A 49,485-nucleotide genomic window follows, 5' to 3' on the forward strand; every position below is an offset into this window, starting at 1 on the left:
CACCGCCCCACCTTCACCACCCGGCCGAACAAGAAACACGGGATCAGGGGGCCAGAGACCACCTAGAGCACACGGACAACACCCCGGCCGTCCTTGGACCCTCGGTCACTCGCCGTAAGCGGCACCGGAACCACGCCGCATCCCACCCCGCGACGCCGGAGGAGAAACCCTCCGTGTCGGGTGGAGCAGAGGCGGCGAAGCGGTCAGTTGCGGCCAACGAAGCCGGACTTGTAGGCGACGATCACCGCCTGGGTGCGGTCGCAGGCAGAGACTGCCGAGCGAAGCGGTCAGCCGACCGGGCTGACGAAACCGGACTCGTAGGCGACGATCACCGCCTGGGTGCGGTCGCGGGCGGAGAGTTTGGTGAGGATGTTGCCGACGTGGGTCTTGACGGTCTCGGCGCCCACCACCAGGCGTGCGGCGATCTCGGCGTTGGACAGGCCCGTGGCCATCAGACGCAGGACCTCCTCCTCCCGTTCGGTCAGGCGGGCGCGGCGGAGGCGGTCGGCCGCCGGTCCGCCCGTGGCGGGGCCGCCGCCGTACGTCCCGGCCAGGCGGCGGATCGCGGCCGGGAACACCAGCGACTCCCCCCGGGCGACCACTCGCACGGCCTCCACGACCTCCGGAGGGCGCGCGCGCTTGAGCAGGAACCCGCTCGCGCCGGCGCGCAGCGCCTCGTAGACGTAGTCGTCGTTCTCGAAGGTGGTGACGACGAGCACCCGGGGCGGGTCGGCGGACGCGGCGAGCAGCCGGCGCGTGGCCTCGATGCCGTCGATCGCCGGCATCCGGACGTCCATGAGCAGCACGTCGGGCCGGGTGCGGGCCACCATGTCCATGACCTCGGCGCCGTCGGCCGCCTCGCCGACCACCTCGAGGTCGGACTGCGCGCCGACGATGACCCGCAGCCCCACCCGGATCAGCTCCTCGTCGTCGACGATCGCCACCCGGGTCGTCATCGCTCCTCCTGATCGCCGAGCGGGAGATGGACGGAGACCTTCCACTGGCCGCCGTCGGGACCGGCCGTCATGGTGCCGCCGAGGAGCCGGACGCGTTCGCGCATGCCGTCGAGGCCCCGGCCGCCCTCGCGGCGGGGATACGCGCCGGTCACCGGGTTGGCGACGTCGATGGTGAGGGCCCGGCGGCCGGCGGCGACGCGCAGCGTGACCGGGACGGGCCCCGCGTGACGCAGCACGTTCGTCAGGCTCTCCTGGATGATGCGATATCCCTCGCGGGAGACCGGGGCGGGCAGCGCCTCCACGGGACCGTCGACGTCGGTGCGCACCTCGACGCCCGTGCCGCGGGAGTGCGCGAGCAGCCTGCCGAGATCGGCCAGGCCATGGTGGGGAAGACCGTCGGACTGCTCCCCCTCGCGCAGCATGCCGAGCACGCGGTCGAGGTCCTCGGCGGCGGCGCGCCCGGTCTCCTCGATCGCGGCGAGGGCCTGGCGGGCGAAGGCCGGGTCGGTGTCGAGCACCTGGGACGCGGCGGCGGCCTGCAGCGTCGTGACCGTCAGCGCGTGGCCGATCGAGTCGTGCAGCTCGCGGGCCAGCCGGTTACGCTCGGCGAGCCGGGCCGCGCGCGCCTCCAGCACGGCGATGCGCTCGGCGGGCGAGGGCCCGAGCAGAACGGGGGCCATGACCGCCGCCACCGCCCCCAGCCCCGCCACCGCGTACACGACGCCGACGAGCATGACCACGCCGAGCAGCGACAGCCAGCCCGGATCGTGCACGTCGAGCGGCCCGAGGCGCAGCCCCTGCAGCGAGCCGCCCTCGATGCCGAACATCTGGACCACGAACGCCATGCCCATCACCAGGGGGATGAGCAGGAGCAGCCCGACGACCCCGCCCGCGACGAGGTGGACGGCGAACCACAGCGCCGCCCGCACCCGCGTCTCACGGGCCGCACGCCCCGGCTCCACCGTCTCGGGCGGGTCGGGCAGCGGGACGCCGAGCAGCGACCGCGCCGCCGTGATCTCCAGTGCCCTGGTGCCGCGCAGGAACGGCGGCACGACGCCGATCACGACGGCCAGCAGGAGCACGAGCCCGAGCAACGCGTACGGCGGGCGCGGCATCGTGAACATCTGCACGAACGCGAGCCCCACCAGGACGTACGGCAGGAGCAGCACACCGCCGAGCAGCAGGTGGACGCCACGACGGTAGGTCGCCCCGCTGACAAGCGGGGCGACCATCGCGCGCACCCAGCCGACGGAATCCGCCCCCGAGCCAGGGCGGGGAGCCGCGGCGACCCGAACCTTCACGCCCGCCATTCTCCCAGCTCCGCCGCGTCTCCCAGACCCGTTATCCACAGGCCGGCGGCTCATTGGGCCTCCGCGGCCCGTTTTTCCACAGCCCCATGGTTCACGGCGTCACGGTCGCCGTTTCTCCACAGCCCCACGGCTCCCGGCGTCGCGGTCGCCGTTTCTCCACAGCCCATGGTTCACGGCGTCGCGGGTCGCACCGCCGGGACGCCTGCTCGACCACCGGACCGTGACATCCCGGCAGTGACGCGGCCGGCACCACCGGCCCGTGGCATCCCGGCAGTGACGCGGCCCGCACCACCGGCTCGTCTCCTCCGGGGCAATGGAACGGCCGGTACCGCATGCTCGTGACCTCCACGGCAGCGGAACGGCCAGCAGTGCCTGCTCGTGACCCCCCACGGCAGCGGAACGGCCGGTGTCGCCGGCTTGTGACGTTCAGGCAGTGACGACGCGGCCGGTACCGACGGTGGGTGATCACATATCGAGCGGGATCCGGGCCAGCGCCCCCGTCTCCAGGGCCGTCCACACCGCCCCGTCCGGCCCGGCGGTGATGCCGTGCGGCTCGCTGGCCGGGGTCGGCAGGTCGTACTCATGGACCTCGCCCTTCCCGTTGACGCGGCCGACGCGGTTGGCACCCCACTCGGTGAACCACAGCTCGTCGCCGGCGGCGACGATGGCGTGCGGGCGGGCCTGGCGGTCGGGGAGCGGGAACTCCTCGATCTTCCCGTCCGTCTGGACGCGCCCGATCTGCCCGGCGCCGATCTCGACGAACCACAGCGCGCCGTCCGGGCCCGCGGCGATGCCCACGGGGGCGGCCCCCGCCGTTGGGAGCCGGTGGACCGTCACCTCGCCGTCCAGGCCGATCCTGCCGATGGCGTCGGCCCCGTTCATCGTGAACCACAGCCCGCCGTCGTCCCCCGCCGCGATGGCCGACGGGAACGCGCCCTCGATCGGCAGTGGGAACTCGGTGACCTCCCCGGCCGTGGTGATACGCCCGATCCGCCCGGCGGCCGTCTCGGTGAACCACAGCGCGCCGTCGGCGCCGGTCACGATGCCGAACGGCCCGGCGTCCGCGCTGGGCAGGGCGTACGACCGGACGTCCCCGTCGAGGGTGACGCGGCCGATGCGATGATCCCTGTACCGGGTGAACCACAGCGCGCCGTCGGGGCCGGTCGTGATGACCGTCGGGCCGCAGTCCGGTTCCAGCTCGTAGGTGGTGGCCGACCGCTCGCCCGGCACGAGCCGGCCGATGCGGCCCTGGTGCACCAGCGTGAACCACAGGGCGCCGTCCGGCCCGGTGGTGACCGCGTACGGCCCGGCGTCCGCGCCGGACACCCTGATCTCCTCTATCAACATCAGCGGGCCCTCCTCGGACCGGTTCCGGTTTCCGCGCCGAGGAGGCGTCCCCGGTGCATTTCCACGTGGGTGCCGGTGAATCCGGCGCGCAGCGTGCGGTCGTGCGAGACGACCACGAGGGCGCCCTGGTAGGCGCGCAGAGCCTTCTCCAGCTCCTCCACCAGCGTGAGCGACAGGTGGTTGGTGGGCTCGTCGAGCAGCAGCAGGTCGTGCTCCCCGGCGAGCAGCCGGGCGAGGGCCAGCCTGCGCCGCTGGCCGACCGACAGGGCCCCGACCGGCGTACCGAGGGTGCCGGCGTGGAACAGGCCGTACGAGAGCAGGCGCTCGCGGTGCTCCTCCAGGTAGCCCGGCCGGCCCTCGGCGAACGCCTCCAGCAGGGGCGTCGCCGGACGGTCGAAGCCCACCTCCTGCGGCAGGTACCCGACCCGGCCGCGCCGCCGCACGCTCCCGGAGCCGGGAACGAGCTCCCCGGCCAGCACGCGCAGCAGCGTCGACTTGCCGGCGCCGTTCTCCCCGTGGACGAGCAGCCGCTCCCCGGCCTCGACGTCGAAGGCGTCGACGGCGAGGCGGTCGCCGACGCGCACGTCGCGCAGCTCGGCCACCGGCCCCGTAGCGGCTCCTCCGTCGAACAGCCCGGCGAAGCGCAGGGGCACGGGCGGCCTGGGCACGGGGTTCTCCCGGAGCCGGCGCAGGCGCTCACCGGCCTGCCGTACCCGGCTCGCGATCGAGCTCTGCACCCGGCCCGCGTCCCGGTCGTAGGCCATCTTGTTGCCGTCCTTCATGGCCCGGCCGGGGGCGACGCGGTGGGCGGTGGTGGCCGCGAACGTCTCCACCCGTTCGATCTCCTCGCACCATTCGGCGTACGCCTGCTCCCAGCGCTGCCGGGCGGCGGCCTTCTCGGCGAGGTATCCGGCGTACCCGCCGCCGAAGCGGGTCACCGCGCGGCCCTCGACCTCCAGGACGGCCTCGGCCACCCGCCTCAGGAAGGACCGGTCGTGCGACACCGCCACGACCGTGCCGCGGTGCGCGCGCAGACGGTCCTCCAGCCATCGCACGGAGGCGGCGTCGAGATGGTTGGTCGGCTCGTCGAGGAGCAGGATCTCCGGGGAGGCCGCGAGCAGGCAGGCGAGCCCGAGGCGGGCCTGCTCGCCGCCGGACAGGCTCCCGAGGAGGCGGTCGCGGCCGACGTGGGCGAGCCCGAGACCGTGCAGCGCCTTGTCGACACGGGCGTCGGCCTCGTAGCCGCCGCGGGCCTCGTACGCGCTGAGCAGCTCGCCGTACTCGGTGAGCCGGTCGCCTGCGAGGTCGCCCTCCAGCTCGCGCATGCGGCGTTCCATCGCGCGCAGCTCGGCGAGCGCGTGGTCGACGGCCTGCTGGACGGTGTGCTCCGGGGGAAGGCCGAGGGTCTGGCCGAGGTGACCGACGCCGCCCCCGGCGGTGACGACGATCTCGCCGTCGTCGGGCTTCTCGACGCCGGCGATCAGGCGCAGCAGCGTGGACTTGCCGGAGCCGTTCTCCCCGACGACGCCGACGTGCTCGCTCGGCCTGACGGTGAAGGAGACGTGGTCGAGGACCAGCAGGTCTCCGTAGGACTTACTGACGCCCCGCAGGGCGAGCTGAGTTGACAGGGGAGGACTCCAGGTGGTGGTGGGAACACGTCGTCGCGGCACTCGCCGAACGGCCCATCGCCGATCACCCTCTCGCTTAACACTACTTAGTTGCATTAGACTCGACTATGACAGACCCGATCCCACTCACGCAACCGGAGGCGAATCTGAACGGTCACGACGGGCCGCCGCCGGAGGCGACCACGGACAGCCCCGACCGACACGACCGGCCCCCGCTGAACACTCCGGGCCGACGCGGCTGGCCTCCGCCGCACGCTCCCCGCCGACCCGACCGGCCCCCGCTGGAGGATCGTGGCCGATGCGGCCGGAGGTACGGATGACGGCGCCGGGGAGCGCACGGCCCGGGGGGCGTACGGCCCGGGTACGCGAGGCCGTACGGGCCGCCACACTGGCCGAGCTGGCCGAGAAGGGCTTCGAGGGCCTCACCGTCGAAGGGGTGGCCCTGCGCTCGGGCGTGCACAAGACCACGGTCTACCGGCGCTGGGGCGGCGTGGAGGGCCTTGCGGCGGACGCCCTGGACCTCGCGAGCGGCGAACCGTGGCCGATCCCCGACACCGGCACGATCGAGGGCGACCTGCGAGCACTCGCCCGGCTGGTCGTCACGAGCTTCGCCGACCCCGAGATCGGGCCGGTGTCCAGGGCGTTCATCTCCGCCGCCGTGAGCAACCCGCCCACCGCGACGGCCCTGCACGCGTTCTTCGCCGCCCGCCACAGGCAGTCGGCGACGCTGGTGACACGCGCGGTCGAGCGCGGGGAACTCCCGCAGGGCACCGACGGCGCCGAGGTCGTCCGGGTCGCGATCGCCCCGCTGTACTACCGGATGTTCATCACCGGCGAGCCCGTGGACGAGACCATCGCCGACCGAGCCGCCGACGCGGCCCTCGCCGCCGCCCGCGCCGCCATCTTCACAACCTGACCCACCCCGCCCGCCTCACGACGGGTCGCGGACCCCGTTATCTGTGGCGTCCTCGGGGCTTCAGGTGGGTGGTGGGGAGGGCGGGTGCCGGGAGGGGTGGGCCGTCGAAGCCTTCGACGGTGCCGAAGGCGCTGCCTTCCGACCACTCCTTGCGGAAGCGAACGATCTCCTCGTGGCTGCGGCCGACGAAGTTCCACCACATCACGATCTCCTCCTCGAACGGCTCCCCGCCGAGAAGGAGCAGGCGGGAGGCCTCGCGCGCCCGTAGGGTCAGGGCGGAACGACCGCAGCCGAGGTACAGCAGCGGACCCGGCTCCAGCAGGACCCCGTCCGCATCCGAGGCGGAGCCCCCCTCCGGGGCACCGTTCGGCTCCGCCGCGCCGTCGGCGTCCGCGGTGGCGTCCGGGTTCACCGGGCGGTCGGCGTTCACCTCCACGGCGCCGGAGAGCACCATGACGGCGTACTCGAAGCCGGGCCGTAGTGGCAGCTCCGCCCGTGCCCCGGCGGTCAGCGCCGCCTCCGCGCCCACCAGGGGCGTGTGGACGGTCGCGGGTGACCTCAGCCCGCCGAGTTCGCCCACGAAGACCGTCACCGCGACGCCTGGCAGTGACAGCACCGGAAGGACCGGATGGTGCTCGAACGACGGAGCCGTGTCGCGCGCCGAATCGGGCAGCGCGACCCACAGTTGCACGCCGTGCAGCAGCACGTCGGGGGCCGACTCCTCGGAGTGGGAGATCGCCCGGCCCGCCGTCATGAGGTTGAGCTGCCCCGGTCTGACCATCTGCTCGCTGCCGAGGCTGTCGCGGTGCAGCACCTCGCCTTCGAGCAGCCAGCTCACCGTCTGCAGTCCGGTGTGGGGGTGCGGCGGCACCCGCATGGTGGCGGGCTCGGGGCCGTAGTTGTCGGCGAAGCACCAGGCTCCGACCATGCGGCGGCCCCGGCCGGGAAGGGTGCGGGTGACCTTCATGCCCCGCGGCCCGCCGAGGACGACCTCGCGGCCGGTCAGCAGCTCACGTGCCGGCCCGTCGGCGTCGGCCTCCGCTCCGCACAGCGTCGCCTGCGGGTCCCGCTCCAGGTTGCTCACCCGACGACTGTACGGCCCCCTGCGCGCGTCCCGGTACGACGACGCGGCTGCGCCCACCCACCCGGCGACCATTCCGGAAATGCGCCGAGAATTCCGGACATGGAGCTAGATGACCGCTGATCCAGACCAAGGAGACCGGATGAGAGCCGATCCCCGGAGTCGGTTCGTGGAAATCTACGAATCCGCCTACGAACCCATACTCGGGTACGTCCTGCGCCGCTGCCCGCACCCGGACGACGCCGCCGACGTCGTGGCCGAGACGTTCACCACGGCATGGCGCCGCATCGAGGAACTGCCCGAGGGCGACGAGGCCAGGCTGTGGCTGTACGGCGTCGCCCGCCGGGTGCTCGCCAACCACCGGCGCGGCGAACGGCGCCACGAGCAGCGCACGACGGCCCTGCGCGACCGGCTCGCCGCCTCCCCCGCGCTCGCACGCGCACCTGAGGACGAGATTTCGCAGATGGGACGGGTCTTCCGCGACCTGCCCGACGACGACCGGGAGCTGCTCTCCCTGGTCGCCTGGGAGAAGCTCGACCACGGGCAGATCGCCCGCATGCTCGGCATCTCCCGCAACGCCGTACGGATCAGGCTCTATCGCGCCCGCAAACGTTTCGCGCGAGGGCTGGCGAAAGCCGGGATCGACCACCCTCGCACCGCCGCCCTGGAAGGGAGCTCGCTGTGAACCTCGCCGATCTCGCCCGCGTGCGCGACGAGGACCTCGCCGGAGAGGCCTCCGCCGTGGAGGCGCGGGTACTCATGAACGCGATCATGTCGGAGGAGCGGGAGCCCGTGGCACGGCCGCGCCGCAAGGTCCGCCGGGGGCTCGTGGTGGGCTTCGCCGCCCTGGCGACGGCCGCGGCGGTCACCGTCGGCACCGGCCTGGTCGGTGGTCCGGTGACCGGCTACGCCAACGCCGCCGTCTCCATCAAGAAGACCGACGGGTACTTCAGCGTGAACATCACCGACCCCACGGCCGACCGCCGCAGCTTCGAGGAGGCGTTCCGGGCCGTCGGCCTGAACGTCACGGTCAAGGTGATCCCGGTGGCGCCGTCCGAGGTCGGGCAGCTGATCGGCCCCATCGTCCCAGAAGGGTTCAAGTGGCACGGCAGCATCGGACTGAAGGGGATCGAGCCGTGCTCGTCGGCCTTCTGCGCCAAGGTGTGGATGCCGGCCGACTTTCCCGGGCGGGTGGTGTTCGGCGTCGGCCGCCCCGCCAAGCCGGGCGAGCCGTACGCCGACGACCGCCTTGTGGACCCTGAGGGCGAGGAGGCCCTGTCCGGGTACACCAGCCGCGGCAGGACGGTCGCGGACGTCCGGGCGGAGCTGAAGCGGCGCGGGCTGAAGGCCGGCTACCGGCTGATCTGGAGCCTCCGCGAGCCCGGGGACGGCGGCATCTCCTGGTTCGACGAGGCCGTGCCGGTGAGCCGGATCAAGGACGACTGGATCGTGGCGTCCACGCGCTTCTACAGTTCCGACACGGTGACCCTGTACGTGAAGCCGGGCGAGGGGGCGCGACCCGCGCCGTCGCCGCATCCGGAACCCCAGTGGTACGACCTGCCGGACTGACGCCGGGCCGGAGGCGGCGCCGGCCCCCTCCGGCGGGTGCCGAGCGGCGCCCGGCTCCGGATCGAGACCGGAACCGGGCGCCGCCCCTCCACCCGCCGAGGTCACTCCACCGTGACGCTCTTGGCCAGGTTGCGGGGCTTGTCGACGTCGCGGCCGAGCGCGACGGCGGCGTGGTAGGCCAGCAGCTGCAGCGGGATGCAGAGCAGGATGGGGTCGAGCTCCACCTCGTTCTTCGGCACGACGATCACGTCGTCGGCCAGCTTCGTGTCGGGGACACGGTGGCCGACCATGAGCACCTTGCCGCCCCGGGCGCGGATCTCGCCGAGGGTGGTGAGGTTCTTGTCGAGCAGCTCGTCGTCCGGCACGATCGCCACGGTCGGCATCTCGGGACCGATCAGCGCGAGCGGGCCGTGCTTCAGCTCGCTGGCCGGGTAGGCCTCGGCGTGCACGTAGGAGATCTCCTTGAGCTTCTGCGCGCCCTCGCGGGCCACCGGGTAGCCGCGCACCCGGCCCACGAACATCATGCTCGGGTTGGCGGCGTACTTGGCGGCGAGGGCCTGGATGGTGTCGCTCTGCTTGACGATCTCGGCGATCTGGTCGGGCAGCTTGCGCAGGCCCTCGACGATGCGCCGCCCGTCGGCGGGCGAGAGGTCGTGGACGCGGCCGAAGTGCAGCGCGATCAGCGCGAAGGCCACGGCGGTCGAGGTGAAGGCCTTGGTGGAGGCGACCGAGACCTCGGGCCCGGCGTGCAGGTAGACGCCGCCGTCGACCTCGCGGGCGATGGCGCTGCCGACCGCGTTGACGACGCCGAGCACCCGGCCGCCCTTGCGCTTGAGCTCCTGGACGGCGGCCAGGGTGTCGTAGGTCTCCCCCGACTGGCTGACCGCGACGTACAGGGTGTCGTGCTCGACGACGGGGCTGCGGTAGCGGAACTCCGAGGCCGGCTCGGCGTCGGCGGGGATGCGGGCCAGCTCCTCGATCAGCTGGGCGCCGATCTGGCCGGCGTAGTAGGCCGAACCACAGCCGATGATCTTGACGCGGCGGAACGCGCGGGTCTCGCGGGGGTCGAGGTTGAGGCCGCCGAGGTGGGCGATGTTGAACCGGTCGTCGAGACGGCCGCGCAGGGTGCGGGCCACCGACTCGGGCTGGTCGGAGATCTCCTTGAGCAGGTAGTGCTCGTAGCCGCCGGTGTCGTAGTGCCCGGCGTCCCAGTCGACGGTCAGCGGCTCCTTGGAGGTTACGCGGTTGTCCATGGTGAAGGTGCGGAAGCCGTCGGCCTTCAGCACGGCCAGCTCGCCGTCCTCCAGGTGCACGACCTGCCGGGTGTAGCGGACGAGCGCCGCCACGTCGGAGGCGCAGAACATCTCCTTCTCGCCGATGCCTAGGACGATCGGGCTGCCGTTGCGGGCCACGACGATCTCGCCGGAGCGCTCGGCGTCCATCACGGCGATGCCGTAGGTGCCGACGACGCTCTTGAGCGCCTTGCGGACCGCCTCCTCCAGGGAGTCGGTGTCCTTGACGGTGCGGGCGATGAGGTGGGCGAGCACCTCGGTGTCGGTCTCGGAGACGAAGACGGCCCCGTCGGCGACGAGCTTGGCGCGAAGCTCGTCGGCGTTCTCGATGATGCCGTTGTGGACGACGGCGACGCGCTGGTCGGTGTCGAGGTGCGGGTGGGCGTTGACGTCATTGGGGACGCCGTGGGTGGCCCAGCGGGTGTGCCCGATGCCGAGTCCGCCCTTGAACCTCGCGGGTACGGCCCCGGCGAGGTCGGCGACCCTGCCCTTGACCTTGCGTACCTTGAGCCCCTTGTTGTTCACGACGAGACCGGCGGAGTCGTAGCCTCGGTACTCCAGGCGCTGCAGCCCTTCCAGCAGGATCGGCGCCGCGTCCTTTGGGCCGATATAGGCGACAATTCCACACATTTGGTTCTCCTTGCGCTTCAGCCGTACACGATGCGTCGAAGTTGGCGCAGCGACAGCTCGGGGGCCGCGACGGGCCGGGCGGAAAGCTCGGCCGCGATACCGGGGAAGATCTGCTCGTTGGTCAGGCCGCGCGCCTTCAGTTCGGCATGGCGGCGCCTGACGAACTCCTCCAGGGGTTCGGAGAAGTACGCCACGACCTCCGCCACGACCCTCATGGCCTCTCCCGGCCCGAGCGACGTCGTCCGGGTCAGGTGCGCGATCAGATCCTCATAGGTATGCCGTGCCGTTGACACAGGGCAGGACTTTACGCAGGAAAGCGTCAGCACGCCAAGATTCCTGCCCGATTTCGGGCAGGATCAAGCGTGAAGGCACCGAATCCGGGCATGGCGGCAGTACAGCACCCTGCCCGGCGGCCCACTACCCGGGGGAGGGCCCCCCAATCCCCCGGAGCCGCGCGGACCCCGAACCGCCGCCGGCGACACGGTCCGGCCGGAAGAATTCGGATGAAACTCATCTCGGAGTACGGCTCACGACGCCGAGTGCGCACACAAGGTCTCCGAAGGCGCTAGAGTCTTTGCGTGGCCAGGGGGCGCTCCCCCGGGCGACACACACGCGGACGTGGCTCAGCTGGTAGAGCATCACCTTGCCAAGGTGAGGGTCGCGGGTTCGAATCCCGTCGTCCGCTCGGAAGATCCTGGTGGAGTGGCCGAGAGGCGAGGCAGCGGCCTGCAAAGCCGCGTACACGGGTTCAAATCCCGTCTCCACCTCGACGGTACGGGATCCCGCACTTCTGGGATCCGGTAAAGTTGAACAGGCGTCACCGGGGCGAAACCCCCGATGATCGCGCGGACGTGGCTCAGCTGGTAGAGCATCACCTTGCCAAGGTGAGGGTCGCGGGTTCGAATCCCGTCGTCCGCTCTGAATCCTCATCGAGGGCTCCCCCACAAGGGTTCCTCAGCGAGGGCGATTAGCTCAGTGGGAGAGCGCTACCTTGACACGGTAGAGGTCACTGGTTCAATCCCAGTATCGCCCACCAGACGTGCGCCGAGGCCCCGTCTCCTCCGGGAGGCGGGGCCTCGGCGTTTTCCCATGACACGGGCCCTCACGAGACGATCGCCGCCGAGAGCCCGCCCAGGCGATCCCCGGCGTCCATCGCCGGATTCCCGATCCTGAGACCGCGTCGCGGGTGCCGCCGGGATCGGGCTGGGCGTCATCCACGCGTCTTCAACGCATCCTGCACGGAGCGTCCTTACGGTAGGCCGTGACCGCACCGACCGAATCCCTGCCCACCAGGGCCTTTACATTCAGCCGAAAATAGCGCGTATCACCCGGCCAAAGTGCGGGAGACTGTCTCGGTAGCCAAGCTTGGACCGTTACACCTCACGCGATGGTCATGGCGCAGGACGGGGGCCGCGACACGCGAGAGCCATCGAAAGGAAGCACATGGTCCCTGTTTTCGACGCGTCGGCCGCGCAGCATCAGCTGGTGCCGGGCGAACTGGCGGCCGCGGTCGAGGCGTTCCTGTCCGGATGGACGGCGCGGACGGGCATCCCCGTCGAGGTCTGGGCGCTGCCTCCCGCCGGCGTGGTGCCGCACGAGGCCGCCGTCGTCGCCTATCACGTGCTCGTCGACGCGTTCAACGGTGTCCAGGACGCCCAGCGGGTGTCGGTGGCGCTCACCGCGGGCAGGGCGCTGAGGCTCACCGTCTCCTATGAGGGCCGTGCGACCGTCCCGGGACACGGCGAGGCCCGCCTGCGCGCCCGGGCCGCCGAGCTCGGCGGGGTGTACTCCACCACGGTCACGGCGGGCACGGCCACCACGGTCAGTCTCGAACTCCCCCTGGCCGCGTCCCGCTGATCAGGCCGCCGGCCCCGCTCACAGCCGGCGGAGCACCGCGTGCCGGAAGGCGCTCATCCGCTGCGGCGGAGCAGCAGCGGCGCGAACCGATCACGGGCGCGGCTCCGGAAGTCGGCCGTGTCGTTCACGCGAGGGAACGACACGGCGGGCACCGGCACCTCCAGGAACTCGCACAGCGGCTCCCAGCCCTGCGCGACCTCGTACACCAGGAGCCGCTCGGGCGGGATCGCGGCCTTCACCTCGGCGATGTGCGCGGTGAAGATCTTCAGGGCGTGCTCGCGGTCGTCGAGGCGGCCGTCGAAGACCCGCTGGTCGACCGTCAGTGACGCCATGGTGGTGAACGCCGCGAAGTCGGTGCCGAGCAGGGACGAGATGCCCCGCATCAGCCTGCCGCCCGCGGTGGAGCCGCGCCGGCGCTGCTGGAGGATGGTGGCCTCCATGCTGGCGTACCACCGCTCGGGGTCGCGCACGGTCAGCAGGACCTTGGCCTCGGGATAGGCGTCCGCGAGCTCCCGCCAGTAGGCGGCGGCCGGCCAGTCGACGCAGGAGTCGTAGCCGCCCAGGACGTCGTCCCAGTTCACCGGCCGCCCCCGCGCGATCTCCAGCCAGCGGCGGATCTGGCCGGGGCGCTCGATCACCTCCGTCATGTGGTGGCACGGCCCGAAGCCGAGCATCTCCAGGGCCGTCTTCGAGGAAAGCGTTCCGGTACGGCCGAACCCGGCGCCGATGACTCGCATAATTCGCACCATTCCGATCGGGAACTGCTCAATGCGTCTCCAAGCAATGTCGCATCGGCGGTGCGGTACGGCAACGGCGCCCTCCCCTTGCCGGGACGGCGGACTCCCGGCCTCCGCTCAGGAGGCCGCCGGGGCGGCCTGGGCGGCCGGCAGGCGGTGGACGGCCTCGACCAGCGGCGCCAGCTCGGGGATGCGCTCGGCCTCGGCCAGGGCCTTGACGAGGACGGCGTCGTGGGCGGGCCGGGCGCGGTTGAGGAGCTCCCATCCGTCGGGGGTGAGCTCGGTGTAGATGCCGCGCCGGTCGTCCTGGCACAGGATGCGGGTCAGCAGCCCGCGGTCCTGCAGGCGGTTGACCAGGCGGGTGGTGGCGCTGCTGGACAGCGCCGCGGCCCGCGCGAGCTGCTGCATGCGCATGTGCCAGCCGTCCTGCCGCGACAGGGCGTCCAGCACGGTGTACTCGACGACGGACAGCTCGTGGCCCGTCTGCAGCTCCCGTTCGAGCGCGGACTCGATCAGCCCGTGGAGTGCCGCCAGAGTGCGCCAGCCCTGCGCGCGGACCTCGACGGCGTCGTCGGCGATGCCCATGACAGCTCCTCCTCACGGCCGCCCACCCGGGGCGGACATCCACCTCTGCACGGCAGTCTACGAGCACGGAGCAATAAACGGCGCATGCAAGTATATTGTTGCGTACGCCGCTAGTTGCAGACGCGGCATATTGCTTCATGCACGGAAGGAATCGGCATGCCCATCGGCTTGCTCGCCCTCGCCATCGGGGGCTTCGGCATCGGACTCACGGAGTTCGTCATCGCGGGCCTCCTGCCCGAGGTCGCCAGGGAGTTCGGCGTCACCGAGGCGGTGGCCGGCTGGCTGATCTCGGGATACGCCCTCAGCGTCGCGGTCGGGGCCGTCGCCCTGACGGCCGCCGCGACCAGGTTCGACCGCAAGCACGTCCTGCTCGGGCTGATGGTGCTGTTCATCATCGGCAACCTGCTGTCGGCCGTCGCGCCCGGTTACGGGGTGATGATGCTGGGCCGCGTGGTGGCGGCGCTGTGCCACGGCGCGTTCTTCGGCATCGGCTCGGTGGTGGCGGCCGACATGGTGGCCCCCAGCAAGCGGGCCGGCGCGATCGCGATGATGTTCGCCGGCCTCACCACCGCGAACGTCCTCGGCGTGCCGTTCGGCACCTTCCTCGGGCAGCAGTTCGGCTGGAGGTCGACGTTCTGGGCCATCACCGCCATCGGCGTGGTCGCGCTGATCGGCATCGCCCTCCTGGTGTCCTCCACCCGCTCGGACGGCGGTGGCGGGCTGCGCGGCGAGCTGGCCGCCTTCGCCCACCCGCAGGTCTGGTTCTCCCTGGTCGTGACGGTGCTCGGCTTCGGCGGGATGTTCGGCGCCTTCACCTACATCGCCTACACGCTGACCGAGGTGAGCGGGTTCGCCGCCGGGGCGGTGCCGTGGCTGCTCGTCCTGTTCGGCGCGGGCCTGTTCGCGGGGAACTACGCCGGGGGCAAGGCGGCCGACCGGTCGGTGCCGGTCACGCTGATCACGGTCCTGCTCGCCCTGACCGCCGTGCTCGCCGTCTTCGCCCTCACCGCGCACAGCCAGGTGATGACCACGATCTCGCTCGTCCTGATGGGCGCCTTCGGATTCGCCACCGTGCCGGGACTCCAGATGCGGATCATGCACTACGCCGACCGCGCCCCCACCCTCGCCTCCGGGGCCAACATCGCCGCCTTCAACATCGGCAACGCCGTCGGCGCCTGGATCGGCGGTCTCACCCTCGCCGCCGGCCTGGGATTCACCGCCCCCATCTGGGCGGGCGCCGCCCTCACCCTGGCCGGCCTCGCGGTCCTCCTGGCCGCCACCGCCCTGGCGGCCCGCCGCTCCGCCCACCCGGCACCGGGAGGACGGCGCGAACCCGTCACCGGCTGAGGTCCCGTGACCGGCCCGCCTCGTGAGCCGGCCCGGAGCGAGGCTCAGCGCGGCGCGTCCGCCTCGCTCAGCCTCTCGCACAGCTCCCAGACGGCCTTCCGGTTGCGCTCGTCCACGGCCGCGGGCGGCCAGGCGGCGGGCCTGCCGTGGGAGTCGAAGTACCTGCCGGTGACGCCCTCCACCTCGGGCTGGACGCGAGATGGACGCTCGACCGCGCCGCCTTGCCCACGTCCGCCAGGAGGACCGGCCCCAGCAGCCGGACCAGCGGCGCGACGGGCCGGTACGCCAGCGGGAACGCCCGCACGGGCAGCGCCCGGTTGCCCGGGGTGGAGGCGTGTCCGGGGTAGGCGACGTTGACGGTGATCCCGCTGCCCGCCACCCGCTCGGCCAACGTCAGGCTCATCGCCATCATGATGACCTTCGTGTGGTTGTACTGCGAGAACGTCCACCCCAGGTAGCGCTTCTCGCCCTGGAGGTCGCCGAGGTCGATCGGCCCGCGCGGAATGCCGCCGGTGATGTTGATCACTCTCGCGGGGGCGCCGGCGCCGAGCAGGGGCACCAGCGAACGCGTGAGGGTGAACGGCGCCAGGACGTTCACCGCGAAGGTCTTCTCGACGCCGTCCTCGGCGCGACGCGCGTCCCGTCCCACCACGATGACGTGGGCGCCCAGCCTCGCCAGCCCACGCGCCGTCTCCATGCCGATCCCGCCGGTGCCGCCGGTCACCAGGACTCTCTTACCGCGCATCTCGTCCTCCTCCACCGCTGTTGTCACTCGATGACGATAGTGGCACTCGATGACAAGAGTAAACTGCGGTGCATGGAAGGACTGCGTGAGCGCACGCGACAGGCGATGCGGGCCGAGCTCGCCGAGATCGCCCTGCGGATGTTCCTGGAGCGGGGATTCGAGGAGACGACGGTGGACGACATCGCCCGGGAGGCGGGCATGTCGAAACGCACCTTCTTCCGCTACTTCCCCTCGAAGGAGGACGTCGTCTTCGGCGACGCCGACGACCTGGGCGAACAGGTGGCACAGGAGATCCGCGCCCGCCCGCCCGGCGAGGATCCCTGGGAGAGCCTGCGCGTCGTGCTCGGCCGATGGGAGGGGCGGATCGACGCGTGCGCGCAGGAGCTGGCGAACCTCCGGCTGATCGAGTCCACGCCGTCCCTGAAGGCGCGCATGCAGCACAAGCGCGACGGGCTGCGCCGGCGGATCGCCGAGGCCGTGCGGGACCGGCCCGGCGCCGAGCTCGACGCCTTCACCGCCGAGCTGCTGACCGGCGCGGCCGGAGCCGCGCTCGACACCGTCGCGCGGGAATGGATGCGCTCCGGCGGCACGGCCGACCGCGCCGCGCTCCTCGACCGCGCCTTCACCCTGCTCGCCCCCGCCGCGAAACCCTGAGTGCGCCGGGGGCGGGGCGCGTCCTCAGCCGACGACCGGGGCGCCGTCCTTCCAGACGCGCGCGACGAGGGGGACGCCGGGGCGGTAGGACAGGTGCACGTACGAGGGCGCGTCCAGCAGCACGACGTCGGCGCGGCCCCCGGGGGCCAGCCGGCCCACGTCGGTGCGGCGCAGCGCCCGGGCGCCGCCCATCGTCGCCGCCCACACCGCCTCGGCCGGGGTCATGTTCATGTCGCGGACGGCGAGGGCGACGCAGAAGGGGATGTTGGTGGTGTAGCTCGACCCTGGGTTGCAGTCGGCGGCCAGCGCCAGCGTGACGCCCGCGTCGAGCAGCCGCCGCGCGTCCGGGTACGGCGAGCGGGTGGAGAACTCCGCGCCGGGCAGCAGCGTCGCCACCGTCTCGCTCGACGCCAGCGCCTCCACGTCGGCGTCGGTCAGGTGCGTCACGTGGTCGGCGGACGCCGCGCCCAGCTCGACCGCGATCGCCACTCCCGGCCCGGTCCCGAGCTGCCCGGCGTGCACGCGCGGGACGAGCCCGCGTTCCTTGCCCGCCGCCAGGATCGCCCTGGTCTGGTCGCCGTCGAAGGCGCCCCGCTCGCAGAAGACGTCGATCCACCGGGCGTGCGGCGCGCACGCCTCCAGCATCGGCCCCCGCACGAGCTCGACGTAGGCGTCGGGGTCGTCGGCGTACTCGGGCGGCACCACGTGCGCGCCCAGGTAGGTCACCTCGTGGGTGTACTCGGCGGCCAGGCGCAGGCTCCGCGCCTCGTGCTCGACCGTCAGGCCGTACCCGGACTTGCACTCCACCGTGGTCGTGCCCGACCGGAGCGCCTCGGCGACCAGCCGCCGCACGTTGGCGCGCAGCTCCTGGTCGGTCGCCTTCCGCGTCGCGGCGACCGTGGTGCGGATGCCGCCCGCGGTGTACGGGCGGCCGGACATGCGGGCCTCGAACTCGGCCGTCCGGTCCCCGGCGAACACCAGGTGCGCGTGGCTGTCCACGAACCCGGGGACGACGGCCCGCCCGGCCGCGTCGAACCGCTCGCGCGCTGCCCCCTCGGGGATCCGGGCGCGCGGCCCCGCCCACACGACCAGGCCGTCCTCGACGACGAGGGCGGCGTCCTCCACCAGGCCGAGCGCCCCCTCGCCGAGGCCGGGGTCGTTGGTGACCAGGGAACCGATGTTGTCGATGAGGAGGGAAGGGCTCATGCGCGGTCTCCAGTGGTCTCCTTGACGGCGGGCTCCCCGGTGACCTCGGCGATCGCGGAGGCCAGGGCCGCCGGGACGTCCTGGACCAGAAGGTGCCGCCCGCCGGACACGATGTGGCGGCCACCGGACACCACCTCGCGGACGTCGGCGGCCGTGGCGGCGAAGACCACCGACTCCAGCAGCGCGCCGGCGGGCGAGCCGGCCAGCCGTACCGAGTCGAGCCCGACGGTCACCAGGTCGGCCGGGGCGCCGGGCTCGATGCGGCCGGCGCCGGGCCAGCCGAGCGAGGCGTGACCGTCGGCGGTGGCGGCGCGCAGCAGGTCGGCGGCGAGCCAGTGCCCGCGGTGACGGGAGGCGAGCCGCTCGTCCAGTTCCACGGCGCGGGCCTCCTCCAGCAGGTCCACGACGGCGTTGCTGTCGCTGCCGAGCGAGATCGGCGAGCCGGCGTCGGCGAGCGACCGCGCCGGGCCGATCCCGTCGGCCAGGTCGCGTTCGGTGGTCGGGCACATGCAGACGCACGTGCGGGAGCCGCCGAGCAGTGTGATGTCGCCGGTGGTGAGGTGGGTGGCGTGCACGGCCGTGGACAGCGGGCCGAGCGCGCCGTGCTCGTCCAGCAGCGCCGTGGGGGTACGGCCGTAGGCCGACAGGCAGGCCTCGTTCTCCGCCACCTGCTCGGAGAGGTGGAAGTGCAGCGGCGCCTCCCGGTCGCGGGCCCAGCCGGCGACCACGTCCACGTCATCCGGCGCCACCGCCCGCACCGAATGGACGGCGGCGCCGATCCTGGCGTGCCCGCCGCCCTTGAGCTCCGCGGCGCGCTCGGCCCAGGCGGCGGCGTCGGCGTCACCGAACCGCGTCTGGGGCCCTTCCAGCGGCATCCCGAACCCGCCGCGCAGGTAGCAGGTGTCGAGGAGGGTGATGCGGATGCCCGCCTCGGCCGCGGCCGCGACCAGCGCCTCCCCCATCGCGTTGGGCGAGGCGTACCGGCGTCCCGCCGCGTCGTGGTGCACGTAGTGGAACTCCCCGACGCACGTCACCCCGGCGAGCGCCATCTCGGCGTAGGCGGCCCGGGCGAGGGCGTGGTAGGTGTCGGGCGTCAGGCGGGCGGCCACGGCGTACATCTGCCGGCGCCAGGTCCAGAACGTGCCGCGCTCGCGCTGGGTGCGCCCGCGCAGCGCCCGGTGGAAGGCGTGGGAGTGCGCGTTGGCCAGGCCGGGCAGCGTGAGGCCGCGCAGGTGGACGGCTCCGGGCGGCGCCGCGGGCACCCCCTGCCGTACGGCCGTGACGTGCCCGCCGCCGGTCTCGACGACGACGCCCGCCGCGGCCGCGTCCCCGCCCAGCCACGCGTGGTCGGCGTAGTAGGTGGTCACCGGCATGCCAGGTCCGAAAGGACGGCCGCCAGGGCGCTCACGCCGGCCAGGCAGTCGGCGGTGTCGGCGTGCTCGGCGGGGCTGTGGCTGACACCCGTGGGGTTGCGGACGAACAGCATGGCCGTCGGCACGCGGGCCGAAAGGATGCCGGCGTCGTGACCCGCGCCCGTCGGCAGCGCCGGGGCCCCGCCGAGGACGGCCGCGATACGGTCGCGCAGCTCGTCGCCGAACTCCACCACCGGGGTGACGGACTCGGCCACGACCTCCACCCGGACGCCGTGCCCGGCCGCGGCCGCGCGGGCCGCGCCGGCGATCTCGTCGACCATCGCCTCGACCGTCGCCGCGTCGGGCGCCCGCCCGTCGAGCCAGGCGTCGACCCGGGAGGGGATGGCGTTGGTGCCGTTGGGGTCCACGCGCACCTTGCCGAACGTCGCGAGCGCGCCCAGCCGCTCGGCCGCGCTCCTGGCGGCCAGGACGGTCGAGGCGAACGGCAGCATGGGATCGCGCCGGTCGGTCAGCCGCGTGGTCCCGGCGTGGTTGGCCTCCCCGTGGAAGGTGCAGCGCCACCGGCCGTGCGGCCAGATCGCGCTCGCCACGCCGACCGGCGCGCCGAGGTCGGCCAGGCCGCGTCCCTGCTCGATGTGGAGCTCGACGAAGGCGCCGATGCGGCTCAGGACCTCGTCGTCGCGGCCGATGGCGGCCGGGTCGGCGCCCGCCGCGCTCATGGCCTCGGCCAGCGTGACACCGTCGCCGTCGCGCAGCGCGCGGGCGTCGCCGGGGGCCAGGACGCCGGTCAGCAGACGGCTGCCCACGCACGCCACGCCGAAGCGGGCGCCCTCCTCGTCGGCGAAGTTCACCACGGCGATCGGCCGCGCCGGCTCGACGCCCCTCTCGCGCAGCTCGTCGACCGCGAGGAACGCCGACACCACGCCGAGCGGCCCGTCGAAGGCGCCGCCGCCCGGCACGCTGTCCAGGTGGCTGCCGGTGACCACGGCGCCGGGGCCGGGGCGGCCCCACCAGGCCCACTGGTTGCCGTTGCGGTCGAGTTCGCACGTCATGCCGCGCCGCGCCGCCTCGTCGGCGAACCAGCCGCGCAGGTCGAGGTCCACCGGCGTCCAGGCGAAGCGGCGGTAGCCGCCCGCTCCCCCGCCGCCGATCGCGGCCAGCTCGTCCCAGGTGCGCTCGAACCGGCGCAGGAGCGCACCGGCGGGCCGCCCCGCGAGCGGCGGCTTGGTCACGACGCCTCCCCGTGCCGGCGCGGAGCCGTCCCGGTGGTCACAGCGCGCCTCCGCCGGCCATCGGGACGGTGACGCCGCGTTCGGCGGCGACCTCCGCGGCCTTGTCGTACCCCGCGTCGACGTGCCTGATCACGCCCATGCCGGGGTCGTTGGTCAGCACCCGCTCCAGCTTCTGGGCGGCCAGCGGCGTGCCGTCGGCCACGGCGACCTGCCCGGCGTGGATGGAGCGGCCGATGCCGACGCCGCCGCCATGGTGGATGGACACCCAGGACGCGCCCGAGGCGACGTTGACCATGGCGTTGAGCAGCGGCCAGTCGGCGATGGCGTCCGAGCCGTCGAGCATCGCCTCGGTCTCCCTGTAGGGCGAGGCGACCGAGCCGCAGTCGAGGTGGTCACGGCCGATGACGACCGGGGCGCGCAGCTCCCCGGAGGCCACCATCTCGTTGAACCGCACGCCCGCCTTGTCGCGCTCGCCGTACCCGAGCCAGCAGATGCGGGCGGGCAGGCCCTGGAAGGCGACCCGCTCGCCGGCCATCTTGATCCAGCGGGCCAGCGACTCGTTCTCGGGGAACAGCTCCAGGATCGCCTTGTCGGTCGCGGCGATGTCGCGCGGGTCGCCCGACAGTGCCGCCCAGCGGAACGGGCCCTTGCCCTCGCAGAACAGCGGCCTGATGTAGGCGGGGACGAACCCGGGGAAGTCGAAGGCCCGCGCGTAGCCCGCGAGCTTGGCCTCGCCGCGGATCGAGTTGCCGTAGTCGAAGACCTCCGCTCCGGCGTCCATGAAGCCGACCATGGCCTCCACGTGCCGGGCCATCGACTCGCGGGCGCGCAGCGTGAAACCGGCCGGGTCCTTGGCGGCCTCGTCGCGCATGTCCTCGAACGCCGTGCCGAGCGGGAGGTAGGCCAGCGGGTCGTGCGCCGAGGTCTGGTCGGTGACGACGTCGATCGGGGCGCCCATCGCGAGCAGCCTCGGCAGCACGTCGGCGGCGTTGCCGAGCACGCCGATGGACAGCGGGCGGCGGGCGTCGCGGGCCTCGACGGCGAGCCGCAGCGCCTCGTCCAGGTCCTGGGCCTGCACGTCGAGGTAGCGGTGCTCGAGGCGGCGGGCGATGCGCGAGGGGTCGCACTCGACGCAGATCGCCACGCCGTCGTTCATCGTGACGGCGAGCGGCTGGGCGCCGCCCATGCCGCCGAGCCCGGCGGTGAGGGTGATGGTGCCCGCCAGCGAGCCGCCGAACCTCTTGGCGGCGACCGCGGCGAAGGTCTCGTAGGTGCCCTGAAGGATGCCCTGCGTGCCGATGTAGATCCACGACCCGGCGGTCATCTGGCCGTACATCGTCAGGCCCAGCGCCTCCAGGCGGCGGAACTCCTCCCAGGTGGCCCAGTCGCCGACCAGGTTGGAGTTGGCGATCAGGACGCGGGGCGCCCACTCGTGGGTGCGCATCACGCCGACCGGACGGCCCGACTGCACCAGTAGCGTCTCGTCCTGCTTCAACCCCTGCAGGGTGCGGGCGATGGCGTCGAACGACGGCCAGTCGCGCGCGGCCTTGCCGGTGCCGCCGTAGACCACCAGCTTCTCCGGATGCTCGGCGACCTCGGGGTCGAGGTTGTTGTGCAGCATCCGGAAGGCGGCCTCCTGCTGCCACCCCTGGCAGGAAAGCTCCGTACCCCTGGGAGAACGGATCACCCGCCGGACGTCGTCACTCATCGCAGTTCCTCTCGTTGCCGTGGGCGCTCATTCGGGCAGGAACAGCCGCCGTTCGGCGGCGGTGTTCTCGAACTCCTCGATGGACGCCTGTTCGCTGGTGGGCAGCGCGTAGATCATGGAATGGACCAGCGCCGCGCACAGGACGGCCGGCGCGGCCTGGGAGTCGAAGGCGAACTGCGAGCTGACCGGCGCGGTGAGCACCACGTCGGCGTGCTCGGCGAGGCCTCCGACGGAGTGGTCGGTGACGAGGGCGACCCGCAGCCCGACGCGCCGGGCCCACACCAGCCCGTCGCGCAGCTCGCGCGGATAGCGGGGCAGGCCGAACGCCAGCAGCCAGCTCGCCCCGGCCTCGCTCGCCCGGCTGAGGCGGTCCTCCAGTGTGGAGCCGGGCGCGTCGATGACCCGGACGTCGGGGTGCGCCTTGGCCGCCAGGTAGCCGAACAGGTGGGCCAGCGGCGCCGACACCCGCAGCCCGACGACCGGGAGCGGACGGGACGCCGCCAGCCCGGCGGCGACCTCCGCCAGCCGCCGGGTGTCGCCCAGGCCGTCCCGCAGCAGCTCCAGGTTGCGGATCTCGGAGGTCACCATGGCCTGCACGGCGTTCAGCCCGGCCGGCTCCGCCGATGGGCTCTGGCCGTCACGCAGCGCGGCGCGCAGGTCGTCGCGGAACTCGGGGAAGCCGGTGAACCCGAGGGCGAAGGCGAACCGCGTCACCGACGGCTGGCTGGTGCCGACGGCCTCGGCGATGTCGTTGCTGTTGAGGAACACCGCCTCACGGGGGCGTTCCAGCAGGTAGCGGGCGATGCGGCGCTGCGAGGGCGACAGGCGGTGCCCCTCCAGGAGCTCGCGCAGCCGCGCGGCGACCCGGGAGGCGTCCTCCGAGCCGATCGCGACGGCGGGGCTCACCTGCTCGGCCACCTGCCCGCTCCCTTCACTCTTGCCTCGAATGCATACTTTCATGCAGGATTCTCGTTGTATGCGACCATGTCAACCAGTCCACGGGAAATCCCGGGTAAAGTCCGTGGTGAGGGGCTCAATCTGATGGCGTCGCGAACGATCACTCCCGCCGGGACGCCCTCCCGTCCGGCCGAGGTCACCCTGGACGGCAGGGGCGCGCGTCCCGCCGACATCGTGCGCGCCGCCCGCGGCCTTCCCCCGGACCGGCCCCTCGCACCCGCCGCCGGACCCGTGCCCGTCCCCGTCCGTCTCTCCGCCGACGGGCTCGCCCGCGCCGCCGCCTCCTACCGGGCGGCCGAGGAGATCGCCCGGCGCCGCCCGGTGTACGGCCGCAACACCGGCGTGGGCGCCAACCGCACCGAGGACGTCACCGCGTCCGACGGCGACACCCACGGCCTGCGCCTGCTGCGCAGCCACGCCGGCGGCGTCGGCCCCCTCGTGCCCGCCGACCAGGTGCGGGCGATGCTCGCCGTCCGCGCCAACCAGATCCTCGCGGGCGGCGGCGGCCTCCAGCCGGCCTTCGCCGAGGCGCTCGCCCGGGCGCTCAACTCCGGCCACCTGCCCCAGGTGCACGAGATCGGGGCCATCGGCACCGGCGACCTGACCGCCCTGGCCGAGACCGGGCTGACCCTCATCGGCGAACGCCCGTGGACCGGCGGGCACGGAGCCCCGCCGGAACCGATCACCCTGGAGACCGGTGACGCGCTGGCCTTCTGCAGCAGCAGCGCCCTCACGATCGGCCAGGCCACGCTCGCCTGGTCGGACGTCACCGGCCTGCTGCGCGCCACCCAGGTGGTCGCCGCCCTGTCCCTGCTCGCCGCCGACGGCGGCGGGGAGCCGTACGACGAGCAGGTGCACGCCGGGCGCCCGCACCCCGGCAACATCGCCGTCGCGACCGAGATGCGCCGCCTGCTGGCCGCCTCCGAGCCGGCGGGCGGCCACGAGCGCGAGGAGCCGGCCGGGCCGCCCCTCGCCGTCCCTCCCGCGCGGGGCTCGGGCGAACGCGCCCCGGCGCCTCCCCCGCGGATCCAGGACCCGTTCGGGTTCCGGTGCTTCCCGCAGGTGCACGGCCCGGCCGTGGAGGCGGCGGCGGAGCTGGAGCGGGTGCTGGGAATCGAGATCAACGCGGCGGCCGAGAATCCGCTGATCGACGCCGGGCACGGGACGGTCCACCACCACGGCGGCTTCCACCAGGCGACCCTGGGCCTCGCCCTCGACCACCTGCGGGTGGCCCTGCTGCACACCGCCCACCTGTCGGCCGCCCGGCTCGCCACCCTGGTGGAGCCCGCCTTCACCGGGCTGCGGCCGTTCCTCGCCGAGGGCCCGGCCGGCAGCTCGGGGGTGATGATCCTGGAGTACTCCGCGAACTCCGCGCTCGCCCGGCTCCGCAACGCGGCCCACCCCGCCGCGCTCGGCCACGCCGTGCTGTCTCGGGGCGTGGAGGAGCACGCCAGCTTCGCCTCCCAGTCGGCGGTCCAGACCGTCCAGGCCGCGGCGGCCTACCGGCTGGTCCTCGCGTGCGAGCTCGTCTCGGCCGTACGGGCGCTGCGCGGGCGCGGCCGCACCCCGGACCCCGCCACCCCCGCCGGCGCCGCGTACGCGACCGCCGCCTCCCGGCTCGACCCCCGCACCGACGACCGCCCCCTCACCGCGGACGTCGAGACCGCCGCCGGGCTCCTCGACGCCCTCGCCCTGATCTGACAGGGGTGTGATCCGCGGCCGGGCGGGCATGGCCATATCGGAGCCGGAACCAGGGGGCGACCCTCTCATGATGCTCGTGGGCACGTCCGGATGGCAGTACAAGCACTGGCGCGGGGTGCTCTACCCCGGCGACCTGCCGCAGCGCCTGTGGCTGGAGCGGTACGCCGAGTGCTTCCAGACGGTCGAGAACAACAACGCCTTCTACCGGCTGCCGTCCCGCGAGACGTTCGAGAGCTGGCGGGAGCGCACGCCGGAGACGTTCATCATGGCGGTCAAGGCCAGCCGCTTCCTCACCCACATCAAACGCCTCAAGGACCCCGAGGAGCCGGTGCGGCGGCTCATGGACCGCGCCGAGGGCCTCGGCCCCAAGCTCGGCCCGATCCTGCTGCAGCTTCCTCCGACGCTGCGGGCCGAGCCGGAGCGGCTGGACGCCTGCCTGCGCCATTTCCCGCGCGGGGTGCGCGTCGCGGTCGAGCCGAGGCACGCCTCGTGGTGGACCGGCGAGGTGCGCGAGGTGCTCTCCTCCCACGGTGCCGCCCTGTGCTGGGCCGACTCCCTGGGCAGGCCGAACACCCCGCTCTGGCGCACCGCCGACTGGGGGTACATGCGCTTCCACCAGGGCCGCGCCCACCCCTGGCCCTCCTACGGGGAGACGTCGCTGCGATCGTGGCTGCACCGGATGGGCGAGGCCTGGGACAGCGGATGCGACGTGTACGTCTACTTCAACAACGACCCGGACGGCGCCGCCGTGCGCGACGCGGTGCGCTTCGCCGGCCTGGCCCGCACGGCGGGGTGGCCCGTGAGCCGCTCCCCGGCCGGCGTCCGCTGACCCGACGTCCCGTCCGGAGGAAATCCGCGAACATCCGGCGAAACGGTAACGCCGCCCCCATGTGAAGATGATGATCATCTGGGGAAGCGATCCGCGCGGTCCGGCGCGGATCGGACGCACGGGGAATCCCCCTCGGGGCCGCCTGTGACGGCGTGAGCGCGGAAAGGCAGTCGGAGTGCCGTGAGCGAAGTCGGTGCCGTCTCGATCGAACTGACCCTGCCGAGATGGGCCCGGGCGTTGCCGCTCGGCGCGTTCACGCTGATCGTGGCGCAGCTGGTGTGGAGGGCCGCGGTCCTGAGCCGGTTCTCCTTCGTGGGCGACGACGTGTGGTGGATCTCCACGGCCTTCGACGGCGGCTTCGCCGAGTACGTGACCCGGACGACGGTCGGGCACTTCCTGCCGGTGGGATTCGCCGTCACCTGGGTCCTCGCCCACGTGGCCCCCTACGACTGGACGGTCGCCATGGCCGTGCTGCTCGGCCTCCAACTCGCCGCGTCGCTGGCGGTCCTGCGGCTGTTGCGCACGGTCCTGGGCGACCGCCCGTGGATCCTCGTCCCCTTCGCGTTCTACGTGTTCAGCCCCATGACCTTCCCGGCCTTCACCTGGTGGGCCGCGGCGATCGAGACCCTCCCCCTGCAGATCGCGCTCGCGTCGGGGCTGAACGCCCACATCAGGTATCTGCGTGAGGGCCGCCTGCGGCACGGCGTGGCCGCGGCGGCGTGGTTCCTGCTCGGGCTGGCCTCGTTCCTGGTCAAGGCCGCGCTGGCGTTCCCCCTGCTGGTGGTGTTCTTCTCGGGGCGGCGCCGGCCGTGGCGGGCGTACGCGCTGTACGGCGGGGTGCTGCTGCTGACCGCCGCGGTCTACGCCCTGGTCCGCACGCCGGGCGGGGAACCCGTCTCACTGCCCGGCCTCTCGACGGCCGCCCGTTTCACCGGGACGTTCCTGGGCACGACGCTGGTCACCTCGCTGGTGGGCGGCCCCGGCTCGTGGTTCGGGAGCGCCGCGGCACCGGCCGCGCCGTTCCACTGGATCGCGGCGGGCGTGCTGCTCGCGCTGGTCGCCCTCAGCGTCACCCGGTCGCGGCCGGCCTGGCGCGCCTGGACGCTGCTGCTGACGTACGTCGCCGTGGTCGACCTGGCGCCCCTGCTGCTCGGCCGCGCCACGGCGATGATCATGCTGTCGCTGGAGGTCCGTTACCTGGCCGACGCGGCGGTGGTGGCGGCGCTGTGCCTGGGGCTGGCCTTCCAGGACGGGCTCGCGCGCCACCCGAAGACGGCCGTCGCGCTGACCGCGGTGTTCGCGGTGGTCTCCTTCGTCACCGTGTCCGCGTACGTCGACGTCTACGCCGCCGACCGGCGGGCGGCGCGCGCCTACCTCGACACCGTCCGTGCCACGATGGCCCACCTGCCGCCCGGCACGGACCTCTACCCGCGCGAAGTGCCGGCGACGCTCGTACCGTACTTCTTCATCCCGCCCGGGATGAACCACACCTCCAAGGTGCTCGCGCCCCTGGCCGGCCCGGCGGCCCGGTCGGCCCTGCGCCGCCCGCGCCCGTCGCTCACCCCGAAGGTGATCGACGACACCGGCCACGTCAGTGACTTCACCGTGCTCGGCGCCGGCCTCGCGCCGCCGCCCGGCCGCCGATGCATGCCTGACGACGACGGCGTGGTGACGGGGGCGGTGACCGCGGACGGGGCGCCCGGCCGCGTCGGCGGCTTCGCCTACGTCGCCGAGGAACCCACCCGGGTCGAGGTCGCCGTCGGCGAGGAACGGATCACGGCGGACCTGCCGGCCGGCGCGCACTCCCTCTTCTTCCCGGTCACGGCCAGGGCCGGCTCGATGAAGGTCACGCCGGCCCGCCCGACGTGCCTGATCGGCATGGTCTACGGCACGCCGATCCCCCTGAGATCCTGAGCCCCGCCACCCGCCCGCCGAAGCCCGGCCCGGTCGGCGCAGAGGCCGCCGGCCTCCATCCCGTCCAACGCCTCACCCTCCCCGGTGGTCCCGGACGGAGAAATGTCTCACCAACCGGCACCCGCCACCTTCGGCATGACCTCAAGCGTCGATTCTCGATGTATCGAGCTAGGCGACGATGTATTCGACATCCCCGAAGTCCGCCACGACCCGGAGTCGTCCACCGAGCGCCTCCACGTATGAGCGCAAGGTCGCCACCTCTACCCGATCGACCTCTCCGTGTTCGATGGCGGAGACCCTCGGCCCGGACACGCCCATAGTGGCCGCCACGTCACGCTGGCTCAGATCCTGCTCGCGCCTGATCTCCGCGAGCTTGTGCGCTCGGACTTCGGCCGCGAGTCTCTCCATCGCGGACTCCTTCTCGGAGTCCGACCGCAGCGGCAGCCCCGAGGCCCGACGTCGCTCTCGAGCCCGCTGCCTCACCTCGTCCCAGCTAGCAGCGTTCATTCGTACTCCCTGCCGGCCAACTCCGCCACGTGGGCGGCGTAGCGCTTCTCCGCGAGCGGTACATTCGCGTCGTACCAACGCTCCCAGTTACCCGCCTTGTCCCCTGCGACCAGGAGTACCGCCCGACGAACCGGATCGAAAGAGAACAGGATCCGGATCTCGCTACTCCTGGAGGACCCAGGCCGCAACTCCTTCAGGTGGTGATTCTCAGCTCCTTTGATGCGGTCGACAAGTGGCCTGCCCAGGGTTGGTCCGACCTTTGCCAGCATGTCTATGGCGTCTTCGACCTGCTCGGCGGTATCCCAGTCGGCTTCGCACAACCGGTCGTACCACTCGGCCACCTCGGCAACCAGGACGACCTCCCATCCCAGCCCATCCATAGGTTAACCCTGCCATTAACACAGCAGCAAGGGGGCCCTTTTCCACCTGCGCTAACAGGTCGTTGGCTTACTACCGAAGTGAAGCACGGCTCAAGGATGGACGGACGGGGAGGGCTTTGGTCAGAGCTCGTCGAGGATCTTAGTGAGGGCCTTCGTGGTCTCGCCGACCGGGATGGCGTCGAGGCAGAGGCGTTCCATGACGGCCTGGTAGCGGTCGAGGTCGTCGCGCTTGTCCAGGTAGATGGCGCTGGTGAGCTGCTCCAGGTAGACCACGTCGGGGAGGTCGGGCTCCGAGAAGCGCAGGATGCTGAACGGACCGCCCGCCGCCGCGTGGCCGCCGGCGCTGAACGGCATGACCTGCACGGTGATGTTGGGGGCCGCGATCGCCTCGATGAGGTGGCGGATCTGGCCGCGCATGACCTCCCGGCCGCCGAGCGGCCGGCGCAGCGCCGCCTCGTCGATCACCGCCCACAGGTGGGGCGGGCTCTGCCTGGCGAGGAGCTTCTGACGGGCCATCCGGAGGTCGACCCGCCGCTGGATCTCCTCGTCGGGGCCGTCGGGGTGGCCGAGGAGGACGACGGCGCGGGCGTACTCCTCGGTCTGCAGGAGGCCGGGGATGAACTGCACCTCGTAGCTGCGGATGCGGGTGGCCGCCTCCTCCAGGCCGACGTACGCCTCGAACCAGTTGGGCAGCACGTCGTCGAAGTTGTGCCACCAGCCGGGCCGGTTGGCCTGGGCGACCAGCGACAGCATCGCCTCGCGCTCGTTCTCTTCGATGACGCCGTAGAGGGTGAGCAGGTCGGCCACGTCACGCGGACGGAAGCTGACCCGGCCGAGCTCCATGCGGCTGACCTTGGAGTGGGAGGCCCTGATGGAGTGGCCGGCGGCCTCCAGGGTGATGCCGCGGCGCTCGCGGAGGCGGCGGAGCTGGGACCCGAGCATGATGCGCAGGACCGTGGAGCTACCCCGCTCCCGAGCCATCATGTTCAGCGGGGTCTCGTCCCCTTCGGCTCGGGCTGTGATCATGCTCGGTCCTTCGTGCTACGGGTTGCTCGGCGTCTCACTTCTCGCGGTCGTGGAGAAGCTCACGATACCCCGGATGCCCTAATTGGGATATACCCCAACATCACCCTTAGGCTACGATTTCGAACCCTCCGTAGCCGGGCCGCCGGTCAAAATGCCAGGTCGTCGAACTCGCCGTCCTTGGCCCCCTGGATGAAGGCCGCCATTTCACCCCGGCTGTAAATCAGGGCGGGTCCGGCGGGATGCCGGGAGTTGCGGACCGCGACGCCGCCGTCCGGGAGCGGTGCGAGCTCCACGCAGTTGCCGCTGGGGTTGCTGTGGGCGCTTTTGCGCCAGCGGGCCCCCTCGAGCTCGGACGCGGACATGCCGTTGGAGATGTCGTCCATCACGCCTCTTTACAAATCCCCGAAAAACCCGACAAAGGGTGACACAAGCCCCATAGGTCTCATATCGCTACGAGGGCTTCACGATGTGCGTCTCCGCGCAGCCGCCAGCATAGCCGTGTGCGGATGCACGTGCATCGGTACTTGCATACGCACACCAAAGGCGGGCAATATGGGTAAGCGGTTTAACACCATGCCGAGATAGACCTAAACCTCATAGGGCTCGCGTATGACTGGGTACAGGACAGAACTGACTAAACCCGCCGGGATCGGCGATCCCGACAGGTGGGAGGACTGGCTGTCCGCGCTCGACCGCGTTCTGTCCCCCGCCGGTCCATGGGCCGTGGGCGGCGGTCACGAGAACCCCGAACGGCTGCAACTGGCGCTCTGCGAGCTCCGCAACGACCCGTACGCCGCCCGGACCGCCCGTTCGTTCACCACCGCCACCCTGCACGGCTGGGGCCTGGGCGACCTTCTCGACGACGCCGAGCTGGTCATCGGCGAGCTCGTCATCAACGCCCTGCGGCACGGGCTCAGCAGCCGCGCCGCGGTGCTGTCCTCCCACCCCGTGCGGATCATCCTGGCCCTCACCGACCAGTCGTTGATATGCGTCGTCACCGACCCGAGCGACGAGCGCCCGACGCCGCGCGAGCCCGACTTCGGCGCCGAGGGCGGGCGCGGCCTCCAGGTGGTCGCAGGGATCAGCCACCGGTGGGGCTGGGCCCCGCTGCGGTCCCCCGGCAAGGCGGTCTGGGCCGGTTTCACCCTGGGCGGGTCGCTGCCGGTGCGGCACCTGGAGATCTGCCACTGACCGGCGATCCGGCCCGACCTGACCGAGACGCCGCCGCGTGCCGGCCTTCGGCTGACCATTTCCGAAATAACGGATATCTTCTCCCCCGTCAGCGTTAGCATCGGCCTTCGCACGGGAGGGGGATCAGTGGCGGCGTTCACGAGGCTCGAGCCTGTCGTCTTCGATCCCACGACCCCCAACGAAGCCCGCATGTACGACTACTTCGTCGGGGGCAAGGACAACTTCGCCGCCGACCGGGACGCCGCACGGCGGGCCCTGGAGATCGCGCCCGAACTGCCCATGATGTGCCGCGAGGGCCGCAGGTTCCTCGGGCGGGTGGTACGCCACCTGGCGGCCGCCGGCATCCGGCAGTTCGTCGACATCGGCTGCGGCCTCCCCACGCAGGGCAGCGTGCACCAGGTCGCCCAGGCGGCGGCCCCCGGCTCGCGCGTGGTGTACGTCGACAACGACCCGGTCGTCGTCATGCACTCCCAGGCCCTGCTGGACGACCACCGGAACACCGCGGTCATCGAGGCCGACATGCGCGACCCCGAGCAGATCCTCGGCCACCCCCGCCTGAACGAGCTGATCGACCTTCGCGAGCCGGTCGCGATCCTCCTGCTGTTCAGCATGGACGTCATCTCCGACGACGACCTGGTGGCGCGGATCGTCGGGCACCTGCGCGACGCGGTCGTCCCGGGCAGCCACATCGCGATCGGCCACTCCGTCTCCGACCTGCGCCCGGAGGTGACGGCCAAGCTCGGCGCCCTCTACCTGGACAGGGGGATCGTCTCCGGCCCGCGCCGCGAGCAGGTCCGCAGCAAGGGCGACATCGAGCGGCTCTTCGACGGCCTGACCCTCCTGGAGCCGGGCGTGGTGTACATCCCGCGGTGGCACCCCGAGGAGGGGGAGGCGGGCGGCAACCCCGGCGCCGTGTGGTCCGTCGGCGGCGTCGGCCGCAAGGACGGACCGGCCGGCGCCCGCTGAGTCGTCACGCCCCCCGCGATGACCGCAGGTCAGGGGCGTACTGTGGCAGGAACGGCATCGTCGCCCGTCTGCTGGAGGCGACGCGGGCGCCTTGGCGGTGCCGGCCTTCACCGCGTGATGGAGTCGTCATGTCCGCTACCACCGCCATCGGCGCCACGCGAGCGACCGCTCCCTCCCCCGTCCTGATCGCCACGCTCGGCCTGCTCGCGGCCTTCCCGCCGTTCGCCGTCGACATGTACCTGCCGGGCTTCCCCGAGCTGGCCCGCGACCTGCGCGCCGGCCCGACCGCGGTCCAGGTGACGATCACGGCGCTGCTCCTCGGGATCGCGGTGGGACAGTTCCTGATCGGCCCCCTCGCCGGCCGTGCCGGCCGGCGCAGGACGCTGCTCGGCTGCCTGGCGGTCTGCGCGCTCGCCGGCGCGGTGTGCGCCCTGGCCCCGGGCATCGAGGTGCTGGTGGGCGCGCGGTTCGTCCAGGGGCTCGCGGGCTCCGCCGGCGTCGTCGTCGCCCGAGCCGTCGTCTCCGGCGCGGCGCGCGGCCGGGAGGCGGCCAGGGTCTTCGGTGTCCTCACGGCGGTCGCCGGCGTCGCCCCGGTCGCGGCGCCGCTCGTGGGCGCCCTGGTGATCGCCGTGGCGGGCTGGCGCGGGGTGTTCTGGGCGCTCGCCGTACTCGCACTGCTCATGTTCCTGGCCGCCTGGGCGGTCGTCCCCGAGCCGCCGCCCGTGCGTCTGGTCCGGCCCGCGGACCAGACCGGGACCGCGCGCACGGCCCGCGCGCTGCTCCGCGACAGGGCCTTCGCCGGGTACGCCCTGACGTTCACCCTGGCCTTCGGCGCCCTGATGGCCTACATCGCCGCCTCGCCGTTCGTGCTGCGCACCCTTTACGGCCTGTCCATGCCGGTCTTCGCGCTGGCCTTCGCGGTGATCGCGCTGGCGATGCTGGTGGTCGGCACGGCCAACGCCAGGCTGGTGTACCGCCACCCGCCGCAGCGGATGCTCCAGGCCGGCGTGGCGGTGCTGGTGGTGGCCTCCGCCGTGCTCGGCGCGCTCGCCGTGGCGGGACTGCTGCCCGTCGAGGCGTGCCTGCCGCTGCTGCTGGTCGCCGTCGCCTCGCTCGGACTGGTGATGGGCAACGCGACCACGCTCGCGCTGGGGCGCGCCCCGCACGCCACCGCGACCGCCTCCGGCATGCTCGTGACGTTGCAGTACGCCTTCGGCGCCCTCGTCGCGCCGCTCACCGGCCTCGCCGGGCCGCGCTCCATCGTGCCGATGGGCCTGGCGATGGCGGTCTGCGCCGTCCTCGCTCTGGTGGCGGCGACCCTCTCAGGAGACCTCACGGCACGCGAACGCCTCAATACGTGACGTATCCGTACGAGGCCTTGCGATCAACCTGGGTAAACGCACACACTCGAATCGGGCCACAGCCGGCAAAGGCTCGGCCCCTTGGGGGTGATCCGCGTGCACGAAGGCTTCATGGCTCGCGAGACCTGGCCGTTCGAGTGCCCTCGCTGCCTGGTGATCTGGGAAGAAGAGTACACCGTGCGGCACCTCACCGACCGCCACGGCAACGAGGTGGACGTCTGGCTGCGGGACCGGCTACAGGTGCAGCCGCCCTGGTCGGGCGCGCGCTGCCCCGCCTGCGGCGACGCCGACGTGAAGACCTTCCCCCGGGGATACCTCGCCCGGCATCCGGAGGTCCGCGCCGCCCTGCGGGCCGCGCCGCACGCGGCGCCGGCCGAGCCCGAACCGGCCGCCGACGAACCGGTGGCCTCGCTCGCGATGGCGCCGCCGGAACGGCCCTCATCGCTCGCCCGGCTGCGGACCTCGACCATGGCGTACGCCGTGATCGCCCTCTCGGCCCTGCTCTTCGCGAGCCTGGAGCTCTACGAGATCCTGCGCACGACGCATCGAGTGCACTGAGAGACCCGTCCGCGCGGTCCGGCCTGAAAAACTTCACCGGCTCCCGCGGGGTCGTGTCAGCGGTAGGGCGGGCACCGCGGCACGCTGGGCATTCCCGCCACCCCCGGTGATCTCGCACGATTACGGACCGTTGGTGCCGTCCACAGGATCGGGCCGCAATATGTCAGCGATCTCCTGGGAGACCGAGCGGTCTCCATCCGCGCGTCGAGGCGAATCAGACTTAACTTTTGCCACATACCCCGTAAAATCCGCCGATGTGAACGATGGTCATGATGCTCCACGGGAGCTACCGGTCCGCGAACGCTCGTTCCGGACCAGCTCCGGCCGGCACCGGCGCCCGGTGCCCGCACAGCTGCCCCCGGACGCGCCCGCCCTCGTGCTGGCCGCGCCCGGCACCGGCGGCGACGTCCCCGCGGCGATCAAGACCATTGTCAGCGTCGATCATCCGCAACTCGACGTCCGCCTGATCCACCTCGGCGACAGCAAGAGCAACCTCGCCGAGACGCTCACCGAGTGCGCCTCCGACCGTCCCAAGGACGCGCCGGCGGCCGTCGTGGTCCCGCTGGTGACCGGCCCGCACCCGCAGGTGTACCGGGCGATCCGAGAGGCGGTGGCCGACAGCGACGTCATGACGACCATCGCCGACCCGCTCGGCCCCCACCCGCTGCTCGCCGAGGCCCTGCACGTGAAGCTGTCGGAGAGCGGGCTGGCCCGCGCCGACCGCATGCGCCTGTTCAACATCGCCACGCCCGTCGACGGCATCATCGTCGGGACGGTCGGCGGCCAGGAGGCCGTACGGGCGGCCGACGCCACGGTCGTCCTGCTGGCCGCGCGGCTCACGCTGCCCGTCGTGGCGGCCTCCCTGGACGCCTCGCCCAGCGTGGGCGACGCGGCCCAGCGGCTGCGCAACATCGGCGCCTCGCGGCTGGCCCTGGCGCCGTTCCTCATCGGCCCGGAGATCGACCCCCACAGGATCACCTCTGCGGCGGAGGCCGTGGGCGCCGGATGCGCCGAGCCCCTCGGCGCCCACAGCGCGGTCGCACAGCTGGTCGCCCTGAGCTACGGCAGCTCCCTGAACGGCCACGACGACCTCGACCCTGTTTGATTGCCTCGCTCCGCTCGGCGGCGAGGCCATAAGACAGGTTCGGGGCCGGCGGTGGCTTGAGGAGGAGGGAGGGTGAGGGACGAGCCCGTACGACGACGAAAGCCGCCGCCTCAAGGAGGCCTCGAACCCGCCGAGCGGAGCGAGGCAATTCAAAGCGGCTCGGGCCAGGTGTGGACGGGCAGGTCGCCGAGCGCGAGCTCGCGGTAGCGCTCCAGCATGGCCGCCCGGGCGCCGGGCCGGTCGCCGAGGGCGGCCAGTGCGGCACGCTGCCACGCCGCTCCGGTACGGCGCGCCCGGACGCGTTCGCCGATGACCGACAGGTGCCGCGCCGCCTCGGTCTCGTCCACCCCGACCGAGATCAGGCCCTCGTGGGCGATCGGCAGCAGGTCGAGGACGACCTCGGCCGCCGGCGCCGGCTCCGCCCGCCCCGGCCAGGCGAGCATCGCGTCCAGCCCGCCGCGGGCGGCCCGGTAGAAGTTGCGGTAGGCGTCGGCGAACGGGAAGTCCGCGATCCAGCCGGGCCGCGCCGCCATGGCCGCCACGAGCCCGAGCGCGAACGCCGCGTTGGCCGCCATGTCGGCGCACGTCGGCCCGGCCGGCAGGGCCCGTAGCTCCACGCGCAGGTGGCCGCCGTCCGCCGGGTCGTAGACCGGCCGGTTCCACTGCCACACCGTGCCCTGGTGGAGCCGCAGCTCCGCCAGGCGGGGCACCCCGCCGCCCCGGACGACGGCGAGCGGGTCCTCGTCGTCCATCACCGGCATGACCGGCTCGTACTCGCGGACGCTGTGCTCGAACAGCTCCGCCGCGCCGCCCTCGACCCAGCCGGAGCCGAAGGACACGCGGCCGTCGACCCGCCACGGGCGCTCGGGGTCACGGTCGTCCGCCGACGCCTCGAACAGCGCGATCCGGGTCTCCTCCCACAGCTCCCGGCCGAGGAAGGACGGGGAGTTGCCGCTCACGGCGAGCACCGGGCCGGTGGCGAGCTGCGCGGCGTTGTAGACCCGGGCGAAGGCGTCCGGCGGGGTGCGCAGGTGGATCTGCCAGGAGGTGTTCGCGCTCTCCAGGATGACGTCCTCGACCTCCAGCTCCAGCCGTTCGACCCCCTGGATCTGCACGCGGAAAGGCTCGGCGCGCACCCGCCGTATGCCCCGGCTGAGCGCCCGGTACCGCGTCTCGTCGCTCATCGCGCCGCGGGTGAAGTCGAACTCGGTCAGGGTGGGCAGGATGCCGATGGGCACCACCCGGCCGCCCTGCGTGCGCGCGGCCTCGTCGACCAGGGTCATCATCGCGCGCGCCTCGTCCGCCATCGCGGTGAAGGGCCGGCCCGCCAGCGGCGACGGGGTCAGGTTGACCTCCAGGTTGAAGCTGCCCAGCTCCAGTACCACCCGCTCGTCACCCGCCGCCTCGCGTACCTCCTTGTTGCGCCGCAGCGGGCGGCCGCCCTCATCGATCAGGAAAAGTTCCAGCTCGGCGCCCACGGTCGCCTGACCGGCGCCGAACCCCGGCCTCTGGAGCAGCTCCCGCAGAGCGAGCAGCGAATCCTTCAGGCGCAGGCCGAAGCGCGCGTACTCCGCCTCCGAGAACCGCTCCTTGGCTACCTGCTGTCCCATCGTCGTCCCCCACAGTGCTGGTCTCCCGTGCCCCCTAACTGTCCCGCCACCCCGGTTTCATGCCTGAGACCTGGCCCACACGGCCTTCGCTCCCGACTGTACGGACCGCCCCGGCGGCCACCCCCGGCAGGGCGGGATGATCGGCGAAAGCCATTGACGGCGACCGGCGGAATAGGTATGCCTTGACAACGCCAGCTTTTGGGTGAGGGCCCCTTTGGGAAGGCGGTGGCGGCTATGCGCGTGCTCGTTCACGCCTACCCGTGGGACGTGCTCGGCGATCCCCTGTTCGTCGGCAGAGTGCAGGCGCTCGGCTGCGACGGGGTGAACCTCGCGGCGGCCTACCACACGGTCAGGGCCGCGACGCCCTGGCATCCCGAGCGGGCCTACCTCGACGCCAGGCACGCCGCCCTCTACCGCCCGGTCCGCGAGGAGGCCTGGCGTGGCAGGCGTCTGCTGCCCGGCCCCGCGGCGTGGATGGACGACCCCGACTCCTTCGGCACGGCCGCGACCACCCTGGCCGCCGCCGACATCCCGGTGACGGCCTGGACCGTGCTCACGCACAACTCCCGGCTCGGCGAGGCGCATCCCGACGTCGGCGTCGTCAACTGCTTCGGCGAGCACTACCCCTGGGCGCTGTGCCCCTCCCGCGCCGAGGTGCGCGAGTACGCCGCCACGCTGGCCGCCGAGGCGGTGCGCGACCTCCCGCTGGCCGGGGTGCTCCTGGAGGCCTGCGGGCAGCTCGGCGCCGACCACGGCGGCCACCACGACAAGACCGACGGCGCCTACGACGCGCGGGCGCGGCGCATGCTGTCGGTGTGCTGCTGCGGGGCGTGCCGGGCCGAATGGGCCGCACGCGGCCTCGACCCGGAGCGTACGGTGCGCGAGCTGCGCACGGCCGTACGGTCCCACGAGCACGACCTCGACCCGGCCACGGCCGCGGCGCTGCTCGCCGTGCGCCACGGCGCCGCCGACGAGCTGCGCCACCAGGTCCTGGCCGCGATCCCCGGCCCGCGCGTCGGGCTGCACGCCATGCCCGACCCGTGGGCCACCGGCGCGAACCCCGGCCTGACGCCGGACACCGGCAAGGAGGTCGACACCGTCATCGTGCAGTGCTGGCCCACCGGGCCCGAGTCCGCCGAGCGCGTCCGCCTGACCCGGCGCATGCTGCCCGAGGAGGTCGCCGTCGGCGCGTACGTCACCGTGCTGCCGCCGATCCGGCCCGACGAGATCACGCCGCACGTGCGGCGGCTGGCCGAGGCGGGCGCGCAGGAGATCCACCTGTACCACGCCGGCCTGGCCGGCCCCCACCGCCACGGCCTCCTCGCCGAAGCGGTGAGAGCGGCCAAGACCTCCTGACCTGCGGTCCCTCCCCTAACCGATGGTGATCTTGTCGAGGTCGGGGGCGTAGGCGGTGTCGTTGAAGAACCGGATGGTGTTCGATCCGGCGTTCAGCGTCACCGTCAGCGACGTGGTGACCGGAGTGCTCCAGTCGGTGCCGGTCAGCGTGGCCGTCTGCGCCGCGCCGCCGTTGACGCTCACCGAGAACGACCGGGTGCCGTTCACCAGACCGCTGATCGTGAGGCTCCTGCTTCCTGCACCGTACGCGTTCACCGTGATCGTGTCGTGGTTGGCGCCGCTGTCACCGATGAACCGCACCTTGCTCCCGCCCGAGCACCCCGAGCAGGCCGCCACCGCCGCGGCGCCGCTCAGCGCCCCGCTCTCGGCCTCGTAGGACGACGCGGGCGGCGCCGAGGTGGGGGTGACGCGGATCAGCCGGGTCTCCCCTGGGCGCAGAGTCGCGCTGTAGGAGCCGCTGATGGTCCCCTCGCTCGCCCCGGACCACAGGTCGACGACCTTCGCGCCGCCGGAGAAGCCGACCTGCGACCAGGTGACGCTGACCGTCGAGCCGCCCGAGGTCCCGGTGTTGAACAGGGCCACGATGTAGTCGCCGCCGGCCTCACGCTTGCGCCACACCTGGCCGCTCCCGCTGTTGACGATCCGCGAGGCTGCCACGCCGTCCTGGTCGACGGCGATCAGCCGGTCGTTGGTGAGCATGGCCACGTCGACCGGGTCGAGGTCGGTCAGGTCGGTGCCGAGCAGCAGCGGGGAGGCCGCCATCGCCCAAAGGGTGAACATGGAGCGGCGCTGGTCGGCCGTCAGCCCCGCCCGGTCGCCGTTGCCGACCTCCAGCGAGTCCAGGTCGTTCCAGCCACCGGGCCCGGCGTACGGCTGCCAGTTCGCGGCCGAGGTGAACCGGCCGGACACGTGGCTCCAGTCGGTGAGCGGGTGGCCGCTGCCGTTGGGCCCGGGCCCGCAGTAGCACTCGACGTCGCCCTGGGTGCGCCAGCTGTTGGCCAGGCGCTTCCAGGTCGCGGCGTCGGCGATCGGCAGGTTGTTGGACAGCGCGAAGTTGATCGGCCGGCCGGTCCGCCGCAACGCCTTGTCCCACGCCTCGACGTCCGCGACGTCGGCCGAGCCCACGCCGTCGATCTTGAGGTAGTCGATCCCCCAGGACGCGAACTGGTCCGCCCAGGAGTCGACGAACTCCTGGGCGCCCGGCTTGCCGTAGTCGATGTAGTACATGTTCTTGCAGTTGTAGTTCTTCTCGGTCCGGCTGGTGTCGGCGATGTCCTTGGCGTGGTAGGACGTGCCGAGGATCGGGGTGTTGGCCGTGACGGCGTTCCTGGCGATGCCCGGGGTGACGTAGAACCCGAACTTCAGCCCCTTGCCGTGCACGTAGTCGGCCAGCGCCTTGATGCCCGAGGGGAACTTCGCCGGGTCCACGGCCCACCGGCCGTAGGAGTCCACCACGAACCCGTTGGAGTCGCACTTCTGGTAGAAGTCGTCGAGGTTCACGTACACGAAGCCGTGCGCGGCGAGCCCGCTGCTCACCAGCGCGTCCGCCTGTGCCTTGATCTTCGCCTCGGTCGGGGTCCTGCGGATCCAGCTCCAGCTGCTCCACCCCATGGCCGGCCTGATGGACAGGCCGTTGTCGGAGGCGGACGCGCCCGGGGCGGCCGCCACGCCGCCCATCGCGCTCGCCACGCCGGCCGACAGGGCCGTCAGCAGGGTGAGCAGTCTTCGCCGCGGTCCTCGCGACATCGGTCCTCCTAGCTGAGGGTGATCTTGTCGAGGTCGGGGGCGTAGGCGGTGTCGTTGAAGAACCGGATGGTGTTCGATCCGGCGTTCAGCGTCACCGTCAGCGAGGTGGTGATCGGGGTGTTGAAGTCCGTGCCGGTCAGCGTGGCCGTCTGTGCCGCGCCGCCGTTGACGCTCACCGAGAACGACCGGGTGCCGTTCACGGCCCCGGCGATGGTCAGCGTCCTCGTTCCCGCGCTCGCGGCGCTCACCGTGATCGTGTCGTGGTTGGAGCCGTTGTTGCCGATGAACCGCACCTTGCTCCCGCCCGAGCACGCCGGGCAGGACGAGACGGCCGCCGCGCCGCTCAGCGCGCCGCTCTCCGCCTCGTAGCTGGAGGCGGGCGGCGTCGCGGAGCCGGGGTACGACGAGCCCAGCCACGCCTCGTCCACGCGCAGCCGCTTGTAGCGGGTGGAGTCGGTGGAGGCGGCGTAGGTGCCGTCGACCTGGAGGCGGATGTAGCGGGCGGTGGTCGCCGGGATGTCGACGAACTGGACGCCCCGGTGGCTCGGCAGGGTGCCCGTCCTGATCGCGCCGCCCCAGGAGGCGCCGTCGTTGCTCGCGTACACCTTGTAGCCCTTGATGCGGGCCGACTGCTCGGTGTCGGAGCGCGCGTAGGCGACCGAGTCCTCCCGCTGGTTGATGCCGATGTAGCGGACGGTCCTGGCCGAGCCGAGGTCGAACGTCAGCGAGGTGGGGGTGGTCTTGTCGCTGTCCCAGTAGGTCAGGTAGTCGCCGTCGCCGGCGGCCGAGCCGGCGTGCCCGCCGGTGGAGGAGCTCGCGCTCACGGTGACGCCCGGCAGGATGCCCTCCCGGCCGCCGGTGGTGACCTTGAAGACCGTGTCGTAGGGGTCCCAGGACGAGATCCCGCTCAGGGTGAGCGTGCCGTTGACCTGGCCGAACGTCACCGCGGCGCCGGTGCGCAGGTTGGTGACGGCCGTGACGCGGTAGCCGTTGTCGCGCACCTGCAGGGTGCCGCCGGACGGCGGGGTGATGACGTGGATGTAGTGCCGGTCGGGGTCGGTCCTGCCGACCGTCGTCACGCCGTGGGCGCCGTTGTTCCAGAAGCCCGGCTGCAGGCCGCCGTACATGTAGCCGCCGCCCTCGGTGCCGTTCAGCGACTCCCAGATCGGGTCCAGGTAGCCGTTCAGGAAGTTGTTGAACGACGCCTGGTTGGAGGGGAAGGTGCCGTTGACCTGCGCGGTCTCGGCCATCAGGGCTTTGACGGAGGAGCCGGCGTTGGTCACCAGGCGGCCGATGGTGAGGAGCCGGTCGACCGAGGGGTTGGAGCCGTCGTACCACCAGGCGCCGGTGGAGGGCAGCTTGAAGTCGGCCTCGATGAGCCGGGGGGCGGCGGTGTAGACGGCCTGCGGGTAGTCGTAGGAGGGGGACATGCCGGTCTTCTGCTCGTTGCTGATCATGTCCATGATCGGCGTGTCCTCGTTGTTGTTGCTCAGGGTCATGTCCGGGCGGTCGGCGCGGATGCGCTCGTACAGGCCGTGGGACTCCCAGTAGGCGTTGTCGTTGTCGATCCAGAAGCCCGACAGCTTCGAGTACTTCCGCATGACCTCGATGAAGTTGTCATAGCTGAACTCGCCGAACCCGTCGCGCGTGGTCAGGTCGACGCTGTGCCCCTTGTAGGAGGAGTACGCCGAGGAGTCGAGCCACTCGTGACCGCCCTCGTTGTGCCACTGCGGGTCGTCGGTCATGTAGAGGATGACCTTCAGGCCCTTGGCGCTCGCGGCGTCGACCAGCTCGCCGAGGAAGTCGCGCTTGGTGCTGCAGCTTCCGGGGATCGCCGACGGCCAGGGGCGGGCGTAGCCGAGACGGCTGTGGAAGGTGGCGAGCACGATGTACTGGGCGTGCAGTTTCTGGGTCTCGGTGACCCAGTAGTCGGGTTTCCACCCGCCGTTGGTGACGTCGGCCTCCCAGCCGCCGCAGCTGGTGTGCGCGGGCGAGGTGCGCTCGCCCCAGTGCAGGAACAGGCCGGCGACGGCGTTGCGTAAGTACGCCTGCCGCGGGTGTTGCAGCTCGGCCCACGCGGGCGCGACCGGTGACATGGTGAGGATCAGGGACAGCGCCGCGACGACGGCCACGGCGAGCCGGTGACGGTGTCTGCGGTGAGGGGGCGCACTGGCCATGTACTGGCTCCTTCTGCTCCTGGGGCGCGTCGGGCCTCCCGGCGAGATCACGCGATGAGAGGGCCGTTGAGATCACCTTTGGTATGACAAAGGTTGGATCTCTGCTACGAATCCCACAAAACCAGAGCGACGTCAACGGGTCCGCACATGTTGGAACGATATAATCGTCAGGAAGGTTTCCTAACTTTTCTTTGCGGCTCTCTCCGCCCTCATCATGGCTGCCCGCGAACCCTTTTCCGGGAATGCGCCCGGTCGGCCACCCTCGCCGTCCTGCCCCTCGGCAGGGACTCGGCGCCCGTCGCCGACACCCCTCCGGTTCGCTCGAAAGATAGGACGTATCTCTTGCCCGCCACATCAACGTCAACCGACGGTTGACGGCGAAGGATCGTCAACCTATGGTTGACGCATGACATCGCAACCCGTACGTCTCGACGACCTGATCGAGTACATCCGCCGCACGCACGGCGCGGACGACGCCCTCCGGCAACTGTCCGGGGCGGTGCTGCTCTCCGAACACCTCGGCGAGGTGGCCGACCACCTCATCGGCCACTTCGTCGACCAGGCCCGCAGAACCGGGGCGTCCTGGACGGACATCGGGCGGAGCATGGGGGTCACCAAGCAGGCCGCGCAGAAGCGGTTCGTGCCCAAGGGCGGCGGCGAGCCCTTCGACGCCTCGGTCTTCTCCCGGTTCACCGACCGCGCCCGCCACGTCGTCGTGTCGGCCCAGGAGGAGGCACGGCAGGCCCGGCACGACTACATCGGCACCGAGCACGTCCTGCTCGGGCTCCTGCACGAACCGGAGGGGGTGGGCTGCCGGGCCCTGGTGGCCCTCGGCGTGCCGCTGGAGACCGTCCGCGAGGCGGCGACCGCGGCCCTCGGCCCGGCCGTGGCGGACCTGGTCGGTCACATCGCGTTCACGTCGGGCGCCAGGAGACTGCTCGACCTCACCATGAGGGAGGCGCTCCGCATGGCGAACAACTACATCGGGACCGAGCACATCCTGCTCGCCCTGCTCACCGCCGAGGAGGGCACCGGCAGCGAAGTGCTGAACGGTCTCGGAGTCACCAAGGAGGACGCCGAGAACTGGATCCGGCGGACGCTGAGCGACGAACAGGCCGGCTGACCGCCCCAGGCCGAGCGGCGGGTCCAGCGGCACGCTCCTCGATATCGTGATATATCGGCATACGAGGAGGACCACGTGCAGCGTCTGACCCCTGAGCAGCTGAGAAGCCATCGCTGGTACGGCACCGAGACCCTCCGGTCCTTCAGCCATCGTGCCAGGACCCGCCAGCTCGGCCTGTCCGCCGAGGAGCACATGGGCAAGCCCGTCATCGGCATCGTGAACACCTGGAGCGAGCTCAACCCCTGCCACATCCACCTGCGCGAGCGGGCGCAGGAGGTCAAGCGCGGCGTCTGGCAGGCGGGCGGCTATCCGGTCGAGCTGCCGGTGATGTCGCTCTCGGAGACCTTCCAGAAGCCCACCACCATGCTGTACCGCAACCTGCTGGCCATGGAGACCGAGGAGATGCTGCGCTCCCACCCCGTGGACGCGGCGGTGCTGATGGGCGGGTGCGACAAGACCACACCCGCCCTTCTCATGGGCGCCATCAGCATGGACCTGCCGGTCGTCTTCGTGCCGTCCGGCCCGATGATCCCCGGCGCCTACCGGGGCGAGGCCCTCGGCAGCGGCAGCGACATGTGGCGCTACTGGGCCGACAAGCAGGCCGGGCTCGTCGGCGAGAACGTGATGAGCGGAGTCGAGGAGGGCATCGCCCGCTCCCCCGGCCACTGCATGACCATGGGCACGGCCTCCACCATGACCTCGGTCGCCGAGGTCCTCGGGATGACGCTGCCCGGTGCCGCGTCCATCCCGGCCGTCGCCTCCGCCCACAGCCGCATGGCGGCGGCGAGCGGCAGGCGCGCCGTCGGCCTGGCCTGGGAGGACCTGCGCCCGTCCGCGATCCTCGGCGCCGAGGCGTACGCGGACGCCGTCACCGCCGTCCTGGCGCTCGGCGGGTCCACCAACGCCGTCATCCACCTGATCGCCATGGCCCGCCGCAGCGGCGTCGAGCTCACCCTCGACCACTTCGACGAGGCGTCGCGGCGGGTCCCCGTGCTCGCCGACCTGCGCCCGAGCGGCGGCTACCTCATGGAGGACTTCTACCTGGCCGGCGGCCTGCCCGCGCTGCTCGGCCGGATCCGCGACCTGCTCCACCTCGACCGGCCCACCGTGAGCGGCCGCACCCTCGGCGAGACGCTCCAGGACGCGGAGGTGCACGACGACAAGGTCATCCGGAGGCGCGACGCCCCGCTGTCGGCCGAAGGGGGTCTCGCGGTGCTGCGCGGCAACCTCGCCCCCGCCGGCGCCGTCATCAAGCACGTCGCCGCCGAACCCCGCCTGCTCAGGCACACCGGGCCCGCCGTGGTGTTCGACGGGCACCGCGACCTGATGCGGCGCATCGACGACGAGAGCCTGCCGATCACCGCCGACTCGGTGCTGGTGCTGCGGGGCGCCGGCCCGCGTGGCGGCCCCGGGATGCCCGAGCACGGCATGCTGCCCATCCCCGGCCGGCTCCTCCGGATGGGCGTACGCGACATGCTGCGCATCTCTGACGCGCGGATGAGCGGCACCAGCTACGGCGCCTGCGTGCTGCACGTCGCGCCGGAGTCCCACGTCGGCGGGCCGCTCGCACTGGTCCGCGACGGCGACCTCATCACCGTCGACGTCGAGGCCCGCCGCCTGTCCCTGGAGGTGCCCGAGGAGGAGCTGGCCCGCCGCCGCTCCCGCTGGCAGGCACCGGGGACGGTGTACCGGCGCGGCTACGGCAGCCTGTACGACGCGCACATCATGCAGGCGGACGAGGGGTGCGACTTCGACTTTCTCACCGGTGCCGGCGGCGCCCCCGAGCCTGACACGGAGTGACCGCCTTTACAATGTAGATCACTGCCAGGCCGCCGCGTCGCCCCCGGGGACCGGCTCCCGCTCAAGGGGTGGCGGCCGGGCCGCCCAGCGTCCCGGGCCCGGCGTCCCTGACCAGCAGGGCCGCCTGGACCCGGTTGGCGCACCCCAGCTTGGCCAGCACGCGGCTGACGTAGGTCTTGATGGTCATCTCGCTCATGTGCAGCCGCCGTCCGATCTCGGCGTTCGACAGCCCCTCGGCCACCAGGCCCAGCACGTCGGACTCCCTCGAGGTCAGCTCCGCCAGCCGCGCGGCGGCCTCGCGGCGGCGCTCCACCTGCCCGCCGTCCACCGCGCCGAGCACCACCCGGGTCACCTGGGGCGAGAGGTAGGCGTCCCCGGCGTGGGCCGAGCGGACCGCGCGGATCAGCTCGTCCGGGGCGCAGTTCTTCAGGACGAAGCCCGCGGCGCCGCCCTGCACGGCACGCAGGACGTTCGGCTCGGCGCCGAAGGCCGTCAGCACCACCGCCCGCGTGGCCGGCGAGCGCTTGCGCAGCTCCTCGACCGCGCTCAGCCCGTCGAGCACCGGCATGGTGATGTCCACCAGCGCGACGTCGGGACACAGCCGGACGGCCTGCTCGACCGCCGTCCGCCCGTCACGCGCCTCCCCGACGACGGCGATGTCCCCCGCGGACTCCAGCACCGTGCGGATGCCCGCCACGATCAGCGGCTCGTCGTCCGCCACCAGCACCCTGATCATCTCACCGGAGCCCGATCATCAGGCTGCCCGGGACGACCACGAACACCAGGGCCGCGGCGGCGACGCCGAGGACCACCATGCGCGCCGCCCCCTCGCGGCCCGGCGGCAGCACACCCGCCAGGTCCTCCCGCTCCTGCTCCACCGGCGGCCCCGTGAGGCCGGGCGGCGCCGCGACGTCCCGGCCGGCCGGGAACATGGCGAGGAGCCGGAAGCCTCCCTCCGTCAGGCCGTGGTCCAGCATGCCGCCGGCCGGCAGGACCCGTTCGCGCAGCCCGGCGAGGCCGTGCCCGGCCCCCGCCGCCCGGAACGCCTGGAGCGCGGCCGGCGGGACCGGATTCACCACGGTGAGCAGCGCGGCGTCGTCCTCCCACTCAACGCTCACTGTCACCGGGCCGCCGGGGGCGTGCTTGGCGGCGTTGGTCAGCCCTTCCTGCACCACCCGGTAGGCGGCCTGCCAGGCGGCGGCCGTGAGCGGCAGCGCCTGCCCGTGGTGCCGGAGCGTGACCCGCACGCCCGCGGCACGGAACTCCTCGACGACCCGCTCGATCTCCCGGATCCCCGAGTCGTGGCCGCGCGGCTCCTCCTCCCCGCGCAGCGCGCCGACCAGCTCGTACAGCTCGTCGAGCGCGCCGCGCGCCGCCCGCGCCACCTCCTGGACCCCCTGGCGCCGCTCGGGCGGCAGGCCGGACACCTCGAGCGCGGCGGCCTGGATCGAGACCAGGGCGAGCCGCTGCCCGAGGGAGTCGTGCATGTCGCGGGCGATGCGCAGCCTCTCCCGCAGCCGCTCGCGCTCGGCCAGCAGCCGCTGCCCGTACCTCAGCTGCCGGTTCCGCTCCGACAGCGCCGCCACCAGGCGTTCGTGCTCGGCGAGGTACCGCCCGACGAGCAGGGGCATCGCGACGAACACCAGGTAGGCGGTGACCACGCGCGACACCGATGCCGCCCCGTCCCACCCGGTGACCAGTTGGACGGCCAGGCCGCCGCAGGCGCCGCCCGTGACGACGGCGACGTCGCGGCGGGAGGCCAGCGCGCGCCCGGCCGTGTAGGCGGTCACCAGGAGCAGGACGTACGCCCCGGGGAGCGCCGAGGTCAGCACGAGGGCGGCGACGAAGGCCGCGACCCCGCTGCGGGACCGCAGCGCGAGGACGGCGCCGAGCGCCGCCGCGAACGTCACCGCGGCCACCGGCCGGGGCAGCGCACCGGCGTGCCCGGCCGTGAGCACCGCGGTGTCGACGACCAGCACCGCCGTCACCGCGGCCAAGGATGCCCACCTCATGCCCAGCAGCGTACGGCGAAACCCGGCGGCGCACGCCCTGCCGGTCACCGACGGGCGGTGCTCACGGGCAGACGTCGCGGAAGGGGACACCCGGCAGGTACCGCCGCCACTCGTCCGGCGTCAGCGTCCCGCCCGCGCGGGCGCAGACCTCTGCGGCCGTACGCTCCGGGTCGACCGGGACCTCACGCATGACGCCGGAGCCGTCCATGGTGCGGAGCACGGCGCCGCCCGAGCCGAAGGCGAAGGACGCCAGGCCGGGAGGGTCCTCGACGGCGACGACCGGTCCCAGCTTCCGGGGACCGGCCACCTCCACCAGCTGGACTCCCTGCCGGGTCGCGACGGCGGCCACGTCCCCCTTGGAGGAGAAGACGACGCGATCGCCGGGCAGGGTCACGTTCAGGTCCGGACCGAGCCGGTCACCGGTGCGCACGTCCCAGAACGCCACCCCGCTGCCGGAGACCGTGGCCAGAGTGTTCCCGTCGGGGCTGAAGGCGAGGGCCTTCGGCGCCGCGGACACGCGTCCGGGACCGATCGGGTCGCCGGTCTCACGGCCGGTGGCGAGGTCCAGCAACCGGTTGGAGGCGCCCGCCACCTCGGCGACCGTGGTGCCGCCGGGGCGGAAGACGACCGACGTGTAGCTCTTGAAGTCGATCGTGGTGTGCCACCGGCCGTGCCGCAGGTCCCAGACCAGGAGCCTGCCGCGCACGTCCGTGCGGTCGGCGGACATTCCCGACGCGCCGATCGCCAGCAGGGAACCGTCACCGTTCACGGCGAGCGACTCCATGTCCCACTCCTTACCCGGCAGGTCGATCTCGGCCACCTGGACCCTTCTCACGGTGTCCCAGACTCGCACGTGGTGGAGGAGGTCACCGTCGGGGAAGGCGAGGAGCCGGCCGTCGCCGCTGAAGGCGGGGCGTGCCGGGGCGCCGAACACCGACTCCGAGCTCACGCCGACGGCACCGAGCGGCCGGCGCGTCGTGGCGTCCCATACGGCCAGCGAGCGCGTCCCCTGGGTCTGGGTCACGACGAGACGGCCGTCCGGACCGAACAGGCCGGACATCCCTCCGCCCGGTGGGGGCGCCGGTGCCGGGAGCCGGACGGGGTCGACCGCGTCCGCGACGTCGGCGCTCACCACCGTGCCGCCGGTGAGATGGCGCAGGACCGTGCCGTCGAAGCCGGCCCCTTCCGAGGCTCCCCGGTAGGTCAGCAGCGCCACGCCGTCGGCGACCCGGATCAGCTTGCCGCCCGCCAGCAGCAGCCGCCCGTCCGGGCTGAAACGCAACGGGCCGTCCGCGCTCCAGCGCACCGGCGACCGGTACGTCAGCGACATTCCCGTCCGCATGTCGAGCAGGTAGACCTGGGAGGTGGTACCGCAGGCCAGGACGTGCCCGTCCGGGCTGAACGCCACCGCCTCGGCCGTCCCCGCGCACATCCCCGGGTCGTGCCAGTGCGCCACCGGCTTGCCGCTCGGGAGCCGGAGGAGGGCGAAGCGATCGGGTTCCCGGCCTCCGGAGAGGGTGACGGCGGCCAGGTCACCGGACGGAGTGTAGGCCGCGTCCCGGATGGCGGCCTGGTCACGGCCGCGGACGATCCTGCCGGTCCGCGTGTCCCACAGCCCGGCGCCGTACATGTCGCCGAGGGTCACCCACCGGTCGCCGAGTCCGTAGGAGATCTCGTCGAAGAGCCAGGGGCGCACGAGCTTGCGCTCGCCGACCGGCTCGCCGGTGGTGGTGTCCCACGCCCGTACGGTGTCGCCGGCCACGACGGCGAGGCGGCGTCCGCTGGGGCTGAGGGCGACGCCGCGGAGCGTCAGACCGGTGATCCGCAGATCGTCCCAGCCGCCGGCCGCGGCGCCCGTGCGCAGGTCGTACACGCGCACTCCCCGGGGGGAGACGCTGAAGAGCCTGCGGCCGTCCGCGGTGATCCGCCGTACCGTCTCGCCGCCGGTGTCCGGATCGGTGAAGGAGGTACGCTGCCGCTGCGCCCAGGCGTTCTGGAGGCTCCCCCGGGTGGCGGGGATGTGGGCCAGCCGCCAGGCGGCGACGCTCAGCAGCATGGCCCGCCGCGGATCGGTGGCGCGCATGGCGTCGGCCTGGGCGGCGATCCGGCCGGCCTCCGCGGTGTCGCGCTGAGAGGCGATCCGGTTGTTCTGCAGCACGGTGAGAGTGCCGCCGAGCAGCGCGAGGACGAGCAGGACGGCCAGGGTGACCGTCAGCAGCCGGCGTCGCCACACGCGCCGGCGGGTGGCGGCCTCGCAGGCGTCCAGGAAGTCGCGTTCGAGCGCGGTCGGTGTCAGGTGGCGACGGCCGGTGACGGCCCAGGGCAGCGCGGCCTCCAGGCGGCTGCCCTGCACGAGATCCGCGGCCCGGCGTCCGTTGGCGTGCCAGTGCCGGGCGGCGGCCTGGATGCCCGCGTACACGGGCAGGCCTTCGCGTTCGTCGTCGATCCAGGAGCGCAGTCGTGGCCATGCCTGTGCCAGGGCGGGCCGGGCGATGACGATGTCACCGCCGCGGGTGCCGAGCAGGTAGGAGAAGACCTCCAGGACGCGCTCCAGCGCCGCCCGCTCCTCGGCCGTCCTGCCCTCCGACAGCTCCTGCCGGGAGACGGGGCGGGTGGCGATGTCGCCGGCGTCGGTGATCGTGACCATGCGCAGGAACAGGTCGGGGAGCAGATTCCGCTCCGCGGTGGTCAGGAAGCCGCGGGCGTCCTCGGCCAGCATGCCGAGCGCCGGGTCGTGACTCCTCTCGGCCGGCGTGCCGGCCGCGGCGCCGCCCCCGCCGAGCAACTCGGCCGGGTCGCCGGTGAACCCGTTGATCAGGCTCAGCAGCAGTTCCCGCGCGCTCGGCCGGGCCGAGGGCTCCTTCTCCAGGGCCCGCCTCACCAGCGGACGCAGCGAGGCCGGCAGGGGACTCAGATCGGGGTCCACCGACAGCACCCGGTGCATCACCCCGCCCAGGCTCTCGGCCTTGAACGGATCCTCGCCCGTGGCGGCG

General features: G+C 72.7%; 42 protein-coding genes and 4 tRNA genes. 21 read left to right on the top strand and 25 right to left on the bottom strand.

Annotated elements, in window-relative coordinates:
* Window positions 1-287: 287 nt before the first annotated feature.
* The 4 genes from KIK05_RS17600 to abc-f all read right to left on the bottom strand — a co-directional run bounded on the left by KIK05_RS17600 (window position 288) and on the right by abc-f (window position 5,241).
* Complete coding sequence (locus KIK05_RS17600) at window positions 288-956, bottom strand: response regulator transcription factor (protein WP_214411795.1); 669 nt, start codon at window positions 954-956, stop codon at window positions 288-290.
* Window positions 953-2,257 carry a sensor histidine kinase gene (locus KIK05_RS48900; protein WP_308249969.1) on the bottom strand — a complete coding sequence of 435 codons (1,305 nt, stop codon included), beginning with the start codon at window positions 2,255-2,257 and terminating at the stop codon, window positions 953-955. Before KIK05_RS48900 ends, KIK05_RS17600 begins: the two co-directional genes overlap by 4 nt.
* A 474-nt stretch (window positions 2,258-2,731) precedes the next feature.
* On the bottom strand, window positions 2,732-3,613 hold the full coding sequence (locus tag KIK05_RS17610; RefSeq protein ID WP_214411796.1) for a Vgb family protein: 882 nt from the start codon (window positions 3,611-3,613) through the stop codon (window positions 2,732-2,734).
* Entirely contained in the window at window positions 3,613-5,241 is a 1,629-nt protein-coding gene (gene abc-f, locus KIK05_RS17615) for a ribosomal protection-like ABC-F family protein (RefSeq protein ID WP_372455597.1), read from the bottom strand. The genes KIK05_RS17610 and abc-f overlap by 1 nt, the downstream gene beginning before the upstream one ends.
* A 298-nt stretch (window positions 5,242-5,539) precedes the next feature.
* On the opposite strand from abc-f, the gene KIK05_RS17620 reads away from it, so the two are divergent.
* Window positions 5,540-6,157 (top strand): TetR/AcrR family transcriptional regulator, encoded by a 618-nt coding sequence (locus KIK05_RS17620; protein WP_250562945.1) that lies wholly within the window; start codon window positions 5,540-5,542, stop codon window positions 6,155-6,157.
* 37 nt (window positions 6,158-6,194) lie between these two features.
* On the opposite strand, the gene KIK05_RS17625 is transcribed toward KIK05_RS17620, so the two are convergent.
* The gene (locus KIK05_RS17625) at window positions 6,195-7,241 is read right to left on the bottom strand and encodes a pirin family protein (protein WP_214411798.1); all 1,047 of its coding nucleotides are present in this window, start codon (window positions 7,239-7,241) and stop codon (window positions 6,195-6,197) included.
* Window positions 7,242-7,380: 139 nt separating this feature from the next.
* On the opposite strand from KIK05_RS17625, the gene KIK05_RS17630 reads away from it, so the two are divergent.
* Window positions 7,381-7,923 carry an RNA polymerase sigma factor gene (locus tag KIK05_RS17630; protein WP_214411799.1) on the top strand — a complete coding sequence of 181 codons (543 nt, stop codon included), beginning with the start codon at window positions 7,381-7,383 and terminating at the stop codon, window positions 7,921-7,923.
* On the top strand, window positions 7,920-8,807 hold the full coding sequence (locus KIK05_RS17635; protein WP_214411800.1) for a hypothetical protein: 888 nt from the start codon (window positions 7,920-7,922) through the stop codon (window positions 8,805-8,807). Before KIK05_RS17630 ends, KIK05_RS17635 begins: the two co-directional genes overlap by 4 nt.
* A 101-nt stretch (window positions 8,808-8,908) precedes the next feature.
* Here the strand turns inward: KIK05_RS17635 and glmS are convergent, their stop codons facing one another.
* Both glmS and KIK05_RS17645 read right to left on the bottom strand, forming a co-directional pair.
* The gene (glmS, locus tag KIK05_RS17640; protein WP_214411801.1) at window positions 8,909-10,729 is read right to left on the bottom strand and encodes a glutamine--fructose-6-phosphate transaminase (isomerizing); all 1,821 of its coding nucleotides are present in this window, start codon (window positions 10,727-10,729) and stop codon (window positions 8,909-8,911) included.
* Window positions 10,730-10,746: 17 nt separating this feature from the next.
* Window positions 10,747-10,944, bottom strand: coding sequence for a hypothetical protein (locus KIK05_RS17645; protein WP_214411802.1), 198 nt, complete (start codon window positions 10,942-10,944; stop codon window positions 10,747-10,749).
* Window positions 10,945-11,341: 397 nt separating this feature from the next.
* Here KIK05_RS17645 and KIK05_RS17650 point away from each other — a divergent pair.
* The 5 genes from KIK05_RS17650 to KIK05_RS17670 all read left to right on the top strand — a co-directional run bounded on the left by KIK05_RS17650 (window position 11,342) and on the right by KIK05_RS17670 (window position 12,586).
* Window positions 11,342-11,414, top strand: a tRNA-Gly gene (locus KIK05_RS17650).
* 11 nt (window positions 11,415-11,425) lie between these two features.
* Window positions 11,426-11,496: transfer RNA gene (locus KIK05_RS17655), tRNA-Cys, on the top strand.
* Window positions 11,497-11,574: 78 nt separating this feature from the next.
* Window positions 11,575-11,647, top strand: a tRNA-Gly gene (locus KIK05_RS17660).
* 43 nt (window positions 11,648-11,690) lie between these two features.
* Window positions 11,691-11,765: transfer RNA gene (locus tag KIK05_RS17665), tRNA-Val, on the top strand.
* A 407-nt stretch (window positions 11,766-12,172) separates the two neighbouring features.
* Entirely contained in the window at window positions 12,173-12,586 is a 414-nt protein-coding gene (locus KIK05_RS17670; protein ID WP_214411803.1) for a sensor histidine kinase, read from the top strand.
* A gap of 53 nt (window positions 12,587-12,639) precedes the next feature.
* On the opposite strand, the gene KIK05_RS17675 is transcribed toward KIK05_RS17670, so the two are convergent.
* Together KIK05_RS17675 and KIK05_RS17680 are read right to left on the bottom strand one after the other, a co-directional pair.
* A complete protein-coding gene (locus tag KIK05_RS17675) occupies window positions 12,640-13,323 on the bottom strand; it encodes a sulfotransferase family protein (protein ID WP_214411804.1) in 684 nt (227 codons plus the stop codon).
* A gap of 117 nt (window positions 13,324-13,440) precedes the next feature.
* The gene (locus KIK05_RS17680) at window positions 13,441-13,908 is read right to left on the bottom strand and encodes a MarR family winged helix-turn-helix transcriptional regulator (RefSeq protein ID WP_214411805.1); all 468 of its coding nucleotides are present in this window, start codon (window positions 13,906-13,908) and stop codon (window positions 13,441-13,443) included.
* 156 nt (window positions 13,909-14,064) lie between these two features.
* Between KIK05_RS17680 and KIK05_RS17685 the strand changes: the two genes are divergently transcribed.
* Window positions 14,065-15,255: an MFS transporter gene (locus KIK05_RS17685; RefSeq protein ID WP_214411806.1), complete on the top strand. Its 1,191-nt coding sequence runs from the start codon at window positions 14,065-14,067 to the stop codon at window positions 15,253-15,255.
* A gap of 67 nt (window positions 15,256-15,322) precedes the next feature.
* Here KIK05_RS17685 and KIK05_RS17690 read toward each other — a convergent pair whose 3' ends face one another.
* Window positions 15,323-16,027, bottom strand: coding sequence for an SDR family NAD(P)-dependent oxidoreductase (locus tag KIK05_RS17690; protein ID WP_214411807.1), 705 nt, complete (start codon window positions 16,025-16,027; stop codon window positions 15,323-15,325).
* A gap of 45 nt (window positions 16,028-16,072) precedes the next feature.
* On the opposite strand from KIK05_RS17690, the gene KIK05_RS17695 reads away from it, so the two are divergent.
* A complete protein-coding gene (locus tag KIK05_RS17695) occupies window positions 16,073-16,654 on the top strand; it encodes a TetR family transcriptional regulator (protein ID WP_214411808.1) in 582 nt (193 codons plus the stop codon).
* A 24-nt stretch (window positions 16,655-16,678) separates the two neighbouring features.
* On the opposite strand, the gene hutI is transcribed toward KIK05_RS17695, so the two are convergent.
* Genes hutI through KIK05_RS17720 form a run of 5 tightly spaced genes read right to left on the bottom strand, consistent with a single transcriptional unit; the run spans window position 16,679 to window position 23,091 of the window.
* The gene (gene hutI / locus KIK05_RS17700; protein ID WP_214411809.1) at window positions 16,679-17,860 is read right to left on the bottom strand and encodes an imidazolonepropionase; all 1,182 of its coding nucleotides are present in this window, start codon (window positions 17,858-17,860) and stop codon (window positions 16,679-16,681) included.
* A complete protein-coding gene (locus KIK05_RS17705; protein WP_214411810.1) occupies window positions 17,857-19,233 on the bottom strand; it encodes a formimidoylglutamate deiminase in 1,377 nt (458 codons plus the stop codon). The genes hutI and KIK05_RS17705 overlap by 4 nt, the downstream gene beginning before the upstream one ends.
* Window positions 19,224-20,465 (bottom strand): allantoate amidohydrolase, encoded by a 1,242-nt coding sequence (locus KIK05_RS17710; RefSeq protein WP_308249972.1) that lies wholly within the window; start codon window positions 20,463-20,465, stop codon window positions 19,224-19,226. The genes KIK05_RS17705 and KIK05_RS17710 overlap by 10 nt, the downstream gene beginning before the upstream one ends.
* Before the next feature lie 37 nt (window positions 20,466-20,502).
* Window positions 20,503-22,173, bottom strand: coding sequence for a urocanate hydratase (gene hutU / locus KIK05_RS17715; protein WP_214411811.1), 1,671 nt, complete (start codon window positions 22,171-22,173; stop codon window positions 20,503-20,505).
* A gap of 27 nt (window positions 22,174-22,200) precedes the next feature.
* Window positions 22,201-23,091: a MurR/RpiR family transcriptional regulator gene (locus tag KIK05_RS17720; RefSeq protein WP_308249973.1), complete on the bottom strand. Its 891-nt coding sequence runs from the start codon at window positions 23,089-23,091 to the stop codon at window positions 22,201-22,203.
* A 123-nt stretch (window positions 23,092-23,214) separates the two neighbouring features.
* Here KIK05_RS17720 and KIK05_RS17725 point away from each other — a divergent pair, with 123 nt between their 5' ends.
* From KIK05_RS17725 to KIK05_RS17735, 3 genes are all read left to right on the top strand, one after another.
* Window positions 23,215-24,831 (top strand): aromatic amino acid lyase, encoded by a 1,617-nt coding sequence (locus tag KIK05_RS17725; protein WP_214411813.1) that lies wholly within the window; start codon window positions 23,215-23,217, stop codon window positions 24,829-24,831.
* A gap of 70 nt (window positions 24,832-24,901) precedes the next feature.
* Window positions 24,902-25,660: a DUF72 domain-containing protein gene (locus KIK05_RS17730; RefSeq protein WP_250562946.1), complete on the top strand. Its 759-nt coding sequence runs from the start codon at window positions 24,902-24,904 to the stop codon at window positions 25,658-25,660.
* Between the two features lie 180 nt (window positions 25,661-25,840).
* Window positions 25,841-27,574 (top strand): hypothetical protein, encoded by a 1,734-nt coding sequence (locus KIK05_RS17735; protein ID WP_214411815.1) that lies wholly within the window; start codon window positions 25,841-25,843, stop codon window positions 27,572-27,574.
* A gap of 168 nt (window positions 27,575-27,742) precedes the next feature.
* Here KIK05_RS17735 and KIK05_RS17740 read toward each other — a convergent pair whose 3' ends face one another.
* From KIK05_RS17740 to KIK05_RS17755, 4 genes are all read right to left on the bottom strand, one after another.
* Complete coding sequence (locus tag KIK05_RS17740; RefSeq protein ID WP_250562947.1) at window positions 27,743-27,982, bottom strand: XRE family transcriptional regulator; 240 nt, start codon at window positions 27,980-27,982, stop codon at window positions 27,743-27,745.
* 95 nt (window positions 27,983-28,077) lie between these two features.
* Window positions 28,078-28,461: a type II toxin-antitoxin system RelE/ParE family toxin gene (locus KIK05_RS17745; RefSeq protein ID WP_308249974.1), complete on the bottom strand. Its 384-nt coding sequence runs from the start codon at window positions 28,459-28,461 to the stop codon at window positions 28,078-28,080.
* Between the two features lie 120 nt (window positions 28,462-28,581).
* The gene (locus KIK05_RS17750) at window positions 28,582-29,487 is read right to left on the bottom strand and encodes a Sco1979 family transcriptional regulator (RefSeq protein WP_250562948.1); all 906 of its coding nucleotides are present in this window, start codon (window positions 29,485-29,487) and stop codon (window positions 28,582-28,584) included.
* Between the two features lie 146 nt (window positions 29,488-29,633).
* Window positions 29,634-29,870, bottom strand: coding sequence for a DUF397 domain-containing protein (locus KIK05_RS17755; RefSeq protein WP_214411817.1), 237 nt, complete (start codon window positions 29,868-29,870; stop codon window positions 29,634-29,636).
* Window positions 29,871-30,096: 226 nt separating this feature from the next.
* Between KIK05_RS17755 and KIK05_RS17760 the strand changes: the two genes are divergently transcribed.
* From KIK05_RS17760 to KIK05_RS17780, 5 genes are all read left to right on the top strand, one after another.
* Window positions 30,097-30,678 (top strand): ATP-binding protein, encoded by a 582-nt coding sequence (locus KIK05_RS17760; protein WP_214411818.1) that lies wholly within the window; start codon window positions 30,097-30,099, stop codon window positions 30,676-30,678.
* Window positions 30,679-30,804: 126 nt separating this feature from the next.
* Window positions 30,805-31,644, top strand: coding sequence for an SAM-dependent methyltransferase (locus KIK05_RS17765; protein ID WP_214411819.1), 840 nt, complete (start codon window positions 30,805-30,807; stop codon window positions 31,642-31,644).
* A gap of 128 nt (window positions 31,645-31,772) precedes the next feature.
* On the top strand, window positions 31,773-33,005 hold the full coding sequence (locus KIK05_RS17770) for a multidrug effflux MFS transporter (protein ID WP_214411820.1): 1,233 nt from the start codon (window positions 31,773-31,775) through the stop codon (window positions 33,003-33,005).
* A gap of 111 nt (window positions 33,006-33,116) precedes the next feature.
* A complete protein-coding gene (locus tag KIK05_RS17775; RefSeq protein ID WP_214411821.1) occupies window positions 33,117-33,563 on the top strand; it encodes a hypothetical protein in 447 nt (148 codons plus the stop codon).
* 256 nt (window positions 33,564-33,819) lie between these two features.
* The gene (locus tag KIK05_RS17780; protein ID WP_214411822.1) at window positions 33,820-34,668 is read left to right on the top strand and encodes a sirohydrochlorin chelatase; all 849 of its coding nucleotides are present in this window, start codon (window positions 33,820-33,822) and stop codon (window positions 34,666-34,668) included.
* Window positions 34,669-34,817: 149 nt separating this feature from the next.
* Here the strand turns inward: KIK05_RS17780 and KIK05_RS17785 are convergent, their stop codons facing one another.
* The gene (locus KIK05_RS17785) at window positions 34,818-36,278 is read right to left on the bottom strand and encodes a glutamate-cysteine ligase family protein (protein ID WP_214411823.1); all 1,461 of its coding nucleotides are present in this window, start codon (window positions 36,276-36,278) and stop codon (window positions 34,818-34,820) included.
* 234 nt (window positions 36,279-36,512) lie between these two features.
* Between KIK05_RS17785 and KIK05_RS17790 the strand changes: the two genes are divergently transcribed.
* Window positions 36,513-37,634 (top strand): hypothetical protein, encoded by a 1,122-nt coding sequence (locus KIK05_RS17790; RefSeq protein WP_214411824.1) that lies wholly within the window; start codon window positions 36,513-36,515, stop codon window positions 37,632-37,634.
* A 15-nt stretch (window positions 37,635-37,649) separates the two neighbouring features.
* Here the strand turns inward: KIK05_RS17790 and KIK05_RS17795 are convergent, their stop codons facing one another.
* Together KIK05_RS17795 and KIK05_RS48150 are read right to left on the bottom strand one after the other, a co-directional pair.
* Window positions 37,650-39,380: an alpha-galactosidase D gene (locus KIK05_RS17795; protein ID WP_214411825.1), complete on the bottom strand. Its 1,731-nt coding sequence runs from the start codon at window positions 39,378-39,380 to the stop codon at window positions 37,650-37,652.
* An 8-nt stretch (window positions 39,381-39,388) separates the two neighbouring features.
* Complete coding sequence (locus KIK05_RS48150; RefSeq protein ID WP_214411826.1) at window positions 39,389-41,557, bottom strand: discoidin domain-containing protein; 2,169 nt, start codon at window positions 41,555-41,557, stop codon at window positions 39,389-39,391.
* Window positions 41,558-42,197: 640 nt separating this feature from the next.
* On the opposite strand from KIK05_RS48150, the gene KIK05_RS49750 reads away from it, so the two are divergent.
* Both KIK05_RS49750 and araD read left to right on the top strand, forming a co-directional pair.
* Window positions 42,198-42,680, top strand: coding sequence for a Clp protease N-terminal domain-containing protein (locus KIK05_RS49750; RefSeq protein WP_504740191.1), 483 nt, complete (start codon window positions 42,198-42,200; stop codon window positions 42,678-42,680).
* A gap of 75 nt (window positions 42,681-42,755) precedes the next feature.
* Window positions 42,756-44,480, top strand: coding sequence for an L-arabinonate dehydratase (araD, locus tag KIK05_RS17810; RefSeq protein ID WP_308249975.1), 1,725 nt, complete (start codon window positions 42,756-42,758; stop codon window positions 44,478-44,480).
* A gap of 61 nt (window positions 44,481-44,541) precedes the next feature.
* On the opposite strand, the gene KIK05_RS17815 is transcribed toward araD, so the two are convergent.
* The 3 genes from KIK05_RS17815 to KIK05_RS17825 form a co-directional block, all read right to left on the bottom strand.
* The gene (locus KIK05_RS17815) at window positions 44,542-45,216 is read right to left on the bottom strand and encodes a response regulator (protein ID WP_214411828.1); all 675 of its coding nucleotides are present in this window, start codon (window positions 45,214-45,216) and stop codon (window positions 44,542-44,544) included.
* A 1-nt stretch (window position 45,217) separates the two neighbouring features.
* Window positions 45,218-46,492 carry a sensor histidine kinase gene (locus tag KIK05_RS17820; RefSeq protein ID WP_214411829.1) on the bottom strand — a complete coding sequence of 425 codons (1,275 nt, stop codon included), beginning with the start codon at window positions 46,490-46,492 and terminating at the stop codon, window positions 45,218-45,220.
* A gap of 61 nt (window positions 46,493-46,553) precedes the next feature.
* A partial coding sequence (locus KIK05_RS17825; protein ID WP_443729122.1) for an nSTAND1 domain-containing NTPase occupies window positions 46,554-49,485 on the bottom strand: 2,932 nt, incomplete at its 5' end.

This window comes from Sphaerisporangium fuscum (assembly GCF_018531465.1).
In the GTDB taxonomy this organism is placed as follows: Bacteria; Actinomycetota; Actinomycetes; order Streptosporangiales; family Streptosporangiaceae; genus Sphaerisporangium; species Sphaerisporangium fuscum.

What these genes read in the sequence shown, in the direction of transcription:
- KIK05_RS17600 (WP_214411795.1), bottom strand. Translation starts at nt 956, where the DNA reads ATGACGACCCGGGTGGCGATCGTCGACGACGAGGAGCTGATCCGGGTG.
- KIK05_RS17610 (WP_214411796.1), bottom strand. Translation starts at nt 3,613, where the DNA reads ATGTTGATAGAGGAGATCAGGGTGTCCGGCGCGGACGCCGGGCCGTAC.
- KIK05_RS17620 (WP_250562945.1), top strand. Translation starts at nt 5,540, where the DNA reads ATGCGGCCGGAGGTACGGATGACGGCGCCGGGGAGCGCACGGCCCGGG.
- KIK05_RS17630 (WP_214411799.1), top strand. Translation starts at nt 7,381, where the DNA reads ATGAGAGCCGATCCCCGGAGTCGGTTCGTGGAAATCTACGAATCCGCC.
- glmS (WP_214411801.1), bottom strand. Translation starts at nt 10,729, where the DNA reads ATGTGTGGAATTGTCGCCTATATCGGCCCAAAGGACGCGGCGCCGATC.
- KIK05_RS17645 (WP_214411802.1), bottom strand. Translation starts at nt 10,944, where the DNA reads ATGAGGGTCGTGGCGGAGGTCGTGGCGTACTTCTCCGAACCCCTGGAG.
- KIK05_RS17670 (WP_214411803.1), top strand. Translation starts at nt 12,173, where the DNA reads ATGGTCCCTGTTTTCGACGCGTCGGCCGCGCAGCATCAGCTGGTGCCG.
- KIK05_RS17675 (WP_214411804.1), bottom strand. Translation starts at nt 13,323, where the DNA reads ATGCGAGTCATCGGCGCCGGGTTCGGCCGTACCGGAACGCTTTCCTCG.
- KIK05_RS17680 (WP_214411805.1), bottom strand. Translation starts at nt 13,908, where the DNA reads ATGGGCATCGCCGACGACGCCGTCGAGGTCCGCGCGCAGGGCTGGCGC.
- KIK05_RS17685 (WP_214411806.1), top strand. Translation starts at nt 14,065, where the DNA reads ATGCCCATCGGCTTGCTCGCCCTCGCCATCGGGGGCTTCGGCATCGGA.
- KIK05_RS17695 (WP_214411808.1), top strand. Translation starts at nt 16,073, where the DNA reads ATGGAAGGACTGCGTGAGCGCACGCGACAGGCGATGCGGGCCGAGCTC.
- hutI (WP_214411809.1), bottom strand. Translation starts at nt 17,860, where the DNA reads ATGAGCCCTTCCCTCCTCATCGACAACATCGGTTCCCTGGTCACCAAC.
- KIK05_RS17705 (WP_214411810.1), bottom strand. Translation starts at nt 19,233, where the DNA reads ATGCCGGTGACCACCTACTACGCCGACCACGCGTGGCTGGGCGGGGAC.
- hutU (WP_214411811.1), bottom strand. Translation starts at nt 22,173, where the DNA reads ATGAGTGACGACGTCCGGCGGGTGATCCGTTCTCCCAGGGGTACGGAG.
- KIK05_RS17725 (WP_214411813.1), top strand. Translation starts at nt 23,215, where the DNA reads ATGGCGTCGCGAACGATCACTCCCGCCGGGACGCCCTCCCGTCCGGCC.
- KIK05_RS17730 (WP_250562946.1), top strand. Translation starts at nt 24,902, where the DNA reads ATGCTCGTGGGCACGTCCGGATGGCAGTACAAGCACTGGCGCGGGGTG.
- KIK05_RS17740 (WP_250562947.1), bottom strand. Translation starts at nt 27,982, where the DNA reads ATGGAGAGACTCGCGGCCGAAGTCCGAGCGCACAAGCTCGCGGAGATC.
- KIK05_RS17745 (WP_308249974.1), bottom strand. Translation starts at nt 28,461, where the DNA reads ATGGATGGGCTGGGATGGGAGGTCGTCCTGGTTGCCGAGGTGGCCGAG.
- KIK05_RS17750 (WP_250562948.1), bottom strand. Translation starts at nt 29,487, where the DNA reads ATGATCACAGCCCGAGCCGAAGGGGACGAGACCCCGCTGAACATGATG.
- KIK05_RS17755 (WP_214411817.1), bottom strand. Translation starts at nt 29,870, where the DNA reads ATGGACGACATCTCCAACGGCATGTCCGCGTCCGAGCTCGAGGGGGCC.
- KIK05_RS17760 (WP_214411818.1), top strand. Translation starts at nt 30,097, where the DNA reads ATGACTGGGTACAGGACAGAACTGACTAAACCCGCCGGGATCGGCGAT.
- KIK05_RS17770 (WP_214411820.1), top strand. Translation starts at nt 31,773, where the DNA reads ATGTCCGCTACCACCGCCATCGGCGCCACGCGAGCGACCGCTCCCTCC.
- KIK05_RS17775 (WP_214411821.1), top strand. Translation starts at nt 33,117, where the DNA reads ATGGCTCGCGAGACCTGGCCGTTCGAGTGCCCTCGCTGCCTGGTGATC.
- KIK05_RS17785 (WP_214411823.1), bottom strand. Translation starts at nt 36,278, where the DNA reads ATGGGACAGCAGGTAGCCAAGGAGCGGTTCTCGGAGGCGGAGTACGCG.
- KIK05_RS17790 (WP_214411824.1), top strand. Translation starts at nt 36,513, where the DNA reads ATGCGCGTGCTCGTTCACGCCTACCCGTGGGACGTGCTCGGCGATCCC.
- KIK05_RS17795 (WP_214411825.1), bottom strand. Translation starts at nt 39,380, where the DNA reads ATGTCGCGAGGACCGCGGCGAAGACTGCTCACCCTGCTGACGGCCCTG.
- KIK05_RS48150 (WP_214411826.1), bottom strand. Translation starts at nt 41,557, where the DNA reads ATGGCCAGTGCGCCCCCTCACCGCAGACACCGTCACCGGCTCGCCGTG.
- KIK05_RS17815 (WP_214411828.1), bottom strand. Translation starts at nt 45,216, where the DNA reads ATGATCAGGGTGCTGGTGGCGGACGACGAGCCGCTGATCGTGGCGGGC.
- KIK05_RS17820 (WP_214411829.1), bottom strand. Translation starts at nt 46,492, where the DNA reads ATGAGGTGGGCATCCTTGGCCGCGGTGACGGCGGTGCTGGTCGTCGAC.